We start from the raw sequence: 56,993 nt of genomic DNA, 5'->3' as shown, positions 1-56,993 counted from the left end.
ACCATCAAGATCTGGCGTGGTCGCGCATGTCGCCGGCGGCCGCACTCTGGACCTCGGCCGCGATCTTGCGATCGTGCGTGCCAAGCAGGGCTGCGATGGCATTCCGCAGCCGGACCTCGATCAACTCATAGGTGATCGTCGAGGCGATGACGGAGGTCAGCAGCCCGACAATTACGAACATGGGCCAGACCATCCAGGGTGAATAGCCCTGGGAAACCAGCCGTGCTCCGATGACCTGCAGCGGGTAGAGCGCGAACGGGTGAACGAGATAGAGGCTGTAGCTGATCTTGCCCACGAATTGTGGTGTGGCCCTCGACATCAGCTGCGCAAAGGACGAGGTCGGGTTCAGGACCGTCGAAAACAGGATCAGGCCTGGAAGCAGCCCCAGGAACGGATGAACATACTCCAGCAGCATGTACATCAGCGCCAGGCACGCGACGCTGAGCAGCAGCCCCGATATGCCGCGCGCTCCGATACGCAGGTCGATCGCCCTTAGCGCGAATCCGATCAGGAAATAGGCCGAGATCGGAAACCAGAGAACGGTGACGACGCCCGTCACAACGAGCAGGGCGGTGACCAGCCGGGAGCGCGTCGCGAAATAGAAGGCCGCCGCGAACCACAGATAGAAGATCCACTCGTATGTCAGCGTCCATGCATTCTGCTGCCCGAGCGGCAGGTTCAGAATGTCGGGAAGGAAGAACAGGTTCGCGAGGAAGATCTTCGCATATTCCAGCGCGTCGATCCCCCTGAAGAACTTGTATCCGACCAGCGGCCCGACGACGAACAAAGCGAGATGAAGGATGACGAAGACGGGAAGGATGCGCAGGCAGCGGTCGAGGAAGAATTTCGAGACCAGTTGATGCCGGACGAGGCTCGCCGGGATCAGGTAGCCGCTGATCATGAAGAACACTTCGACCCCCCGGCCGAAGGTTCCGATGATGGCATCGAACCACGACGGCACCTGTGGCAGGAAGCCGGCCGTGAGGGGCATGTCATAGAGATGGACGAGCAGGACGCTGAGCGCAGCAAGGCCGCGCAGCCCCTGTATCGACGGTTCAAAGAGCCGGGCCTGGGCGGCGGAGCCGTGCTGCGCGAAGATATTGTGCCTGCCTTCGGATATCTTCTTGGCGAGATCCTTCGCCCGTTCCGGACCCGATGGCCGTTCCAGAAGAGCCATCACCCGCTTGCAACCTTCAGCAGTTGCGGCGGCGGTGTCATGGCATTGCGGTTCGCGCGTGGCAGCGGCGACGCCTTGCCGAAAACTTCACTGAACGCCATGGTGATCACCAGCAGACCGCTCGCAGGACCGTAACCGAGAACGGTTATGGTGTAGAAGTTCATCACAAAGATGGCGGTGAGCTTGTAGATGTCGCGGGTCCTGGCCACGGCCATGATCACGAAAACCACGAAGAGCACGAAGATCGGACCGAACATCAGGTAGGTTCCGATGTAGAAATTATCCACCGGCACGTAGTAGCTGACCTTGTTCGAGAACAGCTGCTGCGGATAGTTGAAGCAGCCGAGGCCACAACCGGTGAAATATCCCAGCGGCATCAGGTCGTTCATGTAGACGAACGGCAGCTGCCAGCTGTTGTTGATGCGGTCCTGCAGGCTGTACAGGCTCTTGGCGACTCTGCCGAGATTGGTCCCGCTGAACGCCAGCATCAAGGCCGGCGGGACGAGCAGGCAGGTAAAGGACCAGAGCGCGAGCGAACGAAGCGCAGCGAAACGGTGGCGTTCGTCGAACGCGCGAACCAGCAGCAGGGCACCGATATAGATCACCAGGACGCCCAGCGCGGTCTTGTTGGTCGAAACCTGGATCGCATAGAGGGCGGGACCTGCCCAAAGCAGGCACCAGAGCACGCTCTTGCGAATCGACGTGAACACATAGGTGATCAGCACGAAATACGCAGCCATGGTGCTGTCGGCGGCGAACCCCGAGATGCGGCTTTCGCCGCCCGTCCACCACAGCCGCGCCGCGGTGCGCGTCGCGCCGAAGGATTCGTATGAGAAGGCGACCCACGGCAGCCGCGAATGCGCGGACCAGAAGATCCCGATCATCGACGCGAAGAACAGAAAATAGATGACGTTCAGGAGCAGCTTCTGGTCCTTGAACTCGCGGCCGCAGAAGCAGAATCCGACGAAAGCCGGCGCGATCATCTTCATCGAGGAGGCGAGCCCCTTCGTCTCCCCCAGGAACACCCAGCCGAGAAACAGCGCGAAGATCGTATAAAGAACGAGCAGGATGGCGATGATGTTGCCCTGCTTGAACGCATATCTGTACGTGAACGCCGCGACGCAGGCGAATGCAAACAAGTCGGGAACGAACCAGAGGGCGTCCAGATGCGTGAGGCTCGCGTAGTAGCGAAACACGCCGGCGAAGGCGTCGCGGCTGAAATACAGCAGCACCGCGCAGCCTTCGAGGGTAGGCAGCGCCCAGACCGAAAGTGCGGACTCGCGCTTTTCGGCGAGCGGCGTTGTAGGTTGATCCATCGTAGGGCCTTCGGTTAGATCGCGCGTGCTGTCAGAGACCGATAGGCCTGGTCGATAGCGTAGCAAATTGTCTCGATTTTGGTCATTCTACACGTCTGGCTTAATGAAGTGATCGCCGATTCCGCAGCTTGCCGATAGAAATTCAGTGCTTCGTATATCCCGGTTCATCGCGATTGTAGTCTTCGTATTGGCCCCTTTGCCCTTCGGGTCGGTCGATCTGGTCTGGATCTGGATCTGGACGGCGCTTCTGATCGCAAGCTTGTTGACCGCCAATCTTTCCCGCGTTTGCAACTCGGACCTCTGGATTGTCGGACCGGTTGGGGCGATCCTGCTGCTATTATGTGCACTCACGATTCTTCAAATCTCCCCCGGGGCGAGTGATGCGCTCGCCGATCCTTCCTGGCGGATTGCCAGGGATGTCGCGGGGATGACGGAGCCAAATCGCATTTCCGCGACTGCATCGGTGCCCTGGATTGCCTTCGGCTCCAGCCTGCTGTTCGGACTCACGTTGTTGCGGGCCTATCTGCTTGCCACTGACGAGCAGGTGGCGAGGCAGGTGTTGAAAGCGATCGCATACGCGGGATTTGCCTATGCGCTCTACGGAATCCTCGCGCATCTCGCGGCGCCGACCATGCTGCTCTGGCGGAGCAAGGAATATTATCTCCCCTATGCGACGGGAACGTTCGTGAACCGCAACACGGCTGCCGTTTTTTGGGGCAGTTGCTCGGTTTTGTTCCTGGGCCGTCTGGCCCCGATTGTATCGAACGCCTTGATGTCCAAGCCGTCGCGCCATGACTACTCATTCACAGACCATCCGGCCACTCTCGCTGTCGGATTTCTGACATGTCTTGTCGCCACTGGCATGACAGGCTCTCGGGCCGGAGTTCTGCTCACTCTGTTGAGCCTTGCCTGCCTCGCCAATCTCCATCTCATGCAACTTCGGTTCCAATCCAGGCATTACTGGCTGGCCACGGGAGCGATCGCGGCGGCCACAATCGTGGGTTTCCTGGTGATCGGCGGCAGCGTGATCGGACGGGTCGGTCTGTTCGGCCTAACCGACGGTCAGCGTGCGGAAGTCTATCGGACCGCACTCGAGATGCTGCGTGGGCACGAATTGTTCGGCATCGGCGTCGGAAATTTCGAGACTGCATTTCCGCCCTACCGTCCGGAAAGTCTCGGCAGTCAGGGCATCTGGGACAAGGTGCACAGCACGCCGCTGGAAATGATCGTGTCGGTCGGACTTCCCCTGGGAGCGACAATATGCGTCATCGCGGCTTTCTTTTGGGCGCGAATGCTGTGGGGCGCCTTCTCGCGACTTCGTGACCGGGAAATTCCTGCAATGGCCGCTTCGGTGTTTCTGCTCGGAGTGTTGCATTCGTGTATCGATTTCTCGCTACAAATTGCTGGCTTTGCAGTGGTGTTCGCGGCTATTTCAGGCTGCGGCCTGGCGCAATCGATCTCGACGACACGACGTCCGCAAAGACGCTAGGCAGTTTACCATCCGTTAAATATAGTCAATCGCATCTTCTAAAATCCTGTATGTCTGACACATGTCTTTTCTTGGAAGGAATTGGGGTTCCCAGATGCGCATGATACCCGGGTTGGTGATTGCATTGCTGCTGGCACCATCGACATCCAACGCGGCGACAGCCGTCGACGTAGCCTGCGCGCCCGCTGCCGCAGGTGTGACCGCCGAAAAGGCAACTCAGTTTCTCGACAATCCCGCCGGGCTGCTCGCAGGAATCGCTGAAGGTGAGGAAGGCAGACTCTCCGCGGCGGTTCGCGATTTCGCCACGATGCGTCCCGAGACGGTGGAAGGCATCGGCTCGCTCTCGAGCGCCAGTTCCCCGGCGCAGAACCGCGCGATCGGCGCAGGACTCGGAACGGCAGCATCGACCTGCGTGCTGAGTCATCCGGCGACCGCGATGGCCATCCAGGAAGCCGTCCTGAAGACCGAGAACAACGACCTGATTCAGTCTTTTGTAAGCATCACTGGCGATGTTCCGACCACCGCGATTCCCGGCTCCGACCCGAATGGCGAATCGATCGCGGGAGGTGGGCGCGCCAGCACGGCGGCGCCGGCCGCTGGCTCGGTAAGTAGTTCAACGAGCACAACTTTTACCGGGGCTTCGGCTCCGTCGACGGCGACGTTCTTCTCGGCAGCCTCGGTCACCTCGATCAATCCGCTCGCTCAAACCAGCCCGACGAACTGAGCGAGCGCGCCAATTACGCGCAATTTTACGAAATTGCGCAATTGGGTTGAGAAGTTTCGAGGCTACCGTCTAGCGATCAAGTGTATCGCGGGAGGCGGTAATGAAGCGTCTGGTTGTAGCCCTGTTGGTTCTGAGTTCTTCGTTGCCGTGCCTTGCGGCCGAGCAAGCGACGAGCAAGGGCGTCTTTCTGAAGGAGTCGCAGAACGTTCTGGCTCCGTTGCAGTTTGTGAAATTCTGCATCAACTATTCGCGCGAGTGCGAGCGGAGCTCGCCTGAGGCGCAGTTGCCGGCCCGCGACGTCGCCTTTGCGATGCTCGAAGAGGTCAACGCGAGCGTGAACCAGGCGATCTCGCCTGCGACGAAATCGACCGAGCCGCTGCTGGCGCGCTGGACCATCTCGCCGTCGTCGGGAGATTGCAACGACTACGCGATCACCAAGCGTCATCTGCTTCTCGAAAAGGGCTTGCCCGCGAGCGCATTGCGTCTTGCGGTGGTCTATGCGCCCGCTGGTGGACACCTCGTCTTGATCGCGCGGCTGCAGGACGGTGACTATGTTTTGGACAATCTCACCTCCGACGTTCGCGATTGGCGCGGATCGAGCTATCAGTGGGTGTCGATGGAATCCGGCGAGGATCCTCGCTTCTGGGTTTCGATCGCCAAGCAAGATCATCGCGATTTTGCCGAAGTCGTGAGCAAGTAAGGAGCCTCGCGAAAAGTCCCGATCGGTTTTCTTTTGCAATGCACAAAGACTTGCCGTATTTATCCGCTAATCGCGGCTAATCCTTTAACTACGGTGAGACCCAGTGCTTCGTAGAGACCGCAGTCGCCTGTTGGGCCTTCATTCGCGTGCTCCGATCCTGGCACGATCAATCCTAGCCGTGGCGTGCGTGACGCTGGCCAGTGTGTCGTCTGCGACGGCACACTGTTTGCCGTTGCTGCTCAGGACTCCGCCTGTCGAGCTTCGCCTCTTCTCGGCCGATCCCGGGCATGTCCTGAAATACGCGAAGAACGACAAGACCAAGATTGAAGGCAAGGTCACCGAATATCTGGCCAGTGATCCCGATCTGCTCCCGCAGATCGGGAAATTGGTGTCGCTGGCTCCGGAGTCGAGCCGGTCGGCAATTGGACGCGGCATGGCTCGGGCCGCGCAGCATTGTGGCCCGATCGAGCCCAAAGTCGTGCAGAGCATTATCGATTACGTCCGGAAGTTGCAGGACTCGTCGGTGAGTGCCGGCTATGCGTCGATCGAGAGCGACGCACCTGTTCAGATTTCGTCACAGAGCAAGCCGGCCCCCCAGTCCAACTCTTTATTTGAGGGAGAATGGAACATGGATGTCGGCAATCCGTTCGCCCCCGTCCCGCTTCCTCTCGAATTGCCGCGATAGAGCAGCATGTATCAGCCGCGAAATACCTTCGACGCCGGACAATCTTCGTCGTTGCCGCTCAACACGGCCGTGTTGACCTTCGAGCGGACGCTCGACATCGTTCGTCGGCAGTGGCCGTTGATCGCCTCTGTCGTGGGCGTGTGTCTGGCCGTGGTGGTGGCCTATGCGCTGACCGCCACACCTTATTACACGAGTTCCGTCAGCATCCTCGTCGATACCCGTCAGGCCGTTCTGAACAAGTCGACTGACGCGGCGAACAGCACGCTGATCGATCCCGGCTTCGTCGAGAGCCAGGTCGAAATTCTCACGTCCGACGATTTGGTACGCTCGGTCGTTGATTCGCTGAACCTCACCAGCGATCCCGAATACACCCAGCCGGACATGATCTCCTCCGTCGTCGGGACGATCGTCAATCTGCTCGGTCTCGGCGAGCCGGAATCCAAGGATTTCGTGAAGCGGATGGTGGTCGCCAGCCTCAAGAAGAATCTGAAGGTGGAGCGTGTCGGCGTCACCTACGTGCTGACCATGTCGTTCCGCTCGACGGTGCCCGAGAAGGCAGCGAAGATCGCCAACGCCTTGGCGGACGCGTACATGACCAGCGTCCTTGAAGCCAAGTATCAGTCCACCAAGCGGGCCAGCGAATGGCTGCAACGGCGAAGCGCCGAGCTGCAGCAGCAGGCGATGGAGGCCGATCGGGCGGTCCAGACCTTCAAGGCCGAGAACAACATCGTCGGCACGAGCAAGGGCTTGATGAACGAGCAGCAGCTCTCCGACGTCAACACCCAGTTGATCCAGGCGCGCGCCGGCACCGCGGAAGCCAAGGCCAGGCTCGACCGAATCAACGCGATCACGGACCAGGATCTGGCTCAGCCGACCGTGACGGACGCGCTCAGCAACACCGTGATCACGCGACTGCGCGCGCAATATCTCGATCTCGCCGCCCAGTATGCCGATTGGTCGAACAAGTACGGCAAGGACCACCAGGCCTCGGTCAACCTGGCGTCCCGCATGCAGGAACTGCGGCGGGCGATCAAGGACGAGGTCAAGCGCATCGCCGACGCCTACAAGAGCGACTACGAGATCGCGCGCAGCCGGGAGAGTTCGCTGGAAGCGGATCTCAACAAGCTCGTGAGCCAATCCGGCAGCGCCAGCCAGGCCCAGGTGAAGCTGCGCAATCTGGAGAGCGCCGCCGACACCTACCGGACGCTGTACAACAACTTCCTGCAGCAATTGCAGGAAGCGACGCAGAACCAGAGTTTCCCGATCAGCGAAGCCAGAATCATCAGCACGGCCCAGAAGGCGGACAAGAAGAGCTGGCCGAAGACGGGCCTGCTGCTCCTGGGCGGCCTCATCGGAGGCCTGTGCTTCGGCCTCGGCGGTGCCGTCGGCAAGGAAATGCTGACCGAAGTGCTGCGCACGCCGTCGGAGGTCGAGGCCGAGACGGCGCTGCAGTGCCTTGGCACCCTGCCGGAGCTTCGCCCCGACGCCGCGGATGGGTCGTCCTCGGACGTGCGCGGGGCGGCGTTGACGCGATACGCGCTCGAACATCCGTTCTCGCGATTCGCCGAAACGCTGCGCAACATCAAGACCGCCGTCGACCTGTCGCGCCTGACCAGGGAAACGAACGTCATTGCCGTCGTCTCCTCGCTCCCGAAGGAGGGCAAGACGACCGTCGCCGCGAATCTCGCGCACCTGGCTGCCCTCGCCGGGCATCGCACGCTGCTGATTGATGGCGATCTGCACACCCAGTCCCTGACGCGGAAGCTCGCCCCCGGCGCCAAGTCCGGTCTCGTCGAGGCCCTCGCCGATCCCGCGCAGTTCGAGCACCACATCCAGGTCGACCGGCAATCCAACCTCAACTTCCTGCCGTCGGTCGTGCGGGCGCGGCTGGTCAATTCGGCCGATGTGCTGTCGTCCCAGTCGATGTCGGATTTCCTCAAGGTGGCGAAGAAGAAGTACGACTACATCTTCGTCGATCTCGCTCCCGTGCTTCCGGTGACGGACGCCAAGGCCGCCGGCCATCTGGTCGACGCCATCGTCTATGTGGTCGAATGGGGCAAGACCCGCCGTGCGGCGGTGAACGAGGCCATCCTCGATCTCGAAGTGTTCCGGAGCAAGATCGTCGGTATCGTGCTGAACCGCGCCAATCCGAAGACGCTGAAGCGCATCGAGTCGTACAAGGGGCGGCACTATTCCGACTATTACGTCGAGCAGGCCTGATCGGAAGCAGGGGACCCGCCGCCCGTCTGCGGTATTTGCGGTCGTCGTCAACGTCGTCGTCGCCGCAATGGCGCTGGTCTGGCTGCTGTCGGTCGCGAGCTATACGTTCCGTCCCACGTTGCAGGATCTCGCCGCGCGTCTGAGCCGCGGTGAGAACTACGACAACGAGGTGCTCCAACGGATTGCGTCCCGCTACGAGGACGCCTCAATCGTATTTTGCGACGCGAGGCAGCGCCGCAACCTGCTCCTGATCAATCTGCGGCTCCTGAGCAATCACCTGGAATCCGGCAGCATCGACGCGCTCGATGCGAGCCTGCAGAACGTGACGCGCTCGGCGAAGCAACTGATCGCATGCTCGCCCTCGGAATCGATCGCATGGCTGGCCTTGTACTGGGTCGAGATTCGGGCCGGAGGCTTTGGCCCGACCGCGATTTCCTATCTCACCCAGTCCTATCGTTTCGGGCCGCACGAGATCTGGGTTCAGCTGTTCCGCGCGCCGCTGGCGCTGCGTGCCTACGGCTTCCTGCCTGACGACCTCAAGCGGCAGACCCGCGCCGATTTCGACGACATTATCGGCGCTCGTCTGTTTCCGACCGCGGTTCTGATGTATCAAGCCGCATCGCAAGCAACCCAGGCGGTGCTGCTCGAGGGCATGTGCACCGATCCGGTCGAGGTGAGGCTCATCTTCCGTCGCTTTGCCGAGAGCCGCGGGCTGCGCATTACGCATGCGTGCTTCGCCGAGCCCGGCAATCCCGTCCGCGGCTAGTGGCAGGTTTCCTGTCGCGCATGAAGCGCCGGCGCCCCGATGCTGCCGTGCACGAAACTGCCGAAATCCGAGCCTTGCTTCGGACGTATCAGTCTGGCATTGCAGTGCGGTAAGGACGAAGCGACGAGTTGATCATGGCTCCTGTGATTGTGACCGGCGCTGCCGGCTTTATCGGCATGCATGTGTGTGAGCGTCTGCTCGCGCGCGGAGAACAAGTCGTCGGTATCGATGCGTTCACGCCATACTACGATCCCGCGCTGAAACACGCGCGCCTCGCAACGCTCGAGCACCGTCCAGGGTTCAAGTTCTACGAGATCGATCTGGCCGATTTCGCCGCGGTGACGCGTGTCTTTGATGAGGTCTCGCCCGATCGCGTCGTGCATCTGGCGGCGCAGCCCGGTGTGCGCGCCTCGATCGACGATCCCATCACCAGCATCCGCGCCAATTGCGACGGCTTCGTCACCGTGCTCGAGGCCGGCCGTCGCCATGGCCTTGCGCATCTCGTCTATGCCTCGTCGAGCTCCGTCTACGGTGCCAACCGCACTTTGCCGTATTCGACCGAGCATTCGGTGAACCATCCCGTCAGCCTCTACGCCGCCAGCAAGAAGGCGAACGAGCTGATGGCGCACACCTTCGCGCATGTTCACAAGCTGCCGGTGACGGGCCTGCGCTTCTTCACCGTGTACGGTCCGTGGGGCCGGCCCGACATGGCCGCCTGGCTGTTCACGCGTGCGATCTTCGCCAATGAGCCGATCAAGATCTTCAACAACGGCGACATGTGGCGCGACTTCACCTATGTCGACGACATCGTCGAAGGCGTGATCCGCACGCTCGACCGGCCGGCGGCGCCGAACCCTGCGTGGAACGCGGAGCGGCCCGAAAATTCGTCGAGCTATGCGCCGTATCGCGTCTACAACATCGGTAACAACAGGTCGGTCAAGCTGCTCGAGTTCGTCGAAACGCTGGAGAAGATCATCGGCAAGCCCGCGATCCGCCAGTTGCTGCCGATGCAGCCGGGCGACGTGCTGGAAACGCGCGCCGATATTTCCGCTCTCCAGCGCGACGTGGGCTTCTCGCCGTCGACGTCCATTGCGGACGGGCTCGACCGTTTTGTCGCGTGGTATCGCAAGTATCACAACCTCTGAGTCCGCAATCGGCGCAGCTTGTGCGCCGTCCGTGAACCTCCGTTCGTGCCGTGGTTCTTGCGTGCCTGATCACCGGTGATCTTCAGCGAGTGTGAAGACGCGCCTCGACTTGGAACGCGCGCATATCCGGCACTTCTCTCGCATACGTAGAATGCACAATTGCATGTCCCGTATTCAAAAAGATGTCCGGAATTCCTGTCACGCGATGCGGCTAAGGTTTGTTCGTTCAGCGAAGCAGCGTGCCCTAATGTTGTGCGTGCGGCCTGATAGAGAAATGTCTAGGGTGTTCAGTGGAACATCCGTCTTCAACGGAAAGAGTTTTTCATGCGAATCGCGATGATCGGAACGGGCTATGTGGGACTGGTGTCCGGAGCCTGCTTTGCGGATTTCGGTCACGACGTCACCTGCGTCGACAAGGACGAGAAGAAGATCGCAGCCCTTCACCGTGGCGAGATCCCGATCTACGAGCCCGGCCTCGACGAGTTGGTCGCAACCAACGTGAAGGCCAAGCGGCTCGACTTCACCACCGACCTGTCGAAGCCGGTCGCGGACGCTGATGCGGTCTTCATCGCGGTCGGTACGCCGTCGCGCCGCGGCGACGGCCATGCCGATTTGTCCTACGTCTATGCTGCCGCGAAGGAGATCGCGCAGTCGCTGTCTGGCTTCACCGTCGTGGTGACGAAGTCGACCGTGCCCGTCGGCACCGGCGACGAGGTTGAACGCATCATCCGCGAGACCAACCCGAAGGCGGACGTCGTCGTCGCTTCCAATCCGGAGTTCCTGCGCGAGGGCGCCGCGATCCGCGACTTCAAGTTTCCGGATCGCGTCGTGGTCGGCACCTCCGATGAGCGTGGCCGCAAGGTGATGGGCGACATCTATCGTCCGCTGTCGCTGAACCAGGCGCCGCTGATGTTCACCGCGCGCCGCACCGCGGAGATGATCAAATACGCGGCGAACGCGTTCCTCGCGACCAAGATCACCTTCATCAACGAGATCGCCGATCTCTCGGAAAAGGTTGGTGCCAACGTGCAGGAGGTCGCGCGCGGCATTGGCCTCGACAACCGCATCGGCACCAAGTTCCTGCATGCCGGCCCCGGCTTTGGCGGCTCGTGCTTCCCCAAGGACACCAAAGCGCTGATCAAGATCGCGCAGGACTACGACGTGTCCTTGCGCATCGTTGAATCCGTGCTGGCGGTCAACGAGAACCGCAAGCGCGCGATGGCCCGCAAGGTGAGCCAGGCGCTCGGTGGCGGCTTGCGCGGCAAGACCATCGGCGTGCTCGGCCTTACCTTCAAGCCCGACACCGACGACATGCGCGACGCTCCGTCGATCCCGCTGGTGACCGGTCTGATCGACATGGGTGCGAAGGTGAAAGCGTTCGACCCTGTGGGCATGGAGCAGGCCAAGGGCGAGCTGCCGAACATCACCTATTGCGAGGATGCCTATTCCTGCGCGCAAAGTGCCGATGCACTCGTCATCGTCACCGAATGGGTACAGTTCCGCGCGCTCGATCTCGATCGGCTGAAGAGCGTCATGGCACAGCCCGTCGTCGTTGACCTCCGCAACATCTATCGTCCGGAGGAGATGGTTGCCGCCGGCTTCACCTACGATAGCGTCGGACGGTCACCGCAGGCCTGAGCAAGCCGTTTCAGTTGAGCTTCGCCCGCCTCGTCCTGGGGCGGGCGAAATCGTTTCTGATGCGATATGATCGGGCCGCGCGCGGCGACCCACGCTTGGTTTCGTCAGCCTCGCTGCTTCCATGGAGATGACCATGACCGACGACACGCACACGATCCGCAGCGGTGGCCTCTCTGCGACCGTCAAGGCGCAGGGCGCCGAGATGTGCTCGCTGAGAAGCGACGCCGGGATCGAATTTGTCTGGCAGGCCGCGCCGGCCTGGCCGCGCCATGCGCCGCTGCTGTTTCCGATCGTCGGACGTCTCGCCAACGACGAATTGCGGCATCGGGGCAAAACGTACCGCATGACGCAGCACGGCTTTGCGCGCGACAGCCGCTTTCGCTGGGCGGAGCGCGGCGAAAGCCGCTGCGTGCTCGTGCTCGAGGACAACGAGACGACGCGGGCGCTCTATCCGTTCGCGTTCCGTCTGACGGCCGTCTACACGATCGACGAGACCGGTCTCGATCTCTCGCTCACGGTCGCGAACACCGGCAGCGAAACCTTGCCGGCGTCGCTCGGTGGTCATCCCGCCTTCAATTGGCCGCTCCAGCCTGGCGCGGCGAAGGAGAGCTATGCGCTGACCTTCGCGAACGCGGAGTCCTCTCCCGTTCGCCGTCTCGACGGCGGTCTGCTGCGTGGAACACCTGAGCCTAGCCCGGTCCAGGGCGCGTCACTTGCCTTATCCGACTCCCTGTTCGTCGATGATGCGATCCTCTTCGACCGGATCGAGAGCCATTCGGTGCGCTACGCGGCCGGGCAGGGCGCAGCCGCCGGTCCCTCGCTGAAAATGTCATGGCAGGGTTTTCGCGAGCTCGGCGTCTGGTCGAAACCGTCGGGCGCGCCGTTCCTCTGCATCGAGCCGTGGCGTGGCCATGCCAGTCCCGCCGGCTTTGACGGCGAGTTCAGCGACAAGCCCGGCCTGATGCATATCGCGCCCGGCGCCGAAGAGCGGTTGTCGTTCCGGATCGAGGTCGCATCGTCCTGAGTTAGACTTCGATCCGCGTCAGGTCTTCGCCGAGTACGACAGGACCGGAATAATCCCGCCGGATATCGGCGAGCAGCGCGTCCAGCATGGCATCGTCGGTGCGGGGACGGTGATGCGTCAGCGCGAGCTTCTTCACGCCGGCCTTGGCCGCGACCTTGCCGACGGTGTCGCCACAGGCGATCGTGTATTTCGCCAGCCGGCGCAGATGCTCGTTGTTGATCTCGGGCGTTGCGAGAAAGCAGACCTGGACGAGCAGATCGGCGCCTTCGGCCAGCCGCTCGAGGCCGGGGCAGGGGACCGTGTCGCCGGAGATCGCGATGACCTTTCCCTCCGCCTCGAAGCGATAGCCGAGACACATCCAGCGCGCCAGAAACGCCGGCGACATGTCGAGCCCGTCGCCATGCGAGACGAGTTCGGCGCTGATCTTCCAGCGGCCGGTGTCGAGAACGGGACCCGGAATGATGTCGGTTGCGACGACCGGCTTCCATCCGCCGAAGGTCGGCTCGCCCTGATCCCGCCAGGCAATGTCCTTGTCGTAGACCTGCGTGACCAGCGTGTTGACCAGCCGTTCGGTGTCCGGCGGTCCGTAGATGCGCAGCTCGTCCTTGCGTCCATGCATCCAGGAATTGAGCATCACGTCGTAGAGGTCGCCGATGTGGTCGAAATGGTGATGGGTGAGAAAGACCGTGTTGATGGCGCCGAGCGGCACGCCGGCCTTGCTGAGCTGCACCATGACGCCGCGGCCTGCGTCGAACAGGATGTTCTCGTCACCGAGCCTGATCAGCGTGGTCGTCGCCATGCGGCGTGGGTCGGGGCGCGGACCGCCGGTGCCGAGCAATATGACTTCCATGGCGCTCACTCCAGCGCGCAGATGTTTTGAGTGCACAGAGTAAAGTCGAAGGCGGCGGCGAGGCAAGCGGATGTAGAACTTGCGTAGCGCGCTGGTTTTTGCGCGTCGCGTCCATGCCAGGCTACTTCGTCGTGGCCCTGACGATGTCGAACAGGTCAGCATTTCAACCGCACATGAGCCGAGGTCGACGCGATGGTTGTTCGCGCGCCCGCATTGCCGAAGGTGGCTCGTCATCACGCCCGGCGAGCCCGCGGCGCATCGTCGTTCCCAAAAATCCGAAAAATTTGATAGCCAGAGGTTGTATAAAATGACGAATGTGCGGGGTGGGCGGTATGAAGCCCGCTCTCGCGGGCGCTTTGCGAGGCGCGCCTGCATGATGATGCGCCGGATGAGAAATGTGGGGCAATTCATACTTAATGCGGCAATACCGTGAACAATATTGTTCGGGCTGCACAACACGCCTAATATTCGGCAGGCAATTTCGGGGGCTCGAACCAGCTGTGAATGTACGTTCACAAGACAATGCGTTGCGCGACAGCGTGACTTTTCACACCGGGTCGCCCGCACACAGGACATCCAACATCGTGGCTGATGCTTCACGTCAGGACGTGCGCCCGGCGGGCCGCGAGCGGCTGATCGTTGTCGAAGACGATCCGGTGACGCGGACCATGCTGGTCGGCTATTTCAGCGAGAACAATTTCGACGTCGTCGGCGCCGGCTCGTGCGCGGAGTGCCGCCAGGCGCTGCGTTCGCGCACTGATCTCGTCTTCCTCGACGTGCAGTTGCCCGACGGCGACGGCTTCGAGCTTGCCAAGGAAATCCAGGCGACCAACAACGCGGGCATCATCTTCGTGACCCGCCGCGACACCGACGTGGACCGCATTCTCGGCCTCGAGATCGCCGGCGACCACTACGTCACCAAGCCGATCAATCTGCGCGACCTGCTCGCGCGCGCACGCAGCGTGCTGCGCCGGCGCTCGATCGATCGCAAGGCAGCGCGCAACCACAATTCGATCGCCTTCGGCGACTGGATCATCGACCTGACGCGGCGCGAGCTGCTCGGCGCCGATGGCAAGCCGGTGGCGCTGACGCGCGCCGAATTCGACCTGCTGGCGGCGCTGGTCGGCGCCGACGGCCGGCCGCTCAGCCGCGACTATCTGATCGAGGTCGTCAGCAACCGCCAGGCCGAGGTCGACATCCGCACCGTCGATGCGCTGGTGGCGCGGCTGCGGCGCAAGCTCGTCGGCAGCGGCACGCCCGTGATCGCGACCGTCACCGGCGTCGGCTACAAGCTCGCACTCAGCGAGCGCCTCTAAGAGTCTTATCGCGCGCGGGCGCTCTGGTCCGCCGCGGGCTTCTGCGCAGGTCCGGCCAGCCGGTCGTCGACCGCATAGAGCGTGCACGTCGCCGACCATTTCATGCAGGCATTGAGGGAATCGCGCTGGGCGTCTTCAGCGGTCGTATGCCCCGAACGCCAGCCGTAGCCGCCGTTCGGAGACACCGCAAACGCCTTGTGCGGCATCATGCTGGCGAGATAGCGCGCGAACTCGGCGCGCGCGGCCTCGTTGAGCTGGCTCGGCGGCGGCAGGGGATCGGGCGGACTCAGGATGTCGTGGTTCAGCCCGCGCTCGTGCAGGAAGGTGTCGAGATAGGGCGTCCATTGCGGGCGCGAGGCGACCGAGTAGAGATAGTGGCCGTCGTCGCCATAGGGCGGCGCGGCGATGAACTTCGCGTTACCGCCGGCCTTGCGAAACCCGTCATAGAGCCGGCGCGCAAGATCGGGACCGAAGAAGGAATCGTTGGCCGCATAGACCCACAGCATCGGCACGCGCGAGGTCTTGCCGAAGGTGGCGAAGGCCTGCACCAGTCCATCCTCGTTGCAGACGTCGTCGTCGTCGCGCGAACCGCGGCCGCCGGCAAAGCTGATCGCGGCGACGAGACCCGCCGGCGCCTGCGCCGTCAGCGCGACGGTCGCGAGCCCGCCGGCGGAATGGCCTGCGGCGATCATGCCCGATGTCGTGACGTCGCTCCGCCTTGCCATCGCGTCGATCGCGGCACGCAGATCCGCGACCGCAACCGCCGCTGCCGGCAGATAGGCGGCGTTGGCGCAGCCGCCGACGCTGTCGACGCGGCCGCCGGGCGAGGTGCCGTAGCCGCGCCGCATCACGATCAGCGCGGCGAAGCCGCGCCGGGCATATTCGAGCGCGAGGCCGTAATATTTGTGGGCCGACATTCCTGCGCGGTCGTCGAACTTGCGCGGCGAGCCGTGGCTGAGCAGCGCCAGCGGATAGCGCTTCGTCCCCGCCGGACGCACCAGGAACGCCTCCAGCCCCTGCGGCCCCGCCTCGGTCATCGGAATGCGCAGATCCTCGGTGTAGAACTCCGCGGCCATTGCAGGCGCACCGGCCATGACGAGACCGGCGATCAGCAGAAGCAGGTTTCGCGGAAGGATCATGCGACGATTCGACGGGGCCTCGGTGGTGAGGACCATAGCATGATCTCCAGAGTCGTCCTGGCGAAAGCCAGGACCCATTACCCCAAGCCGTCGTTTGGCGAAGGTTCGTGGTCGGTACGGCTGCCGAACGCCATGGATGGACCTCGCGGTATGGGTCCTGGCTTTCGTCAGGACGACAGCGGAGGTTGTAGCGTCGTCACACCCAAGGAACGCCTTCCCCCTCGCGCGTGTTGTGCATTTGGCGGGGGCTCTCCCGATGCTATGGTGTCCCGCACTCACGACAGACGAGGATCTTTCCAGTGGCTGATGTTCATCCCGCGGCGGGCAAGCAGGTCTCGCCGGACGCGCTCACCAACATTCCACGGCTGGTGACGGCCTATTTCGCGGGCAAGCCCGACGTGGCGGACCCCGCGCAGCGGGTGGCGTTCGGCACCTCCGGCCACCGCGGCACCTCGTTCAAGAACACCTTCAACGAGGGCCACATCCTCGCGACCACGCAGGCGATCTGTGATTACCGCAAGGAAAAGGGGCTGACCGGCCCGCTCTTCATCGGCATCGACACGCATGCGCTGGCCGAGCCCGCACTGGCGAGCGCCGTCGAGGTGTTCGCCGCCAACGGCGTCGAGATCATGATCGACAAGGACGGCGGCTACACGCCGACGCCCGTGATCTCGCACGCGATCCTCACCTACAACAAGGGGCGCACGTCTGGCCTGGCCGATGGCGTCGTCATCACGCCCTCGCACAATCCGCCCGAGGACGGCGGCTACAAATACAATCCGCCGCATGGCGGCCCGGCCGATACCGACGTGACCGGAATCGTCGAGAAACGCGCCAACGCCTATCTCGCCGACGGCCTCAAGGGCGTGAAGCGCATCGACTACGCCAAAGCGCGCAAGGCCGCAAACGTTCACCCCTACGACTTCATCACGCCCTACGTCGCCGATCTCGGCAACGTCGTCGATCTCGATCTCATCAAATCCGCCGGCATCAATATTGGCATCGATCCGCTCGGCGGCGCCGCCGTGCACTACTGGCATCCGATCATCGAGCGCTATGGCCTGAAGGCCACCGTCGTGAACGAGGCGATCGATCCGACCTTCCGCTTCATGACCGTGGATTGGGACGGCAAGATCCGCATGGACTGCTCCTCGCCCTATGCGATGGCCAGCCTGATCGGCATGCGCGACCGCTTCGACGTTGCCTTCGCCAACGACACCGACGCCGACCGCCACGGCATCGTCACGCGCACCGGCGGCCTGATGAATCCCAATCATTATCTGGCGACCGCGATCTCCTATCTGTTTGCGCACCGGCCGAACTGGGGCAAGGATGCCGCGATCGGCAAGACCGTGGTGTCGAGCTCGATCATCGACCGCGTCGCGAAAAAGCTCGGCCGCAAGCTGGTGGAGACGCCGGTCGGCTTCAAATGGTTCGTGGATGGCCTCGTCGGCGGCAGCTTCGGCTTCGGCGGCGAGGAGAGTGCAGGGGCCTCGTTCCTGCGCCGCGACGGCACGGTGTGGACCACCGACAAGGACGGCGTCATCCTCGGCCTGCTCGCCGCGGAGATCATGGCGAAGACCGGCCGCGATCCCAGCCAGTTGTTCAACGACCTCACCGCCGAGCTCGGCGTGCCGCACTATGCGCGCATCGACGTTGCGGCGACCGGGCCGCAGAAGAACATCCTGAAATCGGTCACGCCCGAGCAGCTCGGCCTGAAGGATCTCGCCGGCGATCCGGTTCGCTCGACGCTGAGCAAGGCGCCCGGCAACGGCCAGCCGTTCGGCGGCATCAAGGTCGAGACCGATTTCGGCTGGTTCGCCGCGCGGCCTTCCGGGACGGAGGATGTGTACAAGATCTATGCGGAAAGCTTTCGCAGCACCGAGCACCTGAAGCGGATTCAGGAGGAGGCGCAGGCGGGGCTCGCGAAGGTGTTCCGGGCGTAAGGCGCCCTGAAGGGCAGAACAACCGCGTCCGAGTATTCACGAGAGGTCGTCATGCCCGGGCTTGTCCCGGGCATCCACTGTTCTTAGCGCTGCGAGACAAGGCGTGGATGGCCGGGACAAGCCTGGCCATGACGCTGGTTGAGAGGTCAACGCTAAGCTGTTTCGCGATAATCATGTATACATTATCTTCAGTATAGGTATTATCGTAAGGTATTTTATCGCTTGAACGATTCCATCCCTCCGTTATTGTATACACAACGCATACATAAGCCGCGGGAGTGAGACTGATGACCAAGCCCTTCCCCATGAACGCCTGGTACGCCGCCGCCTGGGACGCGGACGTGAAGCCGGCGCTGCTGCCGCGCACGATCTGCGGCAAGCACATCGTGATGTATCGCAAGGCCGACGGCTCGGTGGCCGCGCTGGAAGACGCCTGCTGGCACCGTCTGGTGCCGCTGTCGAAGGGCCGGCTCGAAGGCGACACGGTCGTCTGCGGCTATCACGGTCTGAAGTACAACGCGCAGGGCCGCTGCACCTTCATGCCCTCGCAGGAGACCATCAATCCGTCGGCCTGCGTGCGCGCCTATCCCGTGGTCGAGCGTCACCGCTACATCTGGCTCTGGATGGGCGATCCCGCGCTGGCCGACCCCGCGCTGGTGCCCGACATGCACTGGAATCACGATCCGGCCTGGGCCGGCGACGGCAAGACCATTCACGTCAATTGCGACTACCGTCTCGTGCTCGACAATCTCATGGATCTCACCCACGAGACCTTCGTGCACGGCTCCTCCATCGGCAACGACGCGGTCGCCGAAGCGCCGTTCGACGTCACCCATGGCGAGAAGACCGTGACGGTGACGCGCTGGATGCGCGGCATCGAAGCGCCGCCGTTCTGGGCGAAACAACTCGGCAAGTCCGGCCTCGTCGACCGCTGGCAGATCATCCGCTTCGAGGCGCCGTGCACCATCGCGATCGACGTCGGCGTCGCGCCGACGGGCACCGGCGCGCCGGAAGGCGACCGCTCGCAGGGCGTCAACGGCTTCGTGCTCAACACCATCACGCCGGAGACCGAGAAGACCTGCCATTATTTCTGGGCCTTCGTCCGCAACTACCAGATCGGCGAACAGCGCATCACCACCGAGATCCGCGATGGCGTTTCCGGCATCTTCCACGAGGACGAGCTGATCCTCGAAGCGCAGCAGCGCGCGATGGACGAGAATCCCGATCGCGTGTTCTACAACCTCAACATCGACGCCGGCGCGATGTGGTCGCGCAAGCTGATCGACAAGATGGTGGCGAAGGAAAACCCGCCGCCGCGCCTTCAGGCCGCGGAGTAGGGCAGGTGAAAGCAGCGCCCGAGCGCGAGGTCGATCGCTCCGTCTCGCAGACCGTGAAGGCGCAGCTCGCGCTGCGCGACCAGATCCTGGCGGGCTCCTTGCGCCCCGGCGAGCGCATCTCCGAGCTGCAGGCGGTGGAGACCACGGGCGCCTCGCGCACCCCGGTGCGCATGGCGCTGGTGCGGCTGGAGGAGGAGGGCCTGCTCGAAGCCATCCCCTCCGGCGGTTTCATGGTGAAGGCGTTCTCCGAGCGCGACATCTCCGATTCCATCGAGGTGCGCGGCACGCTGGAGGGCCTCGCCGCGCGCTTTGCCGCCGAGCGCGGCGTCTCCGCGCGCGAGCTCGAGCCGCTGAAGGAATGCTCGGCCGCGATCGACGAATTGCTGCGCCAGGTGCCGATCTCGGTCGATGCCTTCTCGTCCTACGTCACGCTGAATGCGCGCTTCCACGCGGTGCTCACCGAATTGTCGCGCAGCGCGCCGCTGATCCGGCAGATCGACCGCGCCTCGGCGCTGCCGTTTGCCTCCCCGAGCGGCTTCGTGATGGCGCAGTCGGCGCTGCCGGAAGCGCAGCAGATCCTGATCATCGGACAGGAGCATCACCGCGTCGTCATCGACGCCATCGAGAATCGCGAAGGCGCCCGCGCCGAAGCCATCATGCGCGAGCATGCGCGGCTTGCGGTGCGCAATCTGCGGCTCGCGCTGCGCAACCGCACCCACCTCGACCTCTTGCCGGCGCTCGCGCTGATCAAGACCGCAACCGACTGAGGGCATCGCCATGCGCTTCATCGAAACCTGGACCCCGGCGACGCTGGTCTCGACGCGCGACCTTGCGCCCGGCATCCGCGAATTCCTGATCCGGCCCGATCAGTTCGACGGCGCCGCCTATCCGGTCGGCAGCCACATCAATGTCAGCGTGACCATCGACGGAATGCCGGAAACGCGCTCCTATTCGCTGGTCGGCGAGGTCTCGCCGCACGGCCTCCGCATCGCCGTGCGCCGCGCCGAGGATTCCCGCGGCGGCTCGCGCTACATGTGGCAGCTTAGCCCCGGGGCGCGGCTCGACATCACCCAGCCCGCCTCGCTGCTCGCGGTGGACTGGGCGCGCGAGAACTATTGCCTGATCGCCGGCGGCATCGGCATCACGCCGATCCTCGGCGCCGCGCAGGCGCTGGCGCGGCGCGGAGCCGATGTCACCCTGCATTATGCGGTGCGCTCCCGCACCGAGGCGGCCTATCTCGACGATCTCTCGGGGATGCTCGGCGAGCGCCTCGTCGTGCATGCCGGCGACGAAGGCGGGCGCCTCGATCTCGACGCGCTGTTCGCCGCGTTGCCGCGCGGCGCGCTGGCGCTGTTCTGCGGCCCGATGCGGATGCTGGATGCCGCGCGCCATGCCTGGATCGGCGCCGGCCATCCGCTTCCCGATCTCCGCTACGAGACCTTCGGCTCCAGCGGCTCGCTGCCGACCGAAACGTTTCGCGTGCGCCTGAAGGGCTCCGATGTCGAGCTCGAGATCCCGCGGGAGCGCTCGATGCTGGATGTGCTCAATGCCAGCGGTCACGAGGTGATGTACGACTGCAAGCGCGGCGAATGCGGCCTCTGCGCCATCGACGTGGTCGCGGTCGACGGCGAGATCGACCACCGCGACGTCTTCTTCAGCGACCATCAGAAGCAGAGCAACGAGAAGATCTGCGCCTGCGTCTCCCGCGCGCGGGGCACCATCACGGTGGACACGCTGCTGCGCGCGGACGCGGTCTGACCGAGCTTGCTCAGGTCTCAGGCGCGCTTTCCGCCGACCGAGATGAACGCCATCAGACAGGGCTCCGGCAGTGGGTTGCGCCAGCGATGGCGCGTGCCGTTCTGCACGACGCAGTCGCCCTGACGCAGATGGATTTTCTGCCCGTCGTCCAATTCCAGCGTCATCTCGCCGCGAACGACGACGCCGTAGTCGATGGTATCAGACGTGTGCATTCCCGGCGTGCCGCGCTCGAAATGGTCGCCCATGGCAGGGATCTTCTCCGACATTTCGCGAAGCCCGCTCTCGAAAGTGACGCCGGCCGGCGGCTTCCAGCCTTCGGGACGCTTCGGCGGATACGAGATGAGACGAAACATCGTGCCACCGGGGCCCGGGAAGGCCTTCGTGCCCTTCAACATCGGGTCCGGCTCGCGGCCGGTGAGATCAGGCACGCCCTCGGTCATGTACAGTTCGTAGAACGTCAGTCCGGGATTTGCATCGATCTCGACCACCTTCGGCGTCACGTCGAAAGACTTGAAGATCGATTTGCCGGCGTCATCGCGGCCGGTCAGCGCACGTTTTGGTGGCGGCAGATCGCTCGAATCCTTTGCTTCGGCCGGGTGCGACATTCCGCCGAGCGCACCGCCGGCCACCAGCGCGGACAGCGCCTGCAGCATGTGCCGCCGATGCCTGTCGTCGAAATGTTCGGCAGACGGCGCCGCCCCGTCCAAGTCCCGGGTGTTCTTCTTGTGCCGTTGCCACACGCGCCAAAGGAAGCTGCTGATCATGCGGTATCCCCTGTTTGCCGCCGACAACCTGCCTTCACACGTTCAATCTAGGCGCGTGGATGTTGCGACGCTATTCGGCTTTGGTCTGGGGATGGTTGCGTGTCGATGACGACCCGGCGGCCTAAGCCGCGTAGATCGCCCGAAGCTTCCGCGTATTCAGCAGCGCGAGCACGTTATCGGCCGACACCGGCCGGCTGATCAGATAGCCCTGCACTTCGTCGCAGCCGGTCTGCCTGAGATATTCGAGCTGGTCGGCGGTCTCGACGCCTTCGGCGACGACGCCGATGTCGAGGTCGCGCGCCAGCGAGATCACCGACTTCACGATCGCGGCGCAGTCCCGCTGCACCAGCATGTCGCGGATGAAGGACTGGTCGATCTTGATGCGGCTGAACGGCAGCTTGCGCAGATAGGTGAGCGACGAGAAGCCGGTGCCGAAGTCGTCGAGCGCCACGGTGACGCCGAGCTGCAGCAGCGCATTCAGGATCGACGCCGCGGAGCCGTATTTCGACAGCAGCATCGATTCCGTGATCTCGATCTCGAGCCGGCTGGGAGACACCTTCGCATCGGCGAGCGCCTGCACGATGGTCTGCAGGATGGCCGTGTTGTGAAATTGGGCCGCCGAGAAATTCACCGCGACCCGGATGTCTTCCGGCCAGTCCGCCAGCGTCGCGCAGGCGCGGCGGATGACCCATTCGCCGATCTCGTGGATCAGCCCGGTCTCCTCGGCGATGGCGATGAACTCGCTCGGCGGCACCAGGCCACGCGTGGGATGCTGCCACCGCAGCAACGCCTCGAAGCCGGTGATCCTGTTCTTGCCGAGCTCGAGGAACGGCTGGAACACGAGGAACAGCTCGTTCCGTGCGACGGCGCCCTCGAGGTCGGATTGCAGCGCCTTGCGGTCGCGGGACAGCCTGTCGTCGGCCTGCTCGAAGAAACACACCGAGCCCGGCCCGGCCTTCTTGGCGCGGTAGAGCGCCGCGTCGGCGTTCTTCATGATGTCGAGCGCGGTGTTGCCGTCGCGCGGTGCCAGCACGATGCCGACGCTGGTCGCACCCGAGATCTGGCGGCCCTCGATCTGGAACGGCTCGGTGAACGCGGCGACGAAGCGCTCGGCGATCTCGAGCGCATCCTCGGGCCGCGCCAGATTGGCCATCACCAGCGCGAACTCGTCGCCGCCGATGCGCGCGACATGCTCGGCCGCGCGGGTGCAGCGCTGCAGCCGGTTTGCGACCTGCATCAGGAATTCGTCGCCGGCGGGATGGCCGAACTTGTCGTTGACCTCCTTGAAACGGTCGAGATCGAGCAACAGCACCGCGAACTCCTCGCCGGAGAGGGCAAGGCGCTTCAAGGCGGCATCGAGCGTCTCGTTGAAGGCGAAGCGGTTGGGCAGTTGCGTCAGCGGGTCCTGCCGCACCGTACGCTCCGCCTCGATCTGCCGCATCACGCGGCGCGCGAAGGTGAAGGAATAGACGAACACGGCGCGGAGCAGCACGGTGCCGTAGACCACGACCAGGATCGCCACCAGCACATAGGCGGGATCGCCGTCGCGGCTGAGGCAGATCGCGATGCCGGCGAAGATCGGGGCGGTGAAGGCGATGGCCGCGATCGGGATGGTGGCGAAGGCCAGCGCACCGCCGGCCAGCATGCCCGAGCAGAGGCAGGTGATCACGAGCTGGCCGCCGGAGGAGGCGTCCGCGAAGAAGGCGACCGGTACGAAGCCCCAGGCGGTGCCGAGGACGAAGGCGTTGCGCACCAGCCGGTGCATCGCGCGACGCGAGACGAATTGCGGCTTGGTGATCCGGCGCGAGGCGTGGGATTGCACGCCGAACGCGATCGCGGCGCCGGCGACGAGCACGGCCCAGATCAGGGCCAGCCTCCAGTCGGGCGAATGCCACAGCGCGATCGCAAGCACCACGGCGTTGCAGGCGTTGGCGAGCATGATGCCGACCGAATAGCCGAGCACCAGCGACATCTGTTCGGCGCGGATGTGGCCGGCCACGGCTTCGTCCGTTGCGGGACCGCCGAACGCCGACAGATCGCCGGCGAACAGCCGCGCGACATAGCTGGTCAGTTGAGTCCGCATTTCAAAGCCTGGCAGCACGGCGGTTGGTCCGGCGCGATCGCGAGAATTCGCCGCAAACCTTTGACGAACTATGAATTATCCCCGTTCACCACGTTCGCCGTGACCACTTCTGCGTGTTCGTGCGCAGTATCGATAACAAATCGATACAAATGCCCGGCATTGGCGTCACCGGTGTAACGGCAGGACGATGTTCGCTACTCACTCCGCTGTCATGCCCCGGCTTGACCGGGGCATCCAGTACGCCGCGGCTTGTCGACTCATTCACCGGCGCTGCTGGGATACCGGGTCGCCCGGTCCCGTCTCCGCTAAAGCTGCGCCGGGCTCACAAAGCTGCTCGGCTGGCGAAGCTTTAGCGGAACCGGCAAGCCGGGCGATGACATCTGTTTTTGGGGAGGCCTCACCGCCCGAGCTGCTTGGGGTCGTAGTAGAACCGCTCTTCGATCAGCTTGTCGCCTTGCCAGGTCTGCCAGGCGATCTCCTCCAGCGTGCGTGTGACGCCTTCGGCGTTGGTGAAGCTGAAGATCCAGCGGGAGGCGACGTTGTCGCCCTCGATCAGGCTCGGCCCGATGCGGACGGCCTTGACCTCCTTGAAGGCGGCCAGCACGCCGCGCTCCTTCGCGGCCAGTTTCTCCCGCCCGACCGTCGGCGCCGCGTTGTTCTCATAGGTCGCCGCATCTGGCGTGTAGAACTGCTCGATCGCGCCGACAAGGTCGCCGTCCTCCAACCGCTTCGCAAACGCTTCGACGATGTCACGGCTGGGCATGGCGCACCTCACAGATAAAACCGACTGATAGTCGGTAAATACCGACTGGTAGTCGAAAAGTCAACTGGTGGCACGAGACGAATTCGATTAGAGCATCACGAGATCAGATCGCGGTGTGTCCACGATGGAGGTCTGCTCCCTCTCCCGCTTGCGGGGGAGGGCTGGGGTGGGGGTGTCTCCGCAAGGAAGGACCCCCAAGAGGAGAGAGCCCCCACCCGGCGCTTCGCCATAGCCGAGGCGGCGCCTCGGCGTTTCTAAGGGGACGGCCGCCGAAGGCGGCCTATGCCTCCCCCGCAAGCGGGAGAGGTGCAGCGAGCTCGTGGCCGAACCCGCACTTAGACAGGAACGACATGGCAAAACAGGCGGAGCGGCGGGCGGCAACATCGGAGGCGATCCTGGCGGCCGCGCGCCGCCTGTTCGGGACGCAGGGCTTTGCCGCCACCACGATGGACGAGATCGCGGAAGCGGCCTCGGTTGCCAAGGGCGCGGTCTATCATCACTTCAAGACCAAGGAGGCGGTGTTCGAGGCGGTGTTCGATTCCGTCTCGCGCGACCTCGTTGCCGAGATCGACCGCACCGCCCGTGCCGAGAAGGATGTGCTCGCCGCGATGGTGGCCGGCACCCAGCACTATTTCGCCGCGACCGCCAAGGGACCGACCGGCCAGATCATCCTGCGCGATGGTCCCGCCGTGCTCGGCTGGGAGCGCTGGCGCGAGATCGACGCGCAGCATTTCGGCGGCAAGATGCCGCGTGCGTTGTCCGCTGCGATGGAGGCGGGCCTGATTGCCAGGCAGCCGGTCGAGCCGCTGGCGCGGCTGCTGCTCGGCGCGGTCACGGAGGCCGCGGTCGCCTGCGCCGGACGCGCCGATATCGCAAGGGCGGGCGCGGAATATGCCCGTGCGTTCAGGTCGCTGGTCGAGGCGCTGCGCGTCGAGCCATGATTGTGCTAGTGACGAAGCGCAAACGCCCACAACAAGAAGACGTGTAGCGCATGAACGCAAATTCCTCTCTCGCCTCTGGCGATCCCGAGTTCGACTACATCATCGTCGGTGCCGGCTCCGCCGGCTGCGTGCTTGCGAACCGGTTGTCGGCGAACGGCAAGCACAGCGTGCTCCTGCTCGAGGCCGGCCCGAAGGATTCCAACATCTGGATCCACGTGCCGCTCGGCTACGGCAAGCTGTTCAAGGAGAAGTCCGTCAACTGGATGTACCAGACCGAGCCGGAGCCCGAGCTGAAGGGCCGGCAAGTGTTCCAGCCGCGCGGCAAGACGCTGGGCGGTTCGAGCTCGATCAACGGCCTGCTCTATGTCCGCGGCCAGCACGAGGATTACGACCGCTGGCGCCAGCACGGCAATGCCGGCTGGGGCTATGACGACGTGCTGCCGTACTTCAAGAAAGCGGAGAACCAGACGCGCGGCGCCGACCAATATCACGGCACGGGCGGTCCGCTGCCGGTCTCCAACATGGTCGTGACCGATCCGCTGTCGAAGGCGTTCATGGACGCCGCGGTCGAGACCGGTCTGCCCTACAATCCCGATTTCAACGGCGCCACGCAGGAAGGCGTCGGCCTGTTCCAGACCACGACGCGCAACGGCCGCCGAGCCTCGACAGCCGTGGCTTATCTTGGCCCCGCGAGGGCGCGCGGCAATCTCAAGGTCGAGACCGAGGCCCTTGGCCAGCGCGTGCTGTTCGAGGGCCGCCGTGCGGTCGGCGTTGAATATCGCCAGGGCGCGAATGTGCGCCGCGCGCGTGCGCGGAAGGAGGTGGTGCTGTCGAGCGGCGCCTACAACTCGCCGCAACTGCTGCAGCTCTCCGGCGTCGGCCCTGCCGATCTCCTGCGCAAGCACGGCATCGACGTCGTGCTCGATGCGCAAGGCGTCGGCCATGATCTGCAGGACCATATGCAGGTCCGCATCGTGATGCGCTGCTCGCAGAAGATCACGCTGAACGACACCGTCAACAATCCGCTTCGCCGCACGCTCGCCGGCGCGCGCTATGCGCTGTTCCGCAAGGGCTGGCTGACGATCGCGGCCGGCACGGCGGGCGCGTTCTTCAAGACCAATCCGCGGCTGGCCTCGCCCGACATCCAGGTCCACTTCCTGCCGTTCTCGACCGACAAGATGGGCGAGAGGCTGCATGATTTTTCCGGCTTCACGGCCTCGGTGTGCCAGCTCCGCCCCGAGAGCCGGGGTTCCCTGCGCATCAAAAGCGCGGACCCGACCGTGCCGCCGGAAATCCGCATCAACTACATGTCCACCGAGACCGACCGGAGCACCAATGTCGAAGCCATCAAGATCCTGCGCAAGATCCTGAACGCGCCGGCGCTGAAGCCGTTCGTGGTCAGCGAGTACGATCCCGGGGCGAAGGTATCCACGGATGCCGAGATCCTGGATTATTGCCGCGAGCGGGGCAGCACCATCTACCATCCGACCTCGACCTGTCGTATGGGCAACGACGCGCTCGCGGTGGTGGACCAGCGGCTGAAGGTGAGGGGGCTCGAAGGCCTCCGCGTCGTCGACGGTTCGGTCATGCCGGACCTCGTCTCGGGGAACACCAACGCGCCGATCATCATGATCGCGGAGAAGGCGTCCGATATGATATTGCAGGACGCGAATTAGGAGCATTTGGACTTGGCGACGCGATTCAGGATCGGCACACGCAAGAGCGCCATGGCGCTGGCGCAGACGGAAGAAATTGCGCGCCGCCTGACCGCCGCCGTGCCCGGTCTCGACGTCGAGATCGTCAAGTTCGACACCACGGGCGATCTCGACCAGACCAGCAAGCTGCTGCCGCATGGCGGCAAGGGCGGTGCCTTCGTCGCGCAGATCCGCGCCGCCGTGCTGTCGGGCGAATTGCAGGCCGCGATGCATTCGCTGAAGGACATGCCGGGCAACGAGGACACGCCCGGCCTCGTCATCGGCGCCACGCTGTCGCGCGATCCGCCCGGCGACGCGCTGGTGCTGCGCGACGGCGTGACGCTGGAGGCGCTGCGCCAGTCCCGCGGCAAGGGTTTTAAAATTGGCACCAATGCCGTCCGTCGCGCGGCGTATGCGCGGCGGTTGTTTCCGGACGTGGAAGTGATCCATTTCCGCGGCGCCGCCGATACGCGCGTGCGAAAACTCGACAACCGCGAGATGCAGAAGCTGCCGGATGGCGGCGCGGTGGGCCCGGCCGATGCACTGATCATGGCGCGCTCGGGCCTCGATCGCGTCGGCCTGTCGAGCCGCATCGCCTATGAATTCACCGCGGCCGAGATGCTGCCGGCGGCAGGGCAGGGCATCGTCGCGGTCGAATGCGCCGCGCAGGACTGGCAGACGCGGCAAATCCTGTCATCGATCGACGATGCCGCCGCGCACGCCTCGGCCGATGCCGAGCGCGAGGTGCTGTGGGTGCTCAACGGTCACTGCAATTCACCGGTGGCGGGCTTCTCGACCATCGCCGGCGACCAGATGTCGCTCACCGCGTCCGTGCTCGACCTCTCCGGCAACACCATCATCGAAGCCGCGCGCACGGGCCCGGCCAATCGCCCGCGCGAGCTCGGCCGCGCGGTAGGACTGGACCTGCTGGGCAAGGGTGCAGCCGAGATCATCGAGCGCAGCCGGCCGCGCTAGACTCTCATCGAATTTTTGATCGGGGCGATGGTTGCATCATGCCCCTGTTTTGCCCGACGGGTCAAACGCCGGGCGCGAGTCATGCTGGCCCAATTCTTTCAATGACTTGGCTACTGTGCATGGGGTTGTTTTCGCACTTTTTGTTTGAGCCGATAAAAAAGATCGTCACCCCCGCACCCGCTTGATCATCTGCTCGACATGGGCGATCGGCGTCTCCGGCTGGATGCCGTGGCCGAGATTGAAGATGAACCGCCCCTGCGCGAAGTTTGCCAGCACGGTGTCGACCGCGCGGTCGAGCGCGGCGCCGCCGGTGATCAGCACCAGCGGGTCCAGATTGCCCTGTACAGTGACGCGTGACTGCACGCGCTCGCGGACGAAGGCCGGCTCCGCGGTCCAGTCGATGCTGACGCCGTTGACGCCGGTCGCCTCGACATAACCAGGCAGTTGCGCGCCGGCGCCGCGCGGAAAACCGATGATCTTGGCATCCGGCACTTTCGCGCGCACGCCCTCGACGATGCGCCGCGTCGGCTCGACCGACCAGCGCGCGAATTCGGCCGGCGGCAGCACGCCGGCCCAGGTGTCGAAGATCTGCAACGCGTCGGCGCCGGCGGCGAGCTGCGCCAGCAGGTACGTGATCGAATTGTCGACCAGCACGTCGATGATTTTGGCGAACGCCTCGGGATGCCGGTAGGCCATCATGCGCGCCGGCGCCTGGTCGGGCGTGCCTTGGCCCGCGACCATGTAGGTCGCCACCGTCCACGGCGCGCCGCAGAAGCCGATCAGCGCGGTCCTGGGATCGAGTGCGCCGCGCACGATCTTCAAGGCGTCGAACACCGGTTGAAGCTTGCCGAAGTCGGCGCGCGGCGCCAGCGTGCCGACCTTCGCGGGATCGTCCAGCGGTTCGAGCCGCGGACCTTCGCCGACCTCGAAGCGGACCGAGCGGCCGAGCGCGTAGGGGATCACCAGGATGTCGGAGAAGATGATCGCCGCATCGAAGCCGAACCGGCGGATCGGCTGCAGCGTGACTTCGGCGGCCAGTTCCGGATTGAAGCAGAGGTCGAGGAAGCCGCCGGCCTTGGCGCGCACCTCGCGATATTCCGGCAGATAGCGGCCGGCCTGTCGCATCATCCACATGGGCGGGACGGGCTGGCGCTGGCCGGAGAGCACGTCGATGAAGGGCTTTGTCGCAGACTGGGGCACGAAGGATCCTGAAGCGGGTTATGGCTCCTGATACACCGCTCCGGCGCCCAGCGGAACAGGGGAACCAGCGCAATCGGGCGGCGTTGACCAGCCAACGGAGGAGATCATGGCTGAGACATTCAATCCCGCCCCGCACGACAAGCACGCCGACGATCTGCGCGACGCGCTCGCCGCCGATCGTCACGCCAAGCTCGATACCGGTCTGGAGGACACCTTCCCGGCATCGGATCCCGTCAGCGCCGCGCAGCCGACGCCGTCGAAGGCCGACGCGGAGGCAGATGCCCCCTCGCTCTGGGACAAGGTTAAGGCGATCTTCAGCTAGCGGCGAGGCTCGCCCGGATTCCGATAGGCTCGCTAATGTCTTGTTAGCAATGCGCCGATCCCGGCGTCCGTAGGACTACTGGAAAGCGGGGAGTTAGCTACGTATTCCAGTAGTGGTTTCAGGGTTCACTAATAGAAGCGGCAGAGTTTCCGAAACGATCGGAGAAACCCTGCCGCATGAACGTCCTAGCCCAGAGAGCCGGATGGAGCCGCCTGCCGCTGCGCGCGGCGGCGTTCGTCGTGCTCACATGCGCGACCATCCTCGGCGTCAGCGGCTGGCGTGAATGGGCTGCGCGCGATGCGGTGCTCAAGGGCGCCGAGACCGAGATGGCGAACGTCGCGCGCTCGCTGACGCAGCATGCCGAGGACAGCCTCGATCTGCTCGATTCCGGCGTCGTCGGCGTCGTCAGCCGTCTGGAGATGGACGGTACCGAACCCGCCACGATCGCCAAGCTCCGCAACCTCCTGGAGGTGCGCAAGAAGGCGATGGAGCGCGTGCACAGCTTCGCCATCATCGACGACCACGGCAACTGGCTGACCTCGCCCGGCACGATCGGCGCGACGTTCAGCGACGACGCGTTCTTTCGCCACCACCAGCTCTCGCCGAAGCGCGAGGCGCACATCGGCCGTCCCGTGAAGAGCCTGATCGACGGCGAATGGGTCGTTACCCTGTCGCGCCGCTTCAACAAGCCGGACGGCAGCTTCGGGGGCGTGGTGCTCGCCACCATCAGCTCGAAATATCTCTCGCATTTCTACGAGCAGTTCGAGATCGGCCGCAACAGCTCGGTGGCTCTGACGCATGGCGACGGCCTCATTATCGCGCGCAATCCCAGCAACGAGAAATATGTCGGCCGCAGCGTTGCCGACGCACCGCTGTTCCGCGACGCGAGCCTGCAGCGGCCGAGCGGCGCCTATCATTTCAAGTCGCCGTTGGACGGCGCCGAGCGCGTCAGCTTCTTCAAACGCTCCGGCCGCTATCCGCTCGTCCTGCTCGCCACCGTCGACAGGGAGGAATTGCTGGCGCCGTGGCGCGCCGCCGCGATCTCGCGGATGCTCTACGTCCTGGCGCTGGTCATGTTGATCGCGATCATCGGCGCCGTGCTGGTGCGGCAGTTGCAGCGCGGCCAGCACATGGCGGCCGCCCTGATCGAGAAGGAGGCGCATTTCCGCCTGCTCGCCGAAGGCTCCAGCGACATGGTGACCCGGATCGGGCTCGACGAGCGGCTGCGCTACGTCTCGCCCTCGTCGATCCGCGTCGTCGGCTGGCGCGCCAATCAGCTGATCGGAACGCCCGCGCTTGCCGGCATTCACGCCGACGACCTGCCGCTGGTCCAGGCCCTCGTCGACGCCATGAAGCGCGGCGAGAAGGAGGAGGCGCGTGTCACCTACCGCAACTCGCACCGGCAGAACGGCGAGGTCTGGCTGGAATCGACCATGCGGGTGACGCGCAAGGACAACGGCCGCGTCGACGGCGTGGTCGCGATCTCGCGCGACATCACCGAGCAGAAGAAGCTGGAGACCAAGCTCGAGACGCTTGCGATCGAGGACAGCCTCACCGGGCTTGCCAACCGCCGCCGCTTCGACGAACGGCTGAACGAGGAATGGGCGCGCGCCTATCGCGACCGCTCCACGCTCGGGCTGCTGATGATCGACGTCGATCGCTTCAAGGCCTACAACGACGAATACGGCCATCCCGCCGGCGATGCCTGCCTGCGCGTGGTGGCGCAGGTGATTGCGGCCGAGGTGCAGCGGCCCGGCGACCTGGCCGCGCGCTATGGCGGCGAGGAGTTCGCCATGCTGCTGCCGAACACCGATGCTGCAGGCTGCGCCCGCATCGGCGAGCGGATTCGCAAGGCCATCCGTGCGGCTGGCCTCGTCCACACCACGAATTCCGCGTCAGGCCATGTCACCGCCTCGCTGGGCGGCGCGACCTGCCGGCCGGCCTTCGAGCGCACCGCCGGCGTCGGCACGCTCGTCGAGGCTGCCGATCAGGCGCTCTATGCGGCAAAGGAAGCCGGTCGCAACCGCCTGATGATGTCGATCGAGGTGACGCACCTGCCGAAGGCGGTCGGCGAGTAACACCGCTCAATAATGCGGCGGGCGCTCGTTGGCGGGGCCCGGCGCATTCGCCTCGGCTTGCTGCAGGCGTTCGCCGAGCTCCGAGATCTTTCGCGTCAGCGCGTCGATCTGCTTCCACTGCGCGGTGATGGTCTGGTTCAGCGTCTCGATCGTATCGTCCTGATAGGCGATGCGCATCTCCAGCGCATCGATGCGCTCGCTCAGGGTCTTCATCTCATTCGTCACCGTGGTGCCCCTTGTCCCGTTCGCGCAAGCCGATTTCCTGCAGGCCGTGGCCGAGTGCGACGCGCTCGTCGAACACGAAGCATTCGCCGCGCCAGCGGCTCTGCGCCTCCGGCACCACTTCCAGATATTTCAGGATGCCGCCCTTGAGGTGATAGACCTCGGCAAAGCCGCGCGCGAGCAGGTGCGCGCTCGCCTTCTCGCAGCGGATGCCGCCGGTGCAGAACATCGCGATCCTGCGGTGCTTGGCCGGATCGAGCTTCTCGGCGGCAAAATCCTTGAATTGGCCGAAGCTCTTGATGTCAGGATCGACTGCGCCCTCGAACGTGCCCATCGCCACTTCGAAGGCGTTGCGGGTGTCGAGCACCAGCGTGTCGGGCGCCGCGATCAGCGCGTTCCATTCGCGCGCATCGACATAGGTGCCGACCTGCCGCGTCGGATCGGCGGCCGCATCGCCGAGCGTGACGATCTCCTTCTTCAGTCGCACCTTGAGCCGGCCGAACGGCATCGCCTCCGCGGTCGAGAACTTCAATTCGAGATTGTCCAGCCGGCCGCCGAACATGTCGCCGTGTGCGAGCTCGCGGGCGAAGGCGTCGATGGCCTCGGCTGTGCCCGCGATCGTGCCGTTGATGCCCTCCTGGGCCAGCAGCACGCTGCCTTTCAGCCCGAGACCGGCGCAGAACGCGCGCAGCGGCTCGCGCAGCTCGCGGTAGTCGGGCAGGGCGGCGAATTGATAGAAGGCGCAGACCTTGGTGATCATGGCGGCTCATTTAGCAGGCGGCCGCCGCCCGGAAAACCCGCACGGTCCCGGCCCGGAAAAGGTCTATACGCCCAGCGGATGGCAGCCATTTCCCTGGTATGCCAGCATTGCCCCGACCGGGCGGAATGTGTCATGTAGACCCGGTTTTTCCGCGACCGCCCGGCGCGCGCATCCACGGCCAACAAAGCCTAACGAGAGCAAGAATTCGATGAGAAACTTCCATTTCCCCGGCAGGTCCACGGTCCACGCCACCAACGCGATGGTCGCGACCTCGCATCCGCAGGCCTCGCTCGCGGCGATCGAGGTGCTGCGCGAGGGCGGCACCGCGGTGGACGCGGCGGTGGCGGGGTCGGCCCTGCTCGGCGTGATCGAGCCGCAGTCGACCGGCATCGGCGGCGACTGTTTCGCGCTGATCCAGCCGCGCGGCGAAGGCAAGATCATCGCCTATAACGGCTCCGGCCGGGCGCCGAAGGCGGCCAGCGCCGACTGGTATCTCGAGCGCAAGATCAACTCCGTGCCGCTGACCTCGGCGCATGCGGTCTCGATACCCGGCGTGATCGACGCCTTCGCGACCGTGCTGCGCGACCACGGCAAGTTCGGCTTCGACCGCCTGCTCCAGCCCGCGATCAAGGCGGCCGAGGAAGGCTATGTCGTCGCTCCCCGCATCGCCTTCGACTGGAAGAACCAGTTCGAGAAGCTGAAGAACGGCACCAACACGGTGCGCTACCTGCTGCCGGGCGGCAAGCCGCCGGTGGCGGGCGACGTCATCCGCCAGGCCGAACTCGGCAAGACGCTGCGCGCCATTGCCAAGAACGGTCGCGACGCCTTCTACAAGGGCGAGATCGCGGAAGACATGGTCGAGACCCTGCGCCGCATCGGCGGCCTGCACACGCTCGACGATTTCGCCGCGCACACCACCGAGACGACGACGCCGATCGGCAGCACCTACAAGGGCTACGACGTCTGGCAGTGCCCGCCGAACGGCCCGGGCGTCACGGCGCTGCTGATGCTCAACATCCTGTCGCGCTTCGACCTGACCAAGTACGCGCCCGTGAGCGTCGAGCGCTTCCATCTCGAGGCGGAAGCCGCGCGCATCGCCTACATGAACCGCGAGATGCATGTCGCGTCTCCCGAGCACATGAAGATCAACGTCGCCGAGATGCTCGAAAAGGGCTTTGCCGACGAGTACATCAGCAAGATCCGCATGGACGGCATGCTCGACCTGCCGAACGTCGCGCCCCCGATGAATCCCTCGACCATCTACATCACCGTGGTGGACAAGGACCGCAACGTCTGCTCGTTCATCAATTCGGTCGCGCATTCGTTCGGCTCGGCGATCGTCTCCGACAAGACCGGCGTGCTGTTCCAGAACCGCGCCGGCGGCTTCCGGATCCAGCCCGGCCATCCCAACTGCATCGAAGGCGGCAAGCGCCCGCTGCACACGATCATGCCGGGCCTGCTAACCAAGGGCGGCCGTTCCACGATGTCGTTCGCGGTGATGGGCGGCCAGTACCAGCCGACCGGCCAGACCCATCTGCTGACCAACATGCTCGACTACGGCTGCGACGTGCAGGAGGCGATCGATATGCCGCGCGGCCTGCACTACGAGGGCCAGTACCAGCTCGAGGACAGCGTTCCCGCCGACATCGTCGAAGGCCTGAAGAAGCTCGGCCACAAGACCACCAGCGTGGTCGCCCCGCTCGGCGGCGCCCAGGCGATCTGGATCGACTGGGACAAGGGCACGCTCACCGGCGGCTCGGACCCGCGCAAGGACGGCTGCGCGCTGGGCTACTAGGAGAAGCGCAGGGCTGGAAACCATTCTCTCGTTGCGCTAGACACCTTTCGCCTCAAACGGAAGGTGCCTAATGCAGCGTTTTCAGCGCGCACTCCTCGCCATCATGTCGGCACTCGCGATCACATTGATCGCCGGCCTGCCGACATTCATTTCCACCACGGCCTCGGCCCAGACCGCAGGAAAACCCATGACCACAGCTTCAGGCTTGCAGATCATCGACAGCACTGTCGGCACCGGCGCTTCGCCGCAGCCCGGCCAGATCTGCGTGATGCACTATACCGGCTGGCTCTACGAGAATGGCCAGAAGGGCAAGAAATTCGACTCGTCCGTCGACCGCAAGGAGCCGTTCGAGTTTCCGATCGGCAAGGGCCGCGTGATAGCAGGCTGGGACGAGGGCGTCGCCTCGATGAAGGTCGGCGGCAAGCGCACGCTGATCATTCCGCCGCAGCTCGGCTATGGCGCGCGGGGCGCCGGCGGCGTGATCCCGCCGAACGCGACGCTGATGTTCGACGTTGAATTGCTCGCGGTGAAATAACTGACGTCTCCACTCGTCATGCCCGGGCTTGTCCCGGGCATCCACGTTCTTTCTTTGACGTGGCTAGGCGTGGATGGCCGGGGCAAGCCTGGCCATGACGGAGAGAGCGAGACAAGCAAAACAAAAAGACCGGCCTCGCGGCCGGTCTTTTCGCTTTCAGATGGACGCGCGTCACTCCGCGGCGCGACGTGCGGCGGCTGCGGCGCGATCCATCGCTTCCTTCGCGGCGTCCTTGGCATCGCCCATGGCCTTCTGGCCCTTGCCCTTGATTTCCTGAACGGCGCCTTCGCCCTGCAGGCGCTCCGAACCGGTTGCTTCACCGATGCCCTGCTTGGCCTTGCCGATCGCTTCGTTGGCGGTGCCCTTGATCTTGTCGGTCGTGCTACCCATGAAACTCTCCTTCCATTTCGCTCGGGAGGACAACGTCAGGCAGCTACGAGAGTTCCGATTTTGGTATGGCTTGCGGATGCGGCTTTGGGTTAGTTTGCCGCGCACGGAACCAACAGAGAGCAAGTCCCATGACCGGCCATGACCATTCGCATTCCCACCATGACCACGATCACGATCACGAGGATCGCTGGAAACATGATGGCGTGCGCGTCATTCCCGGCAACCAGCTCGACACCAACGTGCCGTCGACGGCAGGTATGGACCGTGCGGCCGCGATCAATTTCGCGCGCGTCGGCGCTCAGAAATTGTGGGCGGGCACGGTCAGCATCAAGCCCGATGCCAAGACCGGCGCGCATCACCACGGCCATCTCGAAAGCGTCATCTATGTGGTGAAGGGCAAGGCGCGGATGCGCTGGGGCGAGAAGCTGCAGTTCACCGCGGAAGCCGGCCCCGGCGATTTCATCTTCGTTCCGCCCTACGTGCCGCATCAGGAGATCAACGCCAGCCCGGACGAGGTGCTGGAATGCGTGCTGGTGCGCAGCGACGGCGAGGCGGTGGCGATCAACCTCGACATCGAGCCGGTCGAGAAGCCCGAGACGGTGCTGTGGGTCGATCCGATCCATCGGGATCCCAGCGAGAAGAAGTAAGGCCGGCCTGAGCGCCGGCTGGTCCCTGTGCGGCAGAACCACGCAGGGCGCTCCTGAAAAATATCCGGAAGCCGTGTCGGGTGGCCGTCGGGCCATCCGTCCTTGGGCAGAACCCCGCCCAAGGAGCTTCCGATGCCCAGGATGATTTTCGTCAATCTGCCGGTGACCGACCTCAAGCGCGCGACCGCCTTTTACGAGGCGGTCGGCGCGGTCAGGAACCCGCAATTCTGCGACGAGACGGCGAGCTGCATGGTCTTCTCCGAGACCATTTTCGTCATGCTCCTGACCCACGACAAGTTTCGCCAGTTCACGCCGAAGCCGATCTCGGATGCGAAGGTCTCGAACCAGGCGCTGTTTTGCCTGTCCGCGGACAGCCGCGCCGAGGTCGACGATACCGTCGCCAGGGCCGAGGCCGCCGGCGGGGTCGCCGACCCCGGCCCGAAAGACGAGTACAGCTTCATGTACGGCCGCAGCTTCGAGGATCCGGACGGCCACATGTGGGGCGTGAACTGGATGGACCTCGCGGCCTTCGCCGCGCGGTCCGACATGGCACCCGCCTGATCGAAACCCCAGTCAGCCGAAGAGGAGCATTCACGATGTCCAAGGTCGTGCCCTGCATGTGGTTCAACGGCGATGCCGAAGACGCCGCGAAATTCTACACCTCGCTGGTGTCGAATTCCGAGATCACGCACGTTCAGCGCAATGTTTCGGACGGCCCGTCCGGCAAGACGGGCTCGGTGCTCGTCGTCGAGTTCACGGTGGCCGGGCAGCCCTTGGTCGCGCTCAACGGCGGCATGAAGATGGAGTACACCCACGCGATCTCGCTGATGATCCATTGCGACGACCAGGCCCAGGTCGACAGCGTCTGGAGTGCGTTCCTCGCTCACGGCGGCAAGGAGGAACAGTGCGGCTGGCTCAGGGATCGCTGGGGTGTGGCCTGGCAGGTGGTGCCGAAAGTGATGTTCGAATTCCTGTCGAGCCCCGACCGGGCCGCCGCTGCGCGCGCGATGCAGGCCATGATGAAGATGGTGAAGCTGGATTCGGATGCCTTGCGGCGGGCGTTCGAGGGCAAGTCGGCGGCGTGACTCGCGCCACGTACTCAGTGCCGTAGGGTGGGCAAAGCGAAGCGCGCCCACCACCTTGCGCAAATGGAGACGGATGGTGGGCACGGCGCTCTCGTGCCTTTGCCCACCCTACGAGACCATGCCTGGTCTCAATAATTGATCCGTAGCCCCACGCCGCCGTGAATGGTGTTCCCCACCGGCTGCGGGCCCAGCGTGCCGTTGGCGAACAGGTCCACGATCCAGCCCTTCTGCACGCGGAAGCCGAGGCGGCCGCCATATTCGAACCAGCCCTGGTTGCCCATGGTCGGCACCACCGTGCCGTTGCCGGTCACGGTGGCGACGATGCCGCTTTGGCTGCCGAACGACTGCACCCAGCCGCCATTGATGTTGGTTTCGATGTTGCCTGCGAACAGATGCGTCCACTGGCCGCCGATCTTGACCAGGCTGGTGCGGTCGGTGCCGGTCGCGATGCTGGCGTCGAATGGATTGAACGCCACCGCGCTGTCGCTGTAGCCGGAGACGCGCTGCCAGAGTTGCCAGACCTCGATCGAGGCCGCGACCTCGTCGCGCGGCGACACCCGGCTCATCCAGCCGGCGCGGCCGTAGACCGCGTAGTTCGAGGCGTTGGTCGAGCTTGTGACGCTCACTGGGCCGAGGCTGGTATCGTAGCTGCGCGTGTAACGCGCCTTCTCCCATGGCGTCAGGATAGTGCCGACGTCGAAGAACGGGCGCGAGGAACCCCAATCGGTGAAGTCATAGCGCAGCGCGAAGGCACCGATCGGCGCGCTGGTGATCTTGTAGCCGCCCTCGTTGTACTGGGTGTAGGCGATGCCGGCGAGCAGCGACAGATTGTTGGTCAATTCCTTGCGGCCATGGATGCCTGCCGAGAACGAGCCTGCCGAGCCGAACGCGCTGATGCAGTCGCTGCAATTGACCTGCTCGTTGACGCCGAGCAGCACCGTGCCGAGCACCCGGTTGGTGATCATCTGGTTGAAGCGCTGATTGGCGAGGCCGCCGATCGAATTGCCGCTGGAGTCGGCGCCCGTCGGTGTCGGGCTCGGGGACGGATAAGGCGACGGCGAGGGATAGGGGCTGGGGGAGGGCGACGGTGATGGGCTGTAGCTCGGCGAGGGCGAGCAGTTTGTCTCGCAATTGGTCAGCGTGATGGTTGCAGCCAAGGTCGGCCGCATGCCCCATGTCAGCGTCGCGATCCCCACGGCCATCAGCGCCGCGGCAAGAAGCAGGTCGCGGATGCGAAGCCTTGCCATCGTCAGCGCCCGCACAGCATGCCGTCGTCATGGACGGCGGGCGTGATGGTCGGCGAGGCGTAGGCATATTGGTTGACCGCGCACAGTCCCGCACTCGCGGCGCAGTTGGCGGCGAAGGTCCAGGGCGGCGTATTGGTCTTGGTGATTGAGACCTTGCCGCCGGTGGACGTGATGATCGCGGTGTCGCCGGGCTGGGTGAGCTGTACGCATTGGAAGCTCGTCGTGCAGACGCTGGCTGCGCCGTCCTGAAGCACGACGACGGATCGGCCGCGCTGGGACAGGATGTCGAGCGTGGTGCCGCGCACGCCGATGGTCGCGAGCGGCGTCGTGATCTTGTAGGCGGTTTTTTCGGAATGCCCGGTGACGAAGCGGAATGCGCCGGTCGTCATGCGGATAGCGACGTCCCGATAGCTGTGCTCGTCGTTGAAGACGGTGCGGTCGAGCTTCAGCGTCGCGCTCGGGCCGAGCGACAGATTGGTGCTGTCGGCCATGACGAACCGCGCGGCGCTGTCGGCGCCGGTGCGCACGGTCTCGTCGCGCAGCATGCTGTCGCCAACGCTGATCGGCGTCGTGGTCGCGGCGACGCGCACCACTTCATTCTGGATCACGACGGCTTCGCCGACGCGCGTCTGCGCCTGCGCGCAGGGCGCCGCGCACAGAGCGGCCGACAGCAGTGTGGGGAAAAGCCAGAAACGGAAATTCATTTCGCAACCGATCGATGTGTCCCTGATCGTACCGGATCGCGCGCGCTTCTGATGTGGCGAAATTATCACAAGCGGCGCGGGACCTGCGCTATGCTTAGTGACAGTTGCGGCAGAATGCGTTCAATGAAAAGTGCCGTCCCTGTTTTTCTCCGCGGTGAAGCAGATTTGCCACGTAAAAAATCCCCACAAGAGTCGCTTGAAGCCGCGCCGGTTCCGATGATGTCGCGAAGCGCAGTGATCGCTGTCGCGATTTTCCTGATCGCACATCTGGCGCTGCTGATTGGACTCACCACCCCTGAGAAGTTCGTCTTTGACGAGGTGCATTACGTGCCGGCGGCGCGGCAGATGCTGGCGCCTGTGATGTCGCAGCCGATGCTCAATCCGATGCATCCGCCGCTGGCCAAGGAGCTGATCGCGGCCTCGATCGCGACCTTCGGCGACAATGCGCTGGGCTGGCGTTATCCGGCGACATTGTTCGGCGCGCTCGCCGTCGTCGCGATCTATCTGTGCGGCCTTGCGCTGTTCGCGGCGCAAGGGCCGGCGATCGCCGCCGCGCTGATCGCCGCCTTCAACCAGATGCTCTACGTGCAGGCGCGCGTCGCGATGCTCGACATCTTTGCGCTCGGTTTCGGCCTGCTCGCGATCGCGGCCTTCATGCACGGCTTTCGCAGGGAGCGCCCGCATGCGCTGTTCGCGGTGGCCGGCGCCCTGTTCGGCTGTGCCGCCGCCTGCAAATGGAGCGGGCTGTTTCCCCTCGGCGTCTGCATCGTCATCGTCGCATTGATCCGTCTGCTGCAGGGCTGGCGCACGCTGTTCGCCGACGCAAGGCCGGACGACTGGTACCGGCCCGACCTCTGGCCCGACTTCAGGGCGCGCGATGCCGTGCTCTGCTTCGCCGTGCTGCCGGCGCTGACCTATCTTGCCGCGTTCGTCCCGCTCTACGGATTGTCGCTGTCCGATCTGATCGAGGCGCAGCGCCGGATCTTTGCCGACAACACCACGACCGCGATTGCCGGCCACACCTATATGAGCTCGTGGCCATCCTGGCCGCTGCTTGCGCGGCCGGTGTGGTTCCTGTTCGACAAGACGGCGGACGAGAACGTCGCCGCAATCGTCTTCCTCGGCAATCCGCTGGTGCTGTGGCCGGCACTGGCCGCGCTCGTCGTCGTGCTGCGCGACGTCCTCGTCGCGCGACGGTGGGATGCGTTCCTGATCGCGGCCTTCTATTTTGGCTGCTGGCTCGCCTGGGCGTTGCTGCCGCGCACGCTTGGCTTCATTTACTATTACCTGCCCGCCGCAACGCTCGCATCACTTGCGCTGGTCTATGTGCTGCGAAGAGAGGAGCTGCCGCGGTGGCTGCTCTGGGCCTATGTCGGCATCGCCGCGATCGGCTTTGCGGTCATGCTGCCGATCTCGGCCGCCTTCATCGGCACGTCGATGCAGACTTTCAACCGGCTGATGCTATTCCAGAGCTGGATCTGACAGCAGAAAGCCGCCTGCCGTTCGCGCGGCAGGCGGCTTGCTGGTTGGCGATGACTTTTCAGATCATTTCGACGCGGTCTTGGTGTCCATGTTCACGACCTGGACGCGGCGATTGATCGGGTCGGCACCGTTGGCGGTGTCCTTCAGCTTGGTCTTGCCGTAGCCGACGGTGACGAGATCGGTGCCGTTGAGGCCGTAGTTCTGCACCAGGTACTTCTTGATGGTGTCTGCGCGCCGTTCGGAGAGGCCCTGATTGTAGTCCTCGCCGCCGACCGCGTCGGTGTGGCCTGCGACCACGAAGGTCGAGCCCTTCAGCGCGGGGTCGGACAGCGCCTTGCCGAGCGCCTGCACCGACGGTACCGAGGTCTTGGCGATGTCGGCCGAGTTGTAGTCGAACTGGATCTCCAGATCGATCTTCGGCTTGGTCGCAGCGAGCTCGGCGATCTGCTCGCGCTCGCCCGTGGAGAGCGACCGGGTCGAGCGGTTGCGCACCGTGTTCAGGAAGGTCGCTTCCTTGGCCTGCGCGGTCGGGTCGGCTTGCGGCCCGACGGACAGGCCGCGGGTCGCCGGCTTCGGCTTGAGCGCATCCAGGATCTTGTCGGTCGAGATGTTGTTGTCGCCGGCCAGAGCCAGGCCTGCGGTCATCGACAGCGCCGCGGAGAGAGTAATCGCCTTCAGTCCAAAAAACTTATCGAAACGGGTCATTGTCGTATCCTCGATGTTACGCCTGATGGCGATTTGATGCTGCGAGCATAGGAGAGGTTCAAAAGCCCGGGTGTGATCTTGGTCACGGTGCCGCCGGCAGCTTCCGTGGCGATCCCTTGGGTTTCGGGGCGTTTTGGCTGCCGGAAGCAGGCCACCGGTGCTCTGGTCCTCGAGCCGGCGCGGTGGGTGAACTTCGATGGTCGCGCCCGCTCCCCCGAGAGGTTCGAAGCGCTGCAGCGCCGGCGTGATCCGGATCACGTTGGCGTCGTCCGGCGGCCCGGCGGCAAAAGTCGAAGCCGGCGCGCGCCGGACCACGCGGCCCGGTTCACTTGCGGAAACCTCTGCACACCGATCGTCGCAAAGCCGTCCCGGCGCGGCCTGCTCGCGAACAACAAATCGGCCAGATGCGCGCCTAGCAGGGGTCTTCGCCATCAATCGCAGACGAAGGAGCCGAGTTCCGTCCAGTGCCGAGGCCGAGTGATTATCAATTCTATCGCAGCGGCCCGCCGGATCGGACTGTGTTCCTGAATTCCCTGCCCATCTATGTCGGCGCGGCCATGATCGCGGTGGCGATCCTGTTGTCGACGCTGATCACGGGGCTGACCTCCCGCTATGTCGGCCTCGAAGCGCCGAACGACGAGAACATGTGGCTGGTGGACCGCCTCACCGGCAGCGTCTATCGCTGCCAGGCCGAGGGGCGCGGCAAGGCGGCCTGCGAACCCGACGTTGCGACCGGCAGCATCGGAGGCCAGCCCAGGGCGCCGAAGGATGGGCGCTGATCCCTTCGCAATGCAGCAAGAAAATTGTCTTCTCCGGGAAACGTCTGCGCGAGAGAATACGTAACTGCGAGGCCGGCATGACGCCGGTTTCGTTTTACGGAGGAGACTTTTCGATGAAGATTTTGCTCACGACCGCAGCCTTTGTCGCGTTCACTCTTTCGCTGTCCCCCGCATCCGCCGCGATGATGGCGTGCACCACGGACAACATGATGAAGTCCGCCGCCGCGATGGGCGGCACGCCGGACACGCCTGCCAAGATGGCGGCGAACAAGGAAATGGCCATGGCCAACACCGACATGAGCAATGGCAAGATGAAGAGCGCCTGCATGCACTACATGAAGTCGCAGAAGGCGATGTCGATGAAGTAGGCGCGCCGCGCGCACCACCAGCCGCGCTGTTAGCAGATGGCAGCGCGGCTTCGTCTTTTCGATCTCCCTTTTTCCCGACGCGAATCCCGCTACATTGTGTCCCGCAATGTCACGCGCGCCCAAACCGCTCCCCCTCAGCACCAACAAGGCCCGGCAGATCTGGCTGCGTGCCCAGCGCCTGGATGAGCGCACCCCTTTCGGCGAGGGCGCGCAGGCCGTCGCGGATGCAGTCTCCCATCTCGGCTATGTCCAGATCGACACCATCAACGTCATCGAGCGCTGCCACCACCACATCCTGTTCAGCCGCATCCCGTCCTATCGCCGCGCCGATCTGCGCCAGGCCCAGAGCGCCGACAGGAGCGTGTTCGAATACTGGACCCACGCGCTCTCCTACGTGCCGGCCGGCGACTTCCGCTTCTTCCTCCCCGCTATGCGCGAGCACAAGCGCGAGGGGCACAAATGGTACGCCTCGGTCAAGCCGGCCGACACGCGCAAGGTGATGCGGCTGTTGCGCGCCGGCCCGCTGACGATCCGCGACATCGAGGATGACGTGCTCACCGAGAAGGAGCACCTCTGGCAGAGCCGCAAGCCCTCCAAGCGCGCCTTGCAGCTCGCCTTCTATACCGGCGTTGCGACCGTCAGCGAGCGCCAGGGCATGCTCAAGACCTATGAGCTGATGACGCGGCATTTCGGCTGGGACAAGCTGCCGAAGCCGGCATCGGCCAGGGACATCACAACCTACCTGCTCGACCGGGCGCTGCGCTCGCAAGGTGTCGTCAGCCTCGATTCGATCTGCCATCTCGACGCGCCGAGCAAGAAGGCGGTCGCCAGCCTGATCGCCGCGCGCGTCCGCCGCGGCGAGCTCGTGCCTGTCGCGATCGACGGCGCCGGCAAGCAGGAGCATTGGGGGCAGCCCGCGGTGCTGGAGGCGGGCGGCGAGGGGCCGTCGCCCGACCTCGTCCACATCCTCTCGCCGTTCGATCCCCTGATTATCCAGCGCAAGCGCACCAACCTCATCTTCGGCTACAACCATCTGTTCGAAGCCTATGTGCCCAAGGCCAAGCGCAAGCTCGGCTATTTCGCGCTGCCGGTGCTGGTCGGCGACGAGATCGTCGCCGCGCTCGACCTCAAGACCGACAGGCAGGCGAAGAAGCTGCTGATGCAGAAATGGACCTGGGTCGGGCAGGGCAAGAAGACGGCTGGGCGCAAGGAGCTGAAGCGCGTGATCGAAGAGGAGCTCGATCGGTTCGAGCGGTTTCAACTCGCGGAGTGAGACCAGGCACCGGTCCCGTAGGGTGGGCCAAGCGAAGCGTGCCCACCATGGTCATGTTACGAGAGAGATCGTGGGCATGGCGCTAGCGCGCCTTCGCCCACCCTACGAGACCGCGCATTGCGGCGAGCCGATCGAGCCAAACCCCAAACCCGATCCCCGCCGCATACGCCACCAGATTCCACAGCGAGAAGATGCGCCCGAGCAGCAGCGCGCCGGCCGTGGTCAGACGGAAGGCGTCGAGCCATGGCGTGTGGACCAGCCGGGAGAGTTCGACCACGAGCGCGATCGCCATCGCCATCGCAATGGCCGCGAGCTGTGCCCGGGGCAGTCGCGGCAACAGAACACCGACCAACAAGAATACCATCGTCGCCCACAGCAGCGAGCCGCCATACTTCACCACGAAGGCGGGAAGGCCGAGGGGAAAGCCGTACCAGCGCAAGGACAGCCCGCAGGCGATCACGACCAGGGCGAGGGCGGCGCGGATCAGCGATGTCCGGAGCGGGGCTGCGGAGTTGACCGGTTGCGCCCCATGCATTGCTCGCTCCATTGACTCTTGGCCCGCGATGCTCAAAACGGCTCAAGCCCATAAAAGCAACAACCCCGGGGGAAGCCATGAGCCAGACCACGACCTATGCCGGTTCCGCCGGCGGAGCCAAGAGCGAAATCGAGACCTCGACCATCCGCGCCATCTCATGGCGCCTGATTCCGTTCCTGGTGCTGGCCTACTTCTTCTCCTATCTCGACCGCGTCAATCTCGGCTTCGCCGCGCTGACCATGAACGCGGAGCTGAAGTTCACGCCGCTGATCTTCTCCTGGGGCGCCGGCATCTTCTTCATCGGCTATTTCATCTTCGAGGTGCCGAGCAATCTGGCGCTGGAGAAGTTCGGCGCCAGCCGCTGGATCGCCCGCATCATGGTGACCTGGGGCATCATCTCGGCGCTGATGGCGATGGTCAGCGGCGTCACCAGCTTCTACGTCCTGCGCTTCCTGCTCGGCGTCGCCGAAGCCGGCTTCTTCCCCGGCATCATCCTCTATCTCACCTATTGGTACCCGGCCGAATATCGCGCCCGCTTCCTCGCCGCCTTCGCCGTCGCCGTGCCGATCTCGACCGTGATCGGTGCCCCGATCTCGGGCCTGCTGCTCGGGCTCGACGGCCTGATGGGCCTGAAGGGGTGGCAGTGGCTGTTCATTCTCGAGGGCATCCCCTCGGTGCTGCTCGGCATCGTCACCTGGTTTTACCTGACCGACAGGCCGGAGAAGGCGGACTGGCTCTCGGCCGAGCAGAAGGCCTGGCTCAAGACGAAGCTTGATGCCGAGACCGCGGCCAAGCAGGCCGCAAAGCATCTGACGCTGGGCGAGGCGCTGTCCTCGCCCAAGGTGATCATGCTGAGCCTGATCTATTTCGGCTTCGTCGGCGCGCTCTACGGCATGCAGTTCTGGCTGCCGCAGATCGTCAAGGCGTTCGGTCTCACCAACGCGCAGACCGGCTTCGTCACCGCGATCCCCTATCTGTTCGGCACCATCGCGATGATCCTGTGGGCGCGGCATTCGGATGCCACGCGTGAGCGCGTGATGCATGTCGGTGCGCCCATGATCCTGATCGCGATCGCGCTCGCCGTCTCCAGCTATCTCACCGACCCCACCATGACGATGGTGGCGCTGACCTTCGCCGCCGTCGGCGTGTTCTGCGTCTTCGGCGTATTCTGGACGTTGCCGACGGCATGGCTCTCGGGCACCGCGGCGGCCGGCGGCATCGCGCTGATCAACTCGATCGGCAATCTCGCCGGCTTCGGTGGCCCCTATCTGATCGGCTGGGTCAAGGAAGCGACCGGTCAGACCTCGCACGGCTTGCTGGTGCTCGCCGTGCTGCCCCTGATCGCCGGTATTCTCGTCTTCATCGGCGGCCACGAGACCAAGCACGAGTTCGTCGAGCAGAAGCGGTAAGCCGAGCGACCGGCCCTGTGGGGTGGGCAAGCGTAGCGTGCCCACCAGACCGTTATTGCGATCTGTAAATGAGAGACGCTGGGCACGGCGCTAGCGCGCCTTTGCCTACCCTACGGCACCTCGCCTGAGGCGCGTGACCCAGGCTAGGGGCCTCAGGTCGCCCTACCATCACACCTTCCTGACAATCCTCCCAATCCTTACCACCCCTTAACGATCACGCTTTCCTGATGACTGACGATTATTGACTTTTATCAGTGATTAGTCGACATTCCTCTCATTGCAGCCGCAGGAGTGTCCTCCGATGTTCGTCCGGTCCGTTTTGTCCAACTATTCCAAGCTGTTGGCAGGTGTTTCGCTGGCCCTGATGGCCGCGGCCCTGGCTGGATGCAATGACACCGTCGCCGAGAAGGCCGAGCCGCCGCGGCCGGTCCTGGTGGCGACCGCCCATTATGATGCCGAGACCCCGGAGCGCAGCTTCGTCGGTACCGTGCGGCCCCGGATCGAGAGTGACCTGGGCTTCCGCGTCGCCGGTAAAGTTGCAAAACGCCTCGTGGAGGTCGGCCAGACCGTCGAGATCGGCCAGCCGCTCGCCACCCTCGACGAGGTGGACCTCAAGCTCCAGGCGGAGCAGGCCGTCGCCGAGCAGACCGCCGCCACCGGCGTCCTGGCCCAGGCTGGCGCCGCCGAGCAGCGCGCCAAGGATCTGAAGGCCAAGGGCTGGACCACGGATGCGCAGCTCGATTCGAGCCGGGCCGCCGCCGACGAGGCACGTGCGCGCCTCGACCGCGCCGTCCGCTCGGTCGAACTGACCAAGAATTCCCTTTCCTACGCGACGCTTGTTGCCGACGCCCGTGGCGTCGTCACCGCAACGCTGATCGAGCCCGGCCAGGTGGTCGCCGCGGGCCAGGCTTCGATCCGTGTCGCCCGCTTTGCCGAAAAGGAAGCGGTCGTCGCGATCCCTGAGACGCTGGTCGGACGCGCCAAGTCGGGCGTCGCCAGCGTCACTCTTTGGTCCGAGCCGAACAAGAAATACACGGCGAAGCTTCGCGAGATTGCGCCGGCGGCGGATCCCGCCACCCGCACCTATCTCGCCAAGTTCTCGCTGCCCGAAGCCGACGACAAGGTCGCGCTCGGCATGACCGCGACGCTGTCGCTGTCGGACGCTGCGACCGAGCGCGTCGCGCGGTTGCCGCTGTCGGCGCTGTTCAACGAAGGCGGCAAGCCGTCCTTCTACGTCGTCGACGACAACGGTTCGGTCACGCTCAGGCCGGTCGTGGTGAAGTCCTACGAGAGCAACGACGTCGTCATCACCAGCGGTGTCGACGAGGGCGCGAAGATCGTCGCGCTCGGCGTGCAGAAGCTCGATCCGGGCCAGCGGGTGCGGGTCGTGTCGTCACTGTCGTTCTAGTTTTCGTACGAGTTACGTCGTGTGAGGTGAGTTTCGGCCTGTGTCCCTAAGCAGAGGCTGAAGCGGCGAAGCGATCCAGAACCTGCCCAGCCCCCTGGATTGCTTCGCTGCCTCGCGACGACGGTTTGAACGGGCGGCTGCCGTTTTTGCAACTGGATCGTCTTTTCGGAGAGAGCGATGAAGCGCTTCAACCTTTCGGCCTGGGCCGTCAGCCATCCGACGCTGGTTCTCTTCCTGATGATCATTCTCGGCGTTGCCGGCTTCTTCTCCTATGAGAAGCTCGGCCGCGCCGAGGATCCGTTCTTCACCGTGAAGGTGGTCAACGTCTCCGTGTTGTGGCCGGGCGCGACCGCGCAGGAGATGCAGGCGCAGGTCGCCGATCCCATCGAGAAGAAGATCCAGGAGCTGCCCTATTTCGAGAAGGTGCAGACCTATTCGAAGCCCGGCTTCACCGCGCTCCAGGTCACCTTCCGCGACTCCACGCCGCCGAAGGACGTGCCGTATCTCTTCTACCTGCTGCGCAAGAAGCTTGCCGACGTGCAGGGCCAGCTGCCCGCAGGTATCCTCGGACCCGTCGTCAACGACGAGTTCTCCGACGTCGATTCCATCCTGTACATGATGACCGGCGACGGCGCCGACTATGCCCAGCTCAAAAAGGTCTCCGAAGGTTTCCGCCAGCGCCTGCTGAAGGTGCCCGGTGTGACCAAGGTCGACGTCTACGGCAACCAGGATGAGCGCATCTTCGTCGAGTTCAGCCACGCCAAGCTTGCGACCCTCGGCATCACGCCGCAGGCGCTGTTCGACTCGCTCGCCAAGCAGAACAACGTGACCCCCGCCGGCACGGTCGAGACCTCCTCGCAACGCGTGCCGCTGCGCGTCACCGGCGCACTCGACGGCGCCAAGGCCGTGGCCGAAACCCCGGTCGAGAGCAATGGCCGCGTCTTCCGCCTCGGCGATATCGCCACCGTCACCCACGGCTATGTCGATCCGCCGAGCTTCGTCGTTCGTCAGGAAGGCAAGGCCGCGATTGGCATCGGCGTCGTCACCGCCAAGGGTGCCAACATCCTCGAGCTCGGCAAGGAGGTCGAGAAGGCCACCAGTGAGTTCATGAAGGCCGTGCCTCAGGGCATCGACGTCAAGCTGATCGCCGACCAGCCCAAGGTGGTCGAGCACGCCGTCGGCGAGTTCGTGCACTCCTTCATGGAGGCGCTCGTCATCGTGCTGTTCGTCTCGTTCCTGGCGCTCGGCTGGCGCACCGGTATCGTGGTCGCACTGTCGGTTCCGCTCGTGCTCGGCATCGTCTTCGTCGTCATGAACACGATGTCGCTCGACCTGCACCGCATCACGCTGGGTGCGCTGATCATCGCGCTCGGCCTGCTCGTCGACGACGCCATCATCGCGGTCGAGATGATGGTGGTGAAGATGGAGCAGGGCTGGGACCGCATGCGTGCGGCGTCCTTCGCCTGGGAGTCCACTGCGTTTCCGATGCTCACGGGAACGCTGGTCACGGCCGCTGGCTTCCTCCCCATCGGCTTTGCCAATTCGGCGGTCGGCGAATATGCCGGCAGCATCTTCTGGATCGTGGCGATCGCGCTGGTTGCCTCCTGGTTCGTGGCGGTGATCTTCACGCCCTATATCGGCGTCAAGCTGCTGCCGGAGATGAAGGCGCACCACAACCACGACCCGCACGCGGTGTACGAGACCCGCATGTACCGCGGCCTGCGCGCCATCGTGCAATGGTGCGTCAACCACCGCATCACGGTGGTGGTCGCGACCGTCGGCGTCTTCATTGCCTCGATCGTCGGCTTCGGTCATGTCCAGCAGCAGTTCTTCCCGCTGTCGGAGCGGCCCGAGCTGTTCCTGCAGCTGCGCCTGCCCGAGGGCACCGCGTTCAACGTCACCGAGAAGGCCGTCAAGAAGGCCGAGACGCTGCTCAAGGACGACAAGGACATCGAGACCTACACTTCCTATGTCGGCCAGGGTTCGCCGCGCTTCTGGCTCGGCCTCAACCCGCAGCTGCCGAACGAGGCCTTCGCCGAGATCGTCATCGTCGCCAAGGGCGTCGAGGCACGCGAGCGCATCAAGGCCAAGATCGAGAACGCAGCTGCCGATGGCTTCCTGACTGAGGCGCGCGTGCGCGTCGACCGCTTCAACTTCGGTCCGCCGGTCGGCTTCCCCGTGCAGTTCCGCGTGATCGGCCCCGACGCCAACAAGGTGCGCGAGATCGCCTACCAGGTCCGCGACGTCATGCGGCAGAACAAGAGCGTCAAGGACGTCCAGCTCGACTGGAACGAGCAGTCGCCTTATCTCAAGCTCGTCGTCGACCAGGATCGCGCCCGCGCCATGGGCCTGACCCCGCAGGAGGTCTCGCAGGCGCTCGCGATGCTGATCTCGGGCTCGCAGGTCACCACCGTGCGCGACGGCATCGAGAAGGTCGGCGTGGTCGCCCGTGCGATCCCGTCCGAGCGGCTCGACCTCGGCGGCGTCGGCGATCTCACCATCACCTCGCGTAACGGCGTCGCCGTGCCGCTGCAGCAGATCGCCAAGATCGAATATGCCCACGAGGAGCCGATCATGTGGCGGCGTAACCGCGACATGGCGATCACCGTGCGCTCCGACGTCGTCGACGGCGTGCAGGCGCCCGACGTGACCAACCAGATCACGCCGAAGCTGAAGGCGATCAAGGATCACCTCGAGCCGGCCTACCGCATCGAGGCGGGCGGCGCGTTCGAGGAATCCGCCAAGGGCAACGCCTCGATCTTCATCCTCTTCCCGGTGATGGTCATGGTGATGCTGACGCTGCTGATGATCCAGCTGCAGAGCTTCTCGCGCCTGATCCTGGTGTTCCTGACCGCGCCGCTCGGCATCGTCGGCGCCTCGTTCGGCCTCAACGTCGCCAATGCCCCGTTCGGCTTCGTGGCGCTGCTCGGTCTGATCGCGCTCGCCGGCATGATCATGCGCAACACGGTCATCCTGGTCGACCAGATCGAGACCGACGTCAGCCACGGCCTGACCCGGCGCGAGGCGATCGTGGAGGCGACCGTCCGCCGGGCCCGCCCGGTGGTGCTGACGGCGCTGGCCGCGATCCTCGCCATGATCCCGCTGTCGCGTTCGGCCTTCTGGGGCCCGATGGCGATCACGATCATGGGAGGCCTGTTTGTCGCGACATTCCTGACGCTCCTGTACCTGCCGGGCCTCTATGCCCTGTGGTTCCGCAAGAGCCTGGACGAGGCGGGGACCCCCGAGCAGCCTGCCGCGCCGCAGCATGGGAGCGATGACCAGCACGCAATTCCGCTTGCCCAAGCGGCTGAATAGATGAGAAGACTGCTGACCAGCGAGTCCTGACTGATGGCCCTTGTTTCGGAACATATCGAAGTCGACACCCGGGATCGCATCCTCGAGGTGGCCGAGCGGCTGTTCCGTGTGATCGGCTACCAGAAGACCACGGTCGGCGACATCGCCAAGGAGCTCCGGATGAGCCCCGCCAACGTGTATCGCTTCTTCGAATCGAAGAAGGCGATCCACCAGGCGGTGGCACGGGGGCTGATGGGCGAGGTCGAGCTGGAGGCGCAGCGGATCGTGACCCGGCCCGGTCCGGTGCTGCCGCGCTTCCGCGAGCTGCTCACCACCATCCATCGCATGAACACCGAGCGCTATGTCGGCCACAACAAGCTGCACGAGATGGTCGCGGTCGCGATGGAGGAGGACTGGGACGTCTGCGTCGCCCATATGGAGTGCATTGCCGGCGTGATCGGCCAGATGATCGCGCAAGGCGTCGCCTCCGGCGAGTTCGAGGCGCCCGATTTGCAGCTGGCCTCGCTGTGCGCCTGCACCGCGATGATTCGCTTCTTCCACCCCCAGATGATCGCCCAGTGCGCCACCAAGCCGGGCCCGACCATCGACCAGATGATCGATTTCGTCATCGCGGGTCTGTCGCCGCGCCACTGACGGGCCGGCGGGTTTCCTCCTATAAGCTCACCTGCCGTCCCGGAATGACCGGCCGGCGGCAGCCCAGGACGGACCAACAAACTCCGTCATTGCGAGCGCAGCGAAGCAATCCAGACTGTCTCCGCAGAGGGATTCTGGATTGCTTCGCTGCGCTCGCAATGACGAGGAGGAAACAGCGTGACCGACAAAGACCTGTACTTCTACGAGCCCTCCAAGGGCCACGGCCTCAAGCACGATCCCTTCAACGCCATCATCGCGCCGCGTCCGATCGGCTGGATCTCCTCCCGCGACACCAAGGGCCACGTCAACCTGGCGCCCTACAGCTTCTTCAATGCTTTCTGCTACGTGCCGCCGATCATCGGCTTCTCCTCCACCAACTGGAAGGACACGGTGTCGAACATGGAGCAGACCCGCGAGTTCGTCTGGAATCTCACCACGATGGACCTCGCCAAGCACATGAACGCGACCGCCGCGCATGTCGCCCCTGAGGTCGACGAGTTCGAGATCGCAGGCCTGACCGCCGTCCCCGGCAAGCTCGTCAACGTGCCGCGCGTGGCCGAGAGCCCCGTCGCCTTCGAGTGCAAGATGTCCGACATCGTCCGCCTCAAGGGCGCCGACGGCAAGGTGGCCGACGCCTGGCTGACCCTGGGCGAGGTCGTCGCCGTCCATATCGACAAGGCCATGATCAAGGACGGCGTCTATCAGACTGCCGCCGCCCGCCCGATCGTCCGCGCCGGCCGCCGCGGCGACTATTTCGAGATCAAGCCGGAAAACATGTTCGAGATGGTCCGGCCGGATTAGGCCAGCCGATCAGGCCCTGTAGCCCGGATGGAGCGAAGCGAAATCCGGGTTCTCTCCTCGCGGATGGACCACCCCGGATTACGCTTCGCTCCATCCGGGCTACGATCACCCGTCATCCCCCTCCCGGAACTGCCCCCACGCCCCGGCCGTTATGGTCCCCGGGGCGGCCGCCCGGCCGCGTCAATTCGCTTCTTTTTGCCTGCGAAGTGTTCACTCACTCCGGCCAGTTTCCGCTAAAATGCCCAGACCGCGCCGATCCATGAGGTCCGCCATGAGCTTCCGCCGCGACAACATCACAAAGCCGATCTTCTCCTGGGCGCGCGGCGTGCTGCCGGCGATGTCCGACACCGAGCGCGAGGCGCTGGAGGCGGGCGATGTCTGGTGGGATGCCGATCTCTTCACCGGCGATCCCGACTGGACGAAACTGCTGAAAATTGCACCGGCAAAATTGACCGACGAGGAGCAGGCCTTCCTCAGCGGTCCCGTCGACAAGCTCTGCGCCATGCTCGACGAATGGAAGATCTTCTGGGAAATGCGCGACCTGCCGCAGGACGTCTGGCATTTCGTCAAGCGCGAGAAATTCTTCGGCATGATCATTCCGAAGGAGTTCGGCGGCCTCGGCTTCTCGCCCTATGCGCATTCGGAAGTGGTGCGGAAAATCTCGACCCGCTCGATCGCCGCCGCCGTCACGGTGATGGTGCCGAACTCGCTCGGGCCCGGCGAGCTCCTGATGCGCTTCGGCACGAAGGAGCAGCAGGAGCGCTGGCTGCCGCGCCTTGCCGACGGCCGCGACATTCCCTGCTTCGGCCTCACCAGCCCGGAAGCCGGCTCTGATGCCGCCTCGATGGTCGACACCGGCATCATCTGCAAGGGCAACTTTGAGGGCCGCGAGGTCATCGGCCTCAGGCTGAACTGGCACAAGCGCTACATCACGCTCGGTCCCGTCGCGACGCTGCTTGGTCTTGCCTTCAAGGCCTATGATCCCGACCATCTCGTGGGTGATCGGGAAGAGCTCGGCATCACCGTCGCGCTGATCCCGACCAATCTGCCGGGCGTCGAGATCGGCCAGCGTCATCTGCCGTCGATGCAGGTATTCCAGAACGGTCCCAATTGGGGCCGCGACGTCTTCATCCCGCTCGACTACGTCATCGGCGGCCAGGAGCGCCTCGGGCAGGGCTGGAAGATGCTCATGACCGCGCTCGCGGCGGGCCGCGGCATCTCGCTGCCCTCGCTGTCGGCGGCCGGCGCCGCCTATGCCGCGCGCACCACCGGCGCCTATGCCCGCATCCGCGAGCAGTTCGGCATCTCCATCTCCAAGTTCGAGGGCGTTGAAGAGCCGCTCGCGCGCATCGTCGCCACCGCCTATCAGCTCGACGCAGCACGGCGGCTGACCTGCGCGGCGCTGAACGCCGGCGTTCATCCCGCCGTCATCTCCGGCATCATGAAGCTGCACGCGACCGAGCGGATGCGCACCGCGATCGACGACGCCATGGACATCCATGGCGGCAAGGGCGTGATCGACGGCCCGCAAAACTATCTCGGCAATCTGCATCGCGCCGTGCCTGTCGGCATCACGGTCGAGGGCGCCAACATCCTGACCCGCAACCTCATCGTGTTCGGGCAGGGCGCCATCCGCGCCCATCCCTATCTGCTCGACGAGATGAACGCGCTCGCCGACACCGATCGCGAACGCGGGCTGACCGCGTTCGACAAGGCGTTCTGGAAGCATGTCGGCCACAGTTTTGAGACGCTGCTCCGCGCCTTCGGCCGGAGCTGGAGCTTCGGCATGTTCGCCATGGCGCCCGATGCGGGCGATGCCACGCCGTTCTATCGCCAGCTCTCGCGCTACTCTGCGGCGTTTGCGCTCTGCGCCGACATGGCGCTGCTCACGCTCGGCGGCGCGCTCAAGCGCAAGGAGATGCTGTCGGCGCGCTTCGGCGACATCCTCTCCGAGCTGTACCTGCTCTCGGCCGCGCTGAAGCGTTGGCAGGATGAGGGCCGGCAGAAAGAGGATTTCGCTGCGCTGGAATGGTGCATGGCGACCGGCTTCAGGACCATCGAGAACCGGCTGGCCGAGATCCTCGCCAATCTGCCCAACCGCTTCGTCGCGGCTTTTCTGAAGTTCGTCGTCCAGCCATTCGGTGCCCGCGTGCTCGGCCCGTCCGACCGCGTCGTGCACCAATGCGCAGGCCTCGTGTTGGAGCCGTCGGCAGCACGCGAGCGGCTGACGCCGGATCTCGCTCATGTCGACGACGACGGCGGCTTTGCACGGCTGGAGCGCGCGTTCAAGCTGGTGGCGGCGACCGACGCGATCGCCAAGCGCATGCGTGGGGCTCATATCCGCGACTGGAAGGAGGCGGTCACCAAGGGCGTGATCACGCAGGCCGAAGGCGAGCAGCTTGCCGCGGCTCATGAAGCCGTCACAAAAGTGATAGAGGTCGACGATTTTGCGCCGGAGGCGCTGTCGCCGATTTACAAGAAAACCGCCGACGTGCATCAGTTCTTCCAGGAACTCGGTGAACAGAGGGCGGCGAGCTGATGGCACGACCGGTATTCATCGTCGACGGCAGCCGGACGCCGTTCCTGAAAGCGCGCTCCGGGCCGGGCCCGTTCACGCCGGTCGATCTCGCCGTGCAGTGCGGATGGCCGCTCCTGGCGCGGCAGCCGTTCTCGCCTGCCGATTTCGACCAGGTCATCCTCGGCTGCGTCAACGTGATCGCCGACGAGATGAACCCGGCCCGCGTTGCCGCGCTCCGGCTCGGCATGGGCGAGGACATGGTCGCCTTCACGGTGCAGATCAATTGCGGCTCGGGCATGCAGTCGATCGACACCGCCTACCGCTACATTCGCGAGGGCCATGCCGACATGATCCTCGCCGGCGGCACCGAGGCGCTCAGCCACGCGCCGCTGGTCTGGCCGAATTCCGGCGTGCGCTGGTTCGCCGGCCTTGCCACCGCCAAGGGCATGGCGGCGAAGCTCGCCGCCGCGTTCAAGCTGCGGCCGCGTGATCTCAAGCCGATCATCGGCCTCGAGCGCGGGCTCACCGATCCCATCACCGACCTCAACATGGGCCAGACCGCCGAGGTCGTCGGCCATCTCTTCGGCATCACCCGTGCGCAGTCCGACGCCTATGCCGCCGAGAGCCATCGTCGCCTCGCGCATGCGCAGGCCGAAGGCTATCTGAAAGGCGAGGTCGAGACCGCGTTCTCCCGCAACGGAAAATTCTTCGATCACGATGACGGCGTGCGTCCGGACTCGACGGCGGAGACGCTCGCAAGACTTCGGCCGGTGTTCGAACGTCCCTGGGGCCAGGTCACCGCGGGGAATTCCTCGCAGATCACTGACGGCGCGTCATGGGTGATCCTCGCGTCCGACGCGGCGGTGGCGAAACACAAGCTGACGCCGAAAGCGGCGATCGTCGACAGCAACTGGGCCGCGCTCGATCCCAGCATCATGGGCCTTGGCCCCGTGATGTCGGCCACGCCGCTGCTCCAGCGCAACGACCTCACCGTCAAGGACGTCGAGACTTGGGAGTTGAACGAAGCCTTTGCGACGCAGGTGCTCGGCTGCCTCGCCGCCTGGAACGACGACAAATTCTGCCGCGAGATATTGGGCCTTGACGGCGCGGCCGGCGAGATCGACCGTGAAAGGCTCAATGTCGATGGCGGCGCCATCTCGCTCGGCCATCCCGTCGGCACCTCCGGCAACCGCATCGTGCTGCATCTCGTCAACGCGATGAAGCGGCTCGGCACGCGGCGAGGGGTTGCCACCGAATGCATCGGCGGCGGCCTCGGCGGCGCCATGCTGATCGAGGCGGTGTGACCATGGATTCCAGGATCATGACCGCGCTCGGCGATCGCGTCCTCACGCTCGGGCCGCAAGCCTCGGCCGACAGCCCCTACAAGCACTTCAAGCTGACGCGCGATGCCGACGGCGTCGCCTGGCTGCTGTTCGACCGCGCCGATGCCAGCGCCAACACGCTCTCCTCGGACGTGATGGAGGAGTTCGACGCCGTGCTTGCGGCGATCGAGACCGAGCGCCCGGCCGGTCTCGTCATCCGTTCCGCAAAGCCCTCCGGCTTCATCGCGGGCGCCGACGTCAACGAATTCCGCGGCGCCAGCGATACCGAGATGGTGGAGACGCGCATCCGCGCCGCGCATGCGGTGGTGGACCATCTGGAAGCCTTGAAGCTTCCGACGGTCGCGGTGATCCACGGCTTCTGTCTCGGCGGCGGCCTCGAGGTTGCGCTCGCCTGCCAGTCGCGCATCGCCATCGACAATGCGCGCTTCGGCTTCCCGGAGGTGATGCTGGGCCTGCACCCAGGTCTCGGCGGTACCGCGCGTTTCACCGCGCTGGTCAATCCGACGCAGTCGATGGCGCTGATGCTGACCGGCCGCACCATCGATGCGCGCCGCGCCAAATCGCTCGGCCTCGTCGATACCGTGACGCAGGAGCGCCATGTCCGCGGCGCCGTGAAGGACGTGCTGTTCGGCCGGCAGAAGCGGACCAGGCCCGGCCTGCTGACGCGCGCCGCCAATCTCGGGCCCGTGCGTGGGCTGCTCGCAAAGCGCATGCGCGCGGAGGCGGCAAAGGCCGCGTCCCGCGAGCACTATCCGGCGCCCTATGCGCTGATCGATCTCTGGGAGGCCCATGGCGGCAGCAAGGCCGCGATGCTGAAGGCCGAGCAGGCCTCGTTCGCCAAGCTGATGGTGACGCCGACCGCGCAGAACCTGATCCGCGTCTTCTTCCTGCGCGAGCAGATGAAGAAGGCCGCAGGCTCCGGCAACACCGTCAAGCATGTCCACGTCATCGGCGCCGGCGCCATGGGCGGCGACATCGCGGCTTGGGTC

General features: G+C 64.7%; 51 protein-coding genes (1 of these 51 only partly in view). 36 read left to right on the top strand and 15 right to left on the bottom strand.

The features are described 5' to 3' along the window. Positions 1–4: 4 nt before the first annotated feature. Both A7X65_RS30400 and A7X65_RS30395 read right to left on the bottom strand, forming a co-directional pair. Positions 5–1,177 carry an acyltransferase family protein gene (locus A7X65_RS30400; RefSeq protein WP_082885110.1) on the bottom strand — a complete coding sequence of 391 codons (1,173 nt, stop codon included), beginning with the start codon at positions 1,175–1,177 and terminating at the stop codon, positions 5–7. Further along, on the bottom strand, positions 1,177–2,493 hold the full coding sequence (locus A7X65_RS30395; RefSeq protein ID WP_063692229.1) for a hypothetical protein: 1,317 nt from the start codon (positions 2,491–2,493) through the stop codon (positions 1,177–1,179). The genes A7X65_RS30400 and A7X65_RS30395 overlap by 1 nt, the downstream gene beginning before the upstream one ends. Before the next feature lie 145 nt (positions 2,494–2,638). Here A7X65_RS30395 and A7X65_RS30390 point away from each other — a divergent pair, with 145 nt between their 5' ends. The 9 genes from A7X65_RS30390 (at position 2,639) to A7X65_RS30350 (ending at position 12,884) form a co-directional block, all read left to right on the top strand. Then, on the top strand, positions 2,639–3,982 hold the full coding sequence (locus A7X65_RS30390) for an O-antigen ligase family protein (protein ID WP_063692227.1): 1,344 nt from the start codon (positions 2,639–2,641) through the stop codon (positions 3,980–3,982). A 94-nt stretch (positions 3,983–4,076) separates the two neighbouring features. Continuing rightward, complete coding sequence (locus A7X65_RS30385) at positions 4,077–4,706, top strand: hypothetical protein (RefSeq protein WP_145667633.1); 630 nt, start codon at positions 4,077–4,079, stop codon at positions 4,704–4,706. Between the two features lie 100 nt (positions 4,707–4,806). Continuing rightward, on the top strand, positions 4,807–5,406 hold the full coding sequence (locus A7X65_RS30380) for a transglutaminase-like cysteine peptidase (protein ID WP_063692225.1): 600 nt from the start codon (positions 4,807–4,809) through the stop codon (positions 5,404–5,406). A 187-nt stretch (positions 5,407–5,593) separates the two neighbouring features. Beyond that, on the top strand, positions 5,594–6,091 hold the full coding sequence (locus tag A7X65_RS30375) for a hypothetical protein (protein ID WP_063692224.1): 498 nt from the start codon (positions 5,594–5,596) through the stop codon (positions 6,089–6,091). 6 nt (positions 6,092–6,097) lie between these two features. Then, positions 6,098–8,311: a polysaccharide biosynthesis tyrosine autokinase gene (locus A7X65_RS30370; RefSeq protein WP_063692223.1), complete on the top strand. Its 2,214-nt coding sequence runs from the start codon at positions 6,098–6,100 to the stop codon at positions 8,309–8,311. A 67-nt stretch (positions 8,312–8,378) separates the two neighbouring features. Continuing rightward, positions 8,379–9,077, top strand: coding sequence for a hypothetical protein (locus A7X65_RS30365; protein WP_063692221.1), 699 nt, complete (start codon positions 8,379–8,381; stop codon positions 9,075–9,077). Positions 9,078–9,211: 134 nt separating this feature from the next. After that, complete coding sequence (locus A7X65_RS30360) at positions 9,212–10,222, top strand: NAD-dependent epimerase (RefSeq protein WP_063692219.1); 1,011 nt, start codon at positions 9,212–9,214, stop codon at positions 10,220–10,222. A gap of 324 nt (positions 10,223–10,546) precedes the next feature. Further along, positions 10,547–11,860: a UDP-glucose dehydrogenase family protein gene (locus A7X65_RS30355; protein ID WP_063692217.1), complete on the top strand. Its 1,314-nt coding sequence runs from the start codon at positions 10,547–10,549 to the stop codon at positions 11,858–11,860. 133 nt (positions 11,861–11,993) lie between these two features. Next, the gene (locus tag A7X65_RS30350) at positions 11,994–12,884 is read left to right on the top strand and encodes an aldose 1-epimerase family protein (protein ID WP_063692215.1); all 891 of its coding nucleotides are present in this window, start codon (positions 11,994–11,996) and stop codon (positions 12,882–12,884) included. A gap of 1 nt (position 12,885) precedes the next feature. Here A7X65_RS30350 and A7X65_RS30345 read toward each other — a convergent pair whose 3' ends face one another. Further along, positions 12,886–13,734 carry an MBL fold metallo-hydrolase gene (locus A7X65_RS30345; RefSeq protein ID WP_063692213.1) on the bottom strand — a complete coding sequence of 283 codons (849 nt, stop codon included), beginning with the start codon at positions 13,732–13,734 and terminating at the stop codon, positions 12,886–12,888. 500 nt (positions 13,735–14,234) lie between these two features. Here A7X65_RS30345 and A7X65_RS30340 point away from each other — a divergent pair, with 500 nt between their 5' ends. Next, complete coding sequence (locus tag A7X65_RS30340) at positions 14,235–15,050, top strand: response regulator transcription factor (protein ID WP_063692211.1); 816 nt, start codon at positions 14,235–14,237, stop codon at positions 15,048–15,050. Between the two features lie 5 nt (positions 15,051–15,055). Here the strand turns inward: A7X65_RS30340 and A7X65_RS30335 are convergent, their stop codons facing one another. Beyond that, complete coding sequence (locus tag A7X65_RS30335) at positions 15,056–16,189, bottom strand: dienelactone hydrolase family protein (RefSeq protein WP_063692622.1); 1,134 nt, start codon at positions 16,187–16,189, stop codon at positions 15,056–15,058. A 299-nt stretch (positions 16,190–16,488) separates the two neighbouring features. Between A7X65_RS30335 and pgm the strand changes: the two genes are divergently transcribed. From pgm to A7X65_RS30315, 4 genes are all read left to right on the top strand, one after another. Further along, positions 16,489–18,135, top strand: coding sequence for a phosphoglucomutase (alpha-D-glucose-1,6-bisphosphate-dependent) (pgm, locus tag A7X65_RS30330; protein ID WP_063692210.1), 1,647 nt, complete (start codon positions 16,489–16,491; stop codon positions 18,133–18,135). 287 nt (positions 18,136–18,422) lie between these two features. Further along, the gene (locus A7X65_RS30325) at positions 18,423–19,472 is read left to right on the top strand and encodes an aromatic ring-hydroxylating dioxygenase subunit alpha (protein ID WP_063692209.1); all 1,050 of its coding nucleotides are present in this window, start codon (positions 18,423–18,425) and stop codon (positions 19,470–19,472) included. Between the two features lie 5 nt (positions 19,473–19,477). After that, positions 19,478–20,239, top strand: coding sequence for a GntR family transcriptional regulator (locus A7X65_RS30320; RefSeq protein WP_063692208.1), 762 nt, complete (start codon positions 19,478–19,480; stop codon positions 20,237–20,239). 10 nt (positions 20,240–20,249) lie between these two features. Then, a complete protein-coding gene (locus A7X65_RS30315) occupies positions 20,250–21,230 on the top strand; it encodes a PDR/VanB family oxidoreductase (RefSeq protein ID WP_063692207.1) in 981 nt (326 codons plus the stop codon). A 17-nt stretch (positions 21,231–21,247) separates the two neighbouring features. On the opposite strand, the gene A7X65_RS30310 is transcribed toward A7X65_RS30315, so the two are convergent. From A7X65_RS30310 to A7X65_RS30300, 3 genes are all read right to left on the bottom strand, one after another. Further along, positions 21,248–21,994 (bottom strand): cupin domain-containing protein, encoded by a 747-nt coding sequence (locus A7X65_RS30310; protein WP_245323940.1) that lies wholly within the window; start codon positions 21,992–21,994, stop codon positions 21,248–21,250. A gap of 121 nt (positions 21,995–22,115) precedes the next feature. Further along, on the bottom strand, positions 22,116–24,077 hold the full coding sequence (locus A7X65_RS30305) for a putative bifunctional diguanylate cyclase/phosphodiesterase (RefSeq protein ID WP_063692205.1): 1,962 nt from the start codon (positions 24,075–24,077) through the stop codon (positions 22,116–22,118). A gap of 397 nt (positions 24,078–24,474) precedes the next feature. After that, positions 24,475–24,840 carry a nuclear transport factor 2 family protein gene (locus tag A7X65_RS30300; protein WP_063692204.1) on the bottom strand — a complete coding sequence of 122 codons (366 nt, stop codon included), beginning with the start codon at positions 24,838–24,840 and terminating at the stop codon, positions 24,475–24,477. A gap of 350 nt (positions 24,841–25,190) precedes the next feature. On the opposite strand from A7X65_RS30300, the gene A7X65_RS30295 reads away from it, so the two are divergent. Genes A7X65_RS30295 through hemC form a run of 3 tightly spaced genes read left to right on the top strand, consistent with a single transcriptional unit; the run spans position 25,191 to position 28,450 of the window. Further along, positions 25,191–25,781 (top strand): TetR/AcrR family transcriptional regulator, encoded by a 591-nt coding sequence (locus tag A7X65_RS30295; RefSeq protein WP_063692202.1) that lies wholly within the window; start codon positions 25,191–25,193, stop codon positions 25,779–25,781. 50 nt (positions 25,782–25,831) lie between these two features. Beyond that, positions 25,832–27,457: a GMC family oxidoreductase gene (locus tag A7X65_RS30290; RefSeq protein ID WP_063692200.1), complete on the top strand. Its 1,626-nt coding sequence runs from the start codon at positions 25,832–25,834 to the stop codon at positions 27,455–27,457. Positions 27,458–27,469: 12 nt separating this feature from the next. Then, on the top strand, positions 27,470–28,450 hold the full coding sequence (gene hemC / locus A7X65_RS30285; RefSeq protein ID WP_082885109.1) for a hydroxymethylbilane synthase: 981 nt from the start codon (positions 27,470–27,472) through the stop codon (positions 28,448–28,450). 165 nt (positions 28,451–28,615) lie between these two features. On the opposite strand, the gene hemE is transcribed toward hemC, so the two are convergent. Next, complete coding sequence (gene hemE / locus A7X65_RS30280; protein ID WP_063692198.1) at positions 28,616–29,650, bottom strand: uroporphyrinogen decarboxylase; 1,035 nt, start codon at positions 29,648–29,650, stop codon at positions 28,616–28,618. A 106-nt stretch (positions 29,651–29,756) separates the two neighbouring features. Between hemE and A7X65_RS30275 the strand changes: the two genes are divergently transcribed. Continuing rightward, a complete protein-coding gene (locus A7X65_RS30275; protein WP_063692196.1) occupies positions 29,757–29,972 on the top strand; it encodes a hypothetical protein in 216 nt (71 codons plus the stop codon). A 176-nt stretch (positions 29,973–30,148) separates the two neighbouring features. Next, positions 30,149–32,050: a sensor domain-containing diguanylate cyclase gene (locus A7X65_RS30270; protein WP_063692194.1), complete on the top strand. Its 1,902-nt coding sequence runs from the start codon at positions 30,149–30,151 to the stop codon at positions 32,048–32,050. Positions 32,051–32,056: 6 nt separating this feature from the next. On the opposite strand, the gene A7X65_RS30265 is transcribed toward A7X65_RS30270, so the two are convergent. Together A7X65_RS30265 and trhO are read right to left on the bottom strand one after the other, a co-directional pair. Beyond that, entirely contained in the window at positions 32,057–32,275 is a 219-nt protein-coding gene (locus A7X65_RS30265) for a SlyX family protein (RefSeq protein ID WP_063692192.1), read from the bottom strand. Continuing rightward, positions 32,265–33,032, bottom strand: coding sequence for an oxygen-dependent tRNA uridine(34) hydroxylase TrhO (gene trhO, locus A7X65_RS30260; RefSeq protein WP_082885108.1), 768 nt, complete (start codon positions 33,030–33,032; stop codon positions 32,265–32,267). The genes A7X65_RS30265 and trhO overlap by 11 nt, the downstream gene beginning before the upstream one ends. Before the next feature lie 208 nt (positions 33,033–33,240). Between trhO and ggt the strand changes: the two genes are divergently transcribed. Both ggt and A7X65_RS30250 read left to right on the top strand, forming a co-directional pair. Beyond that, the gene (gene ggt / locus A7X65_RS30255) at positions 33,241–34,827 is read left to right on the top strand and encodes a gamma-glutamyltransferase (protein WP_063692190.1); all 1,587 of its coding nucleotides are present in this window, start codon (positions 33,241–33,243) and stop codon (positions 34,825–34,827) included. 70 nt (positions 34,828–34,897) lie between these two features. Beyond that, on the top strand, positions 34,898–35,362 hold the full coding sequence (locus A7X65_RS30250; protein WP_063692188.1) for an FKBP-type peptidyl-prolyl cis-trans isomerase: 465 nt from the start codon (positions 34,898–34,900) through the stop codon (positions 35,360–35,362). A gap of 171 nt (positions 35,363–35,533) precedes the next feature. Here A7X65_RS30250 and A7X65_RS30245 read toward each other — a convergent pair whose 3' ends face one another. After that, the gene (locus tag A7X65_RS30245) at positions 35,534–35,752 is read right to left on the bottom strand and encodes a CsbD family protein (protein WP_063692186.1); all 219 of its coding nucleotides are present in this window, start codon (positions 35,750–35,752) and stop codon (positions 35,534–35,536) included. 128 nt (positions 35,753–35,880) lie between these two features. Here A7X65_RS30245 and A7X65_RS30240 point away from each other — a divergent pair, with 128 nt between their 5' ends. The 3 genes from A7X65_RS30240 to A7X65_RS30230 all read left to right on the top strand — a co-directional run bounded on the left by A7X65_RS30240 (position 35,881) and on the right by A7X65_RS30230 (position 37,484). Further along, complete coding sequence (locus A7X65_RS30240) at positions 35,881–36,399, top strand: cupin domain-containing protein (RefSeq protein ID WP_063692184.1); 519 nt, start codon at positions 35,881–35,883, stop codon at positions 36,397–36,399. 132 nt (positions 36,400–36,531) lie between these two features. Continuing rightward, positions 36,532–36,960 carry a VOC family protein gene (locus A7X65_RS30235; protein WP_063692183.1) on the top strand — a complete coding sequence of 143 codons (429 nt, stop codon included), beginning with the start codon at positions 36,532–36,534 and terminating at the stop codon, positions 36,958–36,960. Positions 36,961–36,995: 35 nt separating this feature from the next. Then, positions 36,996–37,484, top strand: a complete 489-nt coding sequence (locus tag A7X65_RS30230) for a VOC family protein (RefSeq protein WP_063692181.1) — start codon at positions 36,996–36,998, stop codon at positions 37,482–37,484. Between the two features lie 128 nt (positions 37,485–37,612). Here the strand turns inward: A7X65_RS30230 and A7X65_RS30225 are convergent, their stop codons facing one another. Together A7X65_RS30225 and A7X65_RS30220 are read right to left on the bottom strand one after the other, a co-directional pair. Beyond that, positions 37,613–38,653 (bottom strand): hypothetical protein, encoded by a 1,041-nt coding sequence (locus tag A7X65_RS30225; protein WP_430643656.1) that lies wholly within the window; start codon positions 38,651–38,653, stop codon positions 37,613–37,615. Positions 38,654–38,733: 80 nt separating this feature from the next. Continuing rightward, entirely contained in the window at positions 38,734–39,435 is a 702-nt protein-coding gene (locus A7X65_RS30220) for a FecR family protein (RefSeq protein WP_063692178.1), read from the bottom strand. Between the two features lie 51 nt (positions 39,436–39,486). Between A7X65_RS30220 and A7X65_RS30215 the strand changes: the two genes are divergently transcribed. Next, a complete protein-coding gene (locus tag A7X65_RS30215; protein ID WP_063692176.1) occupies positions 39,487–40,917 on the top strand; it encodes a phospholipid carrier-dependent glycosyltransferase in 1,431 nt (476 codons plus the stop codon). 63 nt (positions 40,918–40,980) lie between these two features. On the opposite strand, the gene A7X65_RS30210 is transcribed toward A7X65_RS30215, so the two are convergent. Continuing rightward, complete coding sequence (locus tag A7X65_RS30210) at positions 40,981–41,622, bottom strand: OmpA family protein (RefSeq protein WP_063692175.1); 642 nt, start codon at positions 41,620–41,622, stop codon at positions 40,981–40,983. 533 nt (positions 41,623–42,155) lie between these two features. On the opposite strand from A7X65_RS30210, the gene A7X65_RS30205 reads away from it, so the two are divergent. The 3 genes from A7X65_RS30205 to A7X65_RS30195 all read left to right on the top strand — a co-directional run bounded on the left by A7X65_RS30205 (position 42,156) and on the right by A7X65_RS30195 (position 44,042). Next, positions 42,156–42,401, top strand: coding sequence for a hypothetical protein (locus A7X65_RS30205; RefSeq protein WP_063692616.1), 246 nt, complete (start codon positions 42,156–42,158; stop codon positions 42,399–42,401). 113 nt (positions 42,402–42,514) lie between these two features. Then, a complete protein-coding gene (locus A7X65_RS30200; protein WP_063692173.1) occupies positions 42,515–42,769 on the top strand; it encodes a hypothetical protein in 255 nt (84 codons plus the stop codon). 106 nt (positions 42,770–42,875) lie between these two features. Beyond that, the gene (locus tag A7X65_RS30195; protein ID WP_063692171.1) at positions 42,876–44,042 is read left to right on the top strand and encodes a winged helix-turn-helix domain-containing protein; all 1,167 of its coding nucleotides are present in this window, start codon (positions 42,876–42,878) and stop codon (positions 44,040–44,042) included. Between the two features lie 82 nt (positions 44,043–44,124). Here the strand turns inward: A7X65_RS30195 and A7X65_RS30190 are convergent, their stop codons facing one another. Further along, a complete protein-coding gene (locus A7X65_RS30190) occupies positions 44,125–44,577 on the bottom strand; it encodes a ribosomal maturation YjgA family protein (protein ID WP_063692168.1) in 453 nt (150 codons plus the stop codon). Positions 44,578–44,654: 77 nt separating this feature from the next. Here A7X65_RS30190 and A7X65_RS30185 point away from each other — a divergent pair, with 77 nt between their 5' ends. The 8 genes from A7X65_RS30185 to A7X65_RS30150 form a co-directional block, all read left to right on the top strand. After that, positions 44,655–45,986, top strand: coding sequence for an MFS transporter (locus tag A7X65_RS30185; RefSeq protein WP_063692166.1), 1,332 nt, complete (start codon positions 44,655–44,657; stop codon positions 45,984–45,986). Positions 45,987–46,287: 301 nt separating this feature from the next. Beyond that, entirely contained in the window at positions 46,288–47,394 is a 1,107-nt protein-coding gene (locus A7X65_RS30180) for an efflux RND transporter periplasmic adaptor subunit (RefSeq protein WP_063692164.1), read from the top strand. 177 nt (positions 47,395–47,571) lie between these two features. After that, a complete protein-coding gene (locus A7X65_RS30175) occupies positions 47,572–50,709 on the top strand; it encodes an efflux RND transporter permease subunit (protein WP_063692162.1) in 3,138 nt (1,045 codons plus the stop codon). Positions 50,710–50,742: 33 nt separating this feature from the next. Further along, entirely contained in the window at positions 50,743–51,342 is a 600-nt protein-coding gene (locus A7X65_RS30170; protein ID WP_063692160.1) for a TetR/AcrR family transcriptional regulator, read from the top strand. A 177-nt stretch (positions 51,343–51,519) separates the two neighbouring features. After that, positions 51,520–52,143 (top strand): flavin reductase family protein, encoded by a 624-nt coding sequence (locus A7X65_RS30165; RefSeq protein ID WP_063692159.1) that lies wholly within the window; start codon positions 51,520–51,522, stop codon positions 52,141–52,143. 271 nt (positions 52,144–52,414) lie between these two features. Further along, positions 52,415–54,682, top strand: coding sequence for an acyl-CoA dehydrogenase (locus A7X65_RS30160; protein WP_063692158.1), 2,268 nt, complete (start codon positions 52,415–52,417; stop codon positions 54,680–54,682). After that, the gene (locus A7X65_RS30155; protein WP_063692156.1) at positions 54,682–55,965 is read left to right on the top strand and encodes an acetyl-CoA C-acetyltransferase; all 1,284 of its coding nucleotides are present in this window, start codon (positions 54,682–54,684) and stop codon (positions 55,963–55,965) included. The genes A7X65_RS30160 and A7X65_RS30155 overlap by 1 nt, the downstream gene beginning before the upstream one ends. 2 nt (positions 55,966–55,967) lie before the next feature. Continuing rightward, positions 55,968–56,993, top strand: partial view of a 3-hydroxyacyl-CoA dehydrogenase NAD-binding domain-containing protein gene (locus tag A7X65_RS30150; RefSeq protein ID WP_063692154.1) — the beginning only. Its footprint extends 1,071 nt past the window's final position; the window shows 1,026 of its 2,097 coding nt (coding positions 1–1,026); the start codon lies at positions 55,968–55,970; the stop codon falls past the right edge of the window.

Source organism: Bradyrhizobium stylosanthis (genome assembly GCF_001641335.1).
Taxonomy (GTDB): Bacteria; Pseudomonadota; Alphaproteobacteria; order Rhizobiales; family Xanthobacteraceae; genus Bradyrhizobium; species Bradyrhizobium stylosanthis.
This window is presented reverse-complemented; position numbering and strand designations above follow the sequence as displayed.

Excerpts from the sequence above, each read along its gene's own strand:
- A7X65_RS30400 (WP_082885110.1), bottom strand. The coding sequence starts at position 1,177 with ATGGCTCTTCTGGAACGGCCATCGGGTCCGGAACGGGCGAAGGATCTC.
- A7X65_RS30395 (WP_063692229.1), bottom strand. The coding sequence starts at position 2,493 with ATGGATCAACCTACAACGCCGCTCGCCGAAAAGCGCGAGTCCGCACTT.
- A7X65_RS30385 (WP_145667633.1), top strand. The coding sequence starts at position 4,077 with ATGCGCATGATACCCGGGTTGGTGATTGCATTGCTGCTGGCACCATCG.
- A7X65_RS30380 (WP_063692225.1), top strand. The coding sequence starts at position 4,807 with ATGAAGCGTCTGGTTGTAGCCCTGTTGGTTCTGAGTTCTTCGTTGCCG.
- A7X65_RS30370 (WP_063692223.1), top strand. The coding sequence starts at position 6,098 with ATGTATCAGCCGCGAAATACCTTCGACGCCGGACAATCTTCGTCGTTG.
- A7X65_RS30365 (WP_063692221.1), top strand. The coding sequence starts at position 8,379 with ATGGCGCTGGTCTGGCTGCTGTCGGTCGCGAGCTATACGTTCCGTCCC.
- A7X65_RS30360 (WP_063692219.1), top strand. The coding sequence starts at position 9,212 with ATGGCTCCTGTGATTGTGACCGGCGCTGCCGGCTTTATCGGCATGCAT.
- A7X65_RS30355 (WP_063692217.1), top strand. The coding sequence starts at position 10,547 with ATGCGAATCGCGATGATCGGAACGGGCTATGTGGGACTGGTGTCCGGA.
- A7X65_RS30350 (WP_063692215.1), top strand. The coding sequence starts at position 11,994 with ATGACCGACGACACGCACACGATCCGCAGCGGTGGCCTCTCTGCGACC.
- A7X65_RS30345 (WP_063692213.1), bottom strand. The coding sequence starts at position 13,734 with ATGGAAGTCATATTGCTCGGCACCGGCGGTCCGCGCCCCGACCCACGC.
- A7X65_RS30335 (WP_063692622.1), bottom strand. The coding sequence starts at position 16,189 with ATGATCCTTCCGCGAAACCTGCTTCTGCTGATCGCCGGTCTCGTCATG.
- A7X65_RS30325 (WP_063692209.1), top strand. The coding sequence starts at position 18,423 with ATGACCAAGCCCTTCCCCATGAACGCCTGGTACGCCGCCGCCTGGGAC.
- A7X65_RS30315 (WP_063692207.1), top strand. The coding sequence starts at position 20,250 with ATGCGCTTCATCGAAACCTGGACCCCGGCGACGCTGGTCTCGACGCGC.
- A7X65_RS30310 (WP_245323940.1), bottom strand. The coding sequence starts at position 21,994 with ATGATCAGCAGCTTCCTTTGGCGCGTGTGGCAACGGCACAAGAAGAAC.
- A7X65_RS30305 (WP_063692205.1), bottom strand. The coding sequence starts at position 24,077 with ATGCGGACTCAACTGACCAGCTATGTCGCGCGGCTGTTCGCCGGCGAT.
- A7X65_RS30300 (WP_063692204.1), bottom strand. The coding sequence starts at position 24,840 with ATGCCCAGCCGTGACATCGTCGAAGCGTTTGCGAAGCGGTTGGAGGAC.
- A7X65_RS30295 (WP_063692202.1), top strand. The coding sequence starts at position 25,191 with ATGGCAAAACAGGCGGAGCGGCGGGCGGCAACATCGGAGGCGATCCTG.
- A7X65_RS30290 (WP_063692200.1), top strand. The coding sequence starts at position 25,832 with ATGAACGCAAATTCCTCTCTCGCCTCTGGCGATCCCGAGTTCGACTAC.
- A7X65_RS30275 (WP_063692196.1), top strand. The coding sequence starts at position 29,757 with ATGGCTGAGACATTCAATCCCGCCCCGCACGACAAGCACGCCGACGAT.
- A7X65_RS30270 (WP_063692194.1), top strand. The coding sequence starts at position 30,149 with ATGAACGTCCTAGCCCAGAGAGCCGGATGGAGCCGCCTGCCGCTGCGC.
- trhO (WP_082885108.1), bottom strand. The coding sequence starts at position 33,032 with ATGATCACCAAGGTCTGCGCCTTCTATCAATTCGCCGCCCTGCCCGAC.
- ggt (WP_063692190.1), top strand. The coding sequence starts at position 33,241 with ATGAGAAACTTCCATTTCCCCGGCAGGTCCACGGTCCACGCCACCAAC.
- A7X65_RS30250 (WP_063692188.1), top strand. The coding sequence starts at position 34,898 with ATGCAGCGTTTTCAGCGCGCACTCCTCGCCATCATGTCGGCACTCGCG.
- A7X65_RS30245 (WP_063692186.1), bottom strand. The coding sequence starts at position 35,752 with ATGGGTAGCACGACCGACAAGATCAAGGGCACCGCCAACGAAGCGATC.
- A7X65_RS30240 (WP_063692184.1), top strand. The coding sequence starts at position 35,881 with ATGACCGGCCATGACCATTCGCATTCCCACCATGACCACGATCACGAT.
- A7X65_RS30235 (WP_063692183.1), top strand. The coding sequence starts at position 36,532 with ATGCCCAGGATGATTTTCGTCAATCTGCCGGTGACCGACCTCAAGCGC.
- A7X65_RS30230 (WP_063692181.1), top strand. The coding sequence starts at position 36,996 with ATGTCCAAGGTCGTGCCCTGCATGTGGTTCAACGGCGATGCCGAAGAC.
- A7X65_RS30225 (WP_430643656.1), bottom strand. The coding sequence starts at position 38,653 with ATGCGGCCGACCTTGGCTGCAACCATCACGCTGACCAATTGCGAGACA.
- A7X65_RS30220 (WP_063692178.1), bottom strand. The coding sequence starts at position 39,435 with ATGAATTTCCGTTTCTGGCTTTTCCCCACACTGCTGTCGGCCGCTCTG.
- A7X65_RS30215 (WP_063692176.1), top strand. The coding sequence starts at position 39,487 with ATGTGGCGAAATTATCACAAGCGGCGCGGGACCTGCGCTATGCTTAGT.
- A7X65_RS30210 (WP_063692175.1), bottom strand. The coding sequence starts at position 41,622 with ATGACCCGTTTCGATAAGTTTTTTGGACTGAAGGCGATTACTCTCTCC.
- A7X65_RS30200 (WP_063692173.1), top strand. The coding sequence starts at position 42,515 with ATGAAGATTTTGCTCACGACCGCAGCCTTTGTCGCGTTCACTCTTTCG.
- A7X65_RS30195 (WP_063692171.1), top strand. The coding sequence starts at position 42,876 with ATGTCACGCGCGCCCAAACCGCTCCCCCTCAGCACCAACAAGGCCCGG.
- A7X65_RS30190 (WP_063692168.1), bottom strand. The coding sequence starts at position 44,577 with ATGCATGGGGCGCAACCGGTCAACTCCGCAGCCCCGCTCCGGACATCG.
- A7X65_RS30185 (WP_063692166.1), top strand. The coding sequence starts at position 44,655 with ATGAGCCAGACCACGACCTATGCCGGTTCCGCCGGCGGAGCCAAGAGC.
- A7X65_RS30180 (WP_063692164.1), top strand. The coding sequence starts at position 46,288 with ATGTTCGTCCGGTCCGTTTTGTCCAACTATTCCAAGCTGTTGGCAGGT.
- A7X65_RS30175 (WP_063692162.1), top strand. The coding sequence starts at position 47,572 with ATGAAGCGCTTCAACCTTTCGGCCTGGGCCGTCAGCCATCCGACGCTG.
- A7X65_RS30170 (WP_063692160.1), top strand. The coding sequence starts at position 50,743 with ATGGCCCTTGTTTCGGAACATATCGAAGTCGACACCCGGGATCGCATC.
- A7X65_RS30160 (WP_063692158.1), top strand. The coding sequence starts at position 52,415 with ATGAGCTTCCGCCGCGACAACATCACAAAGCCGATCTTCTCCTGGGCG.
- A7X65_RS30155 (WP_063692156.1), top strand. The coding sequence starts at position 54,682 with ATGGCACGACCGGTATTCATCGTCGACGGCAGCCGGACGCCGTTCCTG.